44 protein-coding genes, 2 tRNA genes and 1 pseudogene are annotated in these 52,809 nt (G+C 45.7%); 23 read left to right on the top strand and 24 right to left on the bottom strand.

The features are described from left to right. The coding region (locus WCK19_RS13000) for a hypothetical protein (protein ID WP_342397816.1) at positions 1-253 on the top strand (253 nt) is incomplete at its 5' end. Positions 254-314: 61 nt separating this feature from the next. Here WCK19_RS13000 and WCK19_RS13005 read toward each other — a convergent pair. From WCK19_RS13005 to WCK19_RS13035, 7 genes and pseudogenes are all read right to left on the bottom strand, one after another. Next, entirely contained in the window at positions 315-803 is a 489-nt protein-coding gene (locus tag WCK19_RS13005; RefSeq protein ID WP_342397817.1) for an NUDIX domain-containing protein, read from the bottom strand. A gap of 21 nt (positions 804-824) precedes the next feature. Further along, entirely contained in the window at positions 825-1,811 is a 987-nt protein-coding gene (locus tag WCK19_RS13010; protein ID WP_342397818.1) for a nitronate monooxygenase, read from the bottom strand. A gap of 78 nt (positions 1,812-1,889) precedes the next feature. After that, positions 1,890-2,093: pseudogene (locus WCK19_RS13015) on the bottom strand (thioredoxin family protein); the annotation flags it as partial. Between the two features lie 12 nt (positions 2,094-2,105). Next, the gene (locus WCK19_RS13020; RefSeq protein ID WP_342397819.1) at positions 2,106-2,606 is read right to left on the bottom strand and encodes a hypothetical protein; all 501 of its coding nucleotides are present in this window, start codon (positions 2,604-2,606) and stop codon (positions 2,106-2,108) included. A gap of 94 nt (positions 2,607-2,700) precedes the next feature. After that, positions 2,701-3,567: a PPK2 family polyphosphate kinase gene (locus WCK19_RS13025; RefSeq protein ID WP_342397820.1), complete on the bottom strand. Its 867-nt coding sequence runs from the start codon at positions 3,565-3,567 to the stop codon at positions 2,701-2,703. A gap of 172 nt (positions 3,568-3,739) precedes the next feature. Then, positions 3,740-5,728, bottom strand: a complete 1,989-nt coding sequence (locus tag WCK19_RS13030; protein WP_342397821.1) for a DUF2357 domain-containing protein — start codon at positions 5,726-5,728, stop codon at positions 3,740-3,742. Positions 5,729-5,731: 3 nt separating this feature from the next. Beyond that, entirely contained in the window at positions 5,732-7,672 is a 1,941-nt protein-coding gene (locus tag WCK19_RS13035) for an AAA family ATPase (protein ID WP_342397822.1), read from the bottom strand. Between the two features lie 1,017 nt (positions 7,673-8,689). Between WCK19_RS13035 and WCK19_RS13040 the strand changes: the two genes are divergently transcribed. From WCK19_RS13040 to WCK19_RS13070, 7 genes are all read left to right on the top strand, one after another. Then, positions 8,690-9,382 carry a response regulator transcription factor gene (locus tag WCK19_RS13040; protein WP_342397823.1) on the top strand — a complete coding sequence of 231 codons (693 nt, stop codon included), beginning with the start codon at positions 8,690-8,692 and terminating at the stop codon, positions 9,380-9,382. 23 nt (positions 9,383-9,405) lie between these two features. Next, complete coding sequence (locus WCK19_RS13045) at positions 9,406-10,221, top strand: HAMP domain-containing sensor histidine kinase (RefSeq protein WP_342397824.1); 816 nt, start codon at positions 9,406-9,408, stop codon at positions 10,219-10,221. Between the two features lie 145 nt (positions 10,222-10,366). After that, positions 10,367-11,335: a hypothetical protein gene (locus WCK19_RS13050; RefSeq protein ID WP_342397825.1), complete on the top strand. Its 969-nt coding sequence runs from the start codon at positions 10,367-10,369 to the stop codon at positions 11,333-11,335. 84 nt (positions 11,336-11,419) lie between these two features. Further along, positions 11,420-12,409 carry a hypothetical protein gene (locus tag WCK19_RS13055; protein WP_342397826.1) on the top strand — a complete coding sequence of 330 codons (990 nt, stop codon included), beginning with the start codon at positions 11,420-11,422 and terminating at the stop codon, positions 12,407-12,409. A gap of 186 nt (positions 12,410-12,595) precedes the next feature. Then, complete coding sequence (gene rpsT / locus WCK19_RS13060) at positions 12,596-12,871, top strand: 30S ribosomal protein S20 (protein ID WP_342397827.1); 276 nt, start codon at positions 12,596-12,598, stop codon at positions 12,869-12,871. An 80-nt stretch (positions 12,872-12,951) separates the two neighbouring features. Beyond that, positions 12,952-13,025: transfer RNA gene (locus WCK19_RS13065), tRNA-Asp, on the top strand. Between the two features lie 137 nt (positions 13,026-13,162). Further along, positions 13,163-14,185, top strand: coding sequence for an HNH endonuclease (locus WCK19_RS13070; RefSeq protein ID WP_342397828.1), 1,023 nt, complete (start codon positions 13,163-13,165; stop codon positions 14,183-14,185). Between the two features lie 46 nt (positions 14,186-14,231). On the opposite strand, the gene WCK19_RS13075 is transcribed toward WCK19_RS13070, so the two are convergent. The 6 genes from WCK19_RS13075 to WCK19_RS13100 all read right to left on the bottom strand — a co-directional run bounded on the left by WCK19_RS13075 (position 14,232) and on the right by WCK19_RS13100 (position 20,045). After that, entirely contained in the window at positions 14,232-14,717 is a 486-nt protein-coding gene (locus WCK19_RS13075) for a hydrogenase maturation protease (protein ID WP_342397829.1), read from the bottom strand. 3 nt (positions 14,718-14,720) lie between these two features. After that, positions 14,721-16,013: a Ni/Fe hydrogenase subunit alpha gene (locus WCK19_RS13080; RefSeq protein ID WP_342397830.1), complete on the bottom strand. Its 1,293-nt coding sequence runs from the start codon at positions 16,011-16,013 to the stop codon at positions 14,721-14,723. Beyond that, on the bottom strand, positions 16,000-16,806 hold the full coding sequence (locus tag WCK19_RS13085) for a hypothetical protein (RefSeq protein ID WP_342397831.1): 807 nt from the start codon (positions 16,804-16,806) through the stop codon (positions 16,000-16,002). Before WCK19_RS13085 ends, WCK19_RS13080 begins: the two co-directional genes overlap by 14 nt. A 180-nt stretch (positions 16,807-16,986) precedes the next feature. Beyond that, positions 16,987-17,520, bottom strand: a complete 534-nt coding sequence (locus WCK19_RS13090; protein WP_342397832.1) for an acyl-CoA thioesterase — start codon at positions 17,518-17,520, stop codon at positions 16,987-16,989. Between the two features lie 24 nt (positions 17,521-17,544). Beyond that, positions 17,545-19,422 (bottom strand): sialidase family protein, encoded by a 1,878-nt coding sequence (locus tag WCK19_RS13095; protein WP_342397833.1) that lies wholly within the window; start codon positions 19,420-19,422, stop codon positions 17,545-17,547. A 98-nt stretch (positions 19,423-19,520) separates the two neighbouring features. Then, entirely contained in the window at positions 19,521-20,045 is a 525-nt protein-coding gene (locus tag WCK19_RS13100; RefSeq protein ID WP_342397834.1) for a cytochrome c, read from the bottom strand. Positions 20,046-20,370: 325 nt separating this feature from the next. Between WCK19_RS13100 and WCK19_RS13105 the strand changes: the two genes are divergently transcribed. The 4 genes from WCK19_RS13105 to WCK19_RS13120 all read left to right on the top strand — a co-directional run bounded on the left by WCK19_RS13105 (position 20,371) and on the right by WCK19_RS13120 (position 25,913). Further along, positions 20,371-20,443, top strand: a tRNA-Lys gene (locus WCK19_RS13105). 248 nt (positions 20,444-20,691) lie between these two features. Then, a complete protein-coding gene (locus WCK19_RS13110; RefSeq protein WP_342397835.1) occupies positions 20,692-21,642 on the top strand; it encodes a MoxR family ATPase in 951 nt (316 codons plus the stop codon). Between the two features lie 2 nt (positions 21,643-21,644). Continuing rightward, a complete protein-coding gene (locus WCK19_RS13115; protein WP_342397836.1) occupies positions 21,645-22,907 on the top strand; it encodes a DUF58 domain-containing protein in 1,263 nt (420 codons plus the stop codon). 3 nt (positions 22,908-22,910) lie between these two features. Beyond that, positions 22,911-25,913 carry a transglutaminase domain-containing protein gene (locus tag WCK19_RS13120; protein WP_342397837.1) on the top strand — a complete coding sequence of 1,001 codons (3,003 nt, stop codon included), beginning with the start codon at positions 22,911-22,913 and terminating at the stop codon, positions 25,911-25,913. 72 nt (positions 25,914-25,985) lie between these two features. On the opposite strand, the gene WCK19_RS13125 is transcribed toward WCK19_RS13120, so the two are convergent. Then, on the bottom strand, positions 25,986-26,603 hold the full coding sequence (locus tag WCK19_RS13125; protein ID WP_342397838.1) for a LysE family transporter: 618 nt from the start codon (positions 26,601-26,603) through the stop codon (positions 25,986-25,988). 408 nt (positions 26,604-27,011) lie between these two features. Further along, a complete protein-coding gene (locus tag WCK19_RS13130) occupies positions 27,012-32,039 on the bottom strand; it encodes a glutamate synthase-related protein (RefSeq protein WP_342397839.1) in 5,028 nt (1,675 codons plus the stop codon). An 804-nt stretch (positions 32,040-32,843) separates the two neighbouring features. On the opposite strand from WCK19_RS13130, the gene WCK19_RS13135 reads away from it, so the two are divergent. After that, entirely contained in the window at positions 32,844-33,539 is a 696-nt protein-coding gene (locus WCK19_RS13135; protein WP_342397840.1) for a class I SAM-dependent methyltransferase, read from the top strand. 29 nt (positions 33,540-33,568) lie between these two features. Here WCK19_RS13135 and WCK19_RS13140 read toward each other — a convergent pair whose 3' ends face one another. The 3 genes from WCK19_RS13140 to WCK19_RS13150 are packed head-to-tail and all read right to left on the bottom strand — an operon-like array spanning position 33,569 to position 35,915. After that, complete coding sequence (locus WCK19_RS13140; RefSeq protein ID WP_342397841.1) at positions 33,569-34,372, bottom strand: ABC transporter permease; 804 nt, start codon at positions 34,370-34,372, stop codon at positions 33,569-33,571. Beyond that, a complete protein-coding gene (locus WCK19_RS13145; RefSeq protein WP_342397842.1) occupies positions 34,365-35,264 on the bottom strand; it encodes an ABC transporter ATP-binding protein in 900 nt (299 codons plus the stop codon). The genes WCK19_RS13140 and WCK19_RS13145 overlap by 8 nt, the downstream gene beginning before the upstream one ends. 3 nt (positions 35,265-35,267) lie before the next feature. Continuing rightward, positions 35,268-35,915, bottom strand: coding sequence for a TetR/AcrR family transcriptional regulator (locus WCK19_RS13150; protein ID WP_342397843.1), 648 nt, complete (start codon positions 35,913-35,915; stop codon positions 35,268-35,270). 238 nt (positions 35,916-36,153) lie between these two features. Between WCK19_RS13150 and WCK19_RS13155 the strand changes: the two genes are divergently transcribed. After that, positions 36,154-36,675, top strand: coding sequence for a thioesterase family protein (locus WCK19_RS13155; RefSeq protein ID WP_342397844.1), 522 nt, complete (start codon positions 36,154-36,156; stop codon positions 36,673-36,675). 15 nt (positions 36,676-36,690) lie between these two features. On the opposite strand, the gene crcB (WCK19_RS13160) is transcribed toward WCK19_RS13155, so the two are convergent. After that, positions 36,691-37,146: a fluoride efflux transporter CrcB gene (crcB, locus tag WCK19_RS13160; protein ID WP_342397845.1), complete on the bottom strand. Its 456-nt coding sequence runs from the start codon at positions 37,144-37,146 to the stop codon at positions 36,691-36,693. Between the two features lie 12 nt (positions 37,147-37,158). Continuing rightward, positions 37,159-37,533 (bottom strand): fluoride efflux transporter CrcB, encoded by a 375-nt coding sequence (gene crcB / locus WCK19_RS13165; RefSeq protein ID WP_342397846.1) that lies wholly within the window; start codon positions 37,531-37,533, stop codon positions 37,159-37,161. 250 nt (positions 37,534-37,783) lie between these two features. Here crcB (WCK19_RS13165) and WCK19_RS13170 point away from each other — a divergent pair, with 250 nt between their 5' ends. The 3 genes from WCK19_RS13170 (at position 37,784) to WCK19_RS13180 (ending at position 43,657) form a co-directional block, all read left to right on the top strand. Next, positions 37,784-38,236 carry a DUF4395 domain-containing protein gene (locus tag WCK19_RS13170; RefSeq protein ID WP_342397847.1) on the top strand — a complete coding sequence of 151 codons (453 nt, stop codon included), beginning with the start codon at positions 37,784-37,786 and terminating at the stop codon, positions 38,234-38,236. 228 nt (positions 38,237-38,464) lie between these two features. Continuing rightward, positions 38,465-39,658 (top strand): lycopene cyclase family protein, encoded by a 1,194-nt coding sequence (locus WCK19_RS13175; protein WP_342397848.1) that lies wholly within the window; start codon positions 38,465-38,467, stop codon positions 39,656-39,658. 111 nt (positions 39,659-39,769) lie between these two features. Then, the gene (locus tag WCK19_RS13180) at positions 39,770-43,657 is read left to right on the top strand and encodes a CheR family methyltransferase (protein WP_342397849.1); all 3,888 of its coding nucleotides are present in this window, start codon (positions 39,770-39,772) and stop codon (positions 43,655-43,657) included. 149 nt (positions 43,658-43,806) lie between these two features. On the opposite strand, the gene WCK19_RS13185 is transcribed toward WCK19_RS13180, so the two are convergent. Genes WCK19_RS13185 through WCK19_RS13195 form a run of 3 tightly spaced genes read right to left on the bottom strand, consistent with a single transcriptional unit; the run spans position 43,807 to position 46,060 of the window. Continuing rightward, a complete protein-coding gene (locus tag WCK19_RS13185) occupies positions 43,807-44,511 on the bottom strand; it encodes an ABC transporter ATP-binding protein (protein WP_342397850.1) in 705 nt (234 codons plus the stop codon). A 45-nt stretch (positions 44,512-44,556) separates the two neighbouring features. Beyond that, positions 44,557-45,150, bottom strand: a complete 594-nt coding sequence (locus tag WCK19_RS13190) for a zf-HC2 domain-containing protein (protein ID WP_342397851.1) — start codon at positions 45,148-45,150, stop codon at positions 44,557-44,559. Continuing rightward, positions 45,137-46,060, bottom strand: a complete 924-nt coding sequence (locus tag WCK19_RS13195; protein WP_342397852.1) for a sigma-70 family RNA polymerase sigma factor — start codon at positions 46,058-46,060, stop codon at positions 45,137-45,139. Before WCK19_RS13195 ends, WCK19_RS13190 begins: the two co-directional genes overlap by 14 nt. 215 nt (positions 46,061-46,275) lie before the next feature. Between WCK19_RS13195 and mshB the strand changes: the two genes are divergently transcribed. Continuing rightward, entirely contained in the window at positions 46,276-47,166 is an 891-nt protein-coding gene (gene mshB / locus WCK19_RS13200; protein WP_342397853.1) for an N-acetyl-1-D-myo-inositol-2-amino-2-deoxy-alpha-D-glucopyranoside deacetylase, read from the top strand. 51 nt (positions 47,167-47,217) lie between these two features. Then, positions 47,218-48,327 (top strand): o-succinylbenzoate synthase, encoded by a 1,110-nt coding sequence (gene menC, locus WCK19_RS13205; RefSeq protein ID WP_342397854.1) that lies wholly within the window; start codon positions 47,218-47,220, stop codon positions 48,325-48,327. Positions 48,328-48,592: 265 nt separating this feature from the next. On the opposite strand, the gene WCK19_RS13210 is transcribed toward menC, so the two are convergent. Beyond that, positions 48,593-48,871: a hypothetical protein gene (locus tag WCK19_RS13210; RefSeq protein WP_342397855.1), complete on the bottom strand. Its 279-nt coding sequence runs from the start codon at positions 48,869-48,871 to the stop codon at positions 48,593-48,595. Positions 48,872-49,073: 202 nt separating this feature from the next. On the opposite strand from WCK19_RS13210, the gene WCK19_RS13215 reads away from it, so the two are divergent. The 4 genes from WCK19_RS13215 to WCK19_RS13230 all read left to right on the top strand — a co-directional run bounded on the left by WCK19_RS13215 (position 49,074) and on the right by WCK19_RS13230 (position 52,581). Next, positions 49,074-49,316, top strand: coding sequence for a hypothetical protein (locus tag WCK19_RS13215; RefSeq protein WP_342397856.1), 243 nt, complete (start codon positions 49,074-49,076; stop codon positions 49,314-49,316). Between the two features lie 397 nt (positions 49,317-49,713). Next, on the top strand, positions 49,714-50,376 hold the full coding sequence (locus WCK19_RS13220) for a ComEA family DNA-binding protein (RefSeq protein ID WP_342397857.1): 663 nt from the start codon (positions 49,714-49,716) through the stop codon (positions 50,374-50,376). 201 nt (positions 50,377-50,577) lie between these two features. Continuing rightward, the gene (locus WCK19_RS13225; RefSeq protein ID WP_342397858.1) at positions 50,578-50,793 is read left to right on the top strand and encodes a hypothetical protein; all 216 of its coding nucleotides are present in this window, start codon (positions 50,578-50,580) and stop codon (positions 50,791-50,793) included. Between the two features lie 159 nt (positions 50,794-50,952). After that, positions 50,953-52,581: a hypothetical protein gene (locus tag WCK19_RS13230; RefSeq protein WP_342397859.1), complete on the top strand. Its 1,629-nt coding sequence runs from the start codon at positions 50,953-50,955 to the stop codon at positions 52,579-52,581. Positions 52,582-52,809 lie beyond the last annotated feature (228 nt).

Consider the following 52,809-nt stretch of genomic DNA (forward strand, 5'->3'; position numbering starts at 1 on the left):
CGTCACAGTTCAATACCGTGGTGACGCAAACAACGAAGACGGCCTGCTTGGCTTTGCTTCTCCTTCCTCCAAGGATGCGGCGTTCGAGAAGAGTAAAAATACTCAAGACAATTGGGCATATGGGTACGGCTCAACTGTAACGATTGACGACGAAGACAACTGCACCGTAACTGGTGGCGGTACCCGTGGGGGTTATGGCGGCGGTGGCGATCGTGGGGGTTACGGCGGCGGCGACCGTGGAGGTCGTTACTAGAAATTAAAAAAAGAGGAGGGTTCTAAATGCCCTCCTCTTTTTTGGTTCAAAATTTTAGAGTTTAATCCAGAGCTATCTGGCGGTCTCCTGTGACAAAATGCCGCAGTATTTTGCTGTCAAAGGGGAAAGCCAATTCAGGTAACTCATTCAAACTGAAAAAAGCCAGTTCGCTTACTTCATCAAGTTGGGGAGTCATATCAAGAATAGAGCTTACTACCTCAGCCCGGTAAACTATCAGAATAATTGGGTTATTATTATCGCTGTAAACACCCAATAAAGCTGTTAAGGTCACATCTAGATTGGTTTCTTCTTTTACTTCGCGGAGGGCGGCTTCTTCGACTTTTTCGCACCGCTCAACGTACCCACTGAGAAAACTCCATTTGCCTAAGCAGGGATTAATATTGCGCTTGCCGAGCAAAACTTTACCGCCATATTCTACCAGCGCCACCACTACTACTTTTGGGTCTTGAAATACTATATAGCCACACATCGGACAGGTTGGGCGGGTTACGCCAAAGCTCAACATGGTTTCCAGTGAAGTAGCACACATCGGGCAAAATTTCATGGCAGCCTACGCGCTCCCCTCTTTGGGTTGCACTACATTTTTACCCAAATTGCTCAAGATTTCTTCCGCGCCATTAGTTATCCGTTCTAATAACTCTTGCACGGTGGGTATATCATGTATCAATCCGACAACTTGCCCTGCCCACACAAAGCCTTCATCCATCTCACCGGATACCGCCGCATGTTTATTTACTTCTCCAGAGATAAAGGGTAGTAATTGGTCAAGGCTAGGATTGGTTGCTTCCAATTTTATTATATCTTGTGATACCTTACCCCTTAACGCTCTGCCTGGTCGTCCTATAGAACGTTCAATAATTTCGGTGTCAGTTTCGCGAGCAGCCACAAGCGCTTCTTTGTAGTTCTGATGAGCAATACACTCGCTGGTAGCAACAAAGCGCGTTCCCATCTCAATGCCAGCCGCACCAAGCGCAAGCGCAGCCGCCAAACCTCGCGCATCACCGATACCGCCGCTTGCCAATACCGGGATTTTTACCGCATCCACTACTCTTGGAACCAGCACTAATGTGCCGATATCCTCGCGCCCCAAATGACCGCCACCCTCGTAGCCTACCGCAATCACACAATGCGCTCCCAAACTTTCGGCTTTCTGTGCAGCACGAATACCTGCCACCAGTACCAGAATTTTCACCTCATCTGCAAGCCCGGCATTACGCACATGCTGAATCATTGTTTCGGGATTTCCGGCGGTAATACTTATGCAACGTACCCCTTCTTCCAACGCCACATCGAGAAGGTCAAACATAGGGCGATGTCCAAGCGCAAAATTAATGGCAAAGGGTTTGCTAGTAAGTCTCTTACATAAACGTACTTCTTCTCTGAAAGAAATCGGGTCAGGAAAAGCCGCCGCGGTTATTTGTCCCAAGCCACCCGCGTTAGAAACGGCGGCGGCAAGTTTGGCAAGCGCAAGATGTTGCAACCCGCCCTGTACTATAGGTTTCTCAACTCCAAAAAGCTCTGTAAATTGTGTTTTCAAGATATATTCTCCGGCAATTTTAAAAGGCGCAGACATTCTACGCCCTTACTTTACAGTATTCTGGTAGTTTTTTTCAAATCAGCTAGTGGCTTGCACTATATATTTCATGAAAGCCGATTCGGGTACAGACCCTTCAAACTGAAGCAGGTTGTTCACTACGGTTTTGGGAACGCCATACACATAGTATTGCTGCGAAAATTCCATAAATTCGTTAGCTTCGACCACTTCTGCCTTAAAATTGGGATTCAACATTGCCATTTGGTGCGCCATACTGGCGGCGGGTGGGCAATGCGGTCAGGTAGGGGTTACAAAAATCAGCAAAGAAACAGGTTGGCTCATTTGCTCTACTTGTTCCTGTGCTTTCTGGCTCAATTCGGCTTTTCCACCGGACAGCGATATTAGATTCTCAACCAATGTGCCGAACTCGTAACCGCTTGGCATCCCATAATAATGGGACTTACCCTTGAGGGTAGCGGCTTTGTAAGCCAGCGCAGGGAGCATGCCGGGTTGAATCCCTTCCAGATTAGCGGTTGCTTCACCTTCAGGTGTTTCCATATCATGCAGTACAAACCGGATTTTCCCTTCGGAAACTTCGGATAGTTCAGTTAATAGCTGACGAGTTATCCGGCAGGCTTCTTCCTCAACTACCTCGAATTCTTCGCCGTTATCCTTGATTTCCTCAGCAGAGGTATGATAACTTCCAAGCGTGTAAAGCTCTATAGTCACAGGGTCTTTTAGCTCATCGGCAAATCGTTTTATTAGAAAAGCCCGATTCTCTTCTGATATAAGCTTCATATTATATGAGACCTTTCTTATATATATAAGGGTTTATATCACCAGCCTAATAATAAAGCAGTACATGCAATAGCGCAAACAAATTTTTTAAATCTCAAGAGTGGCTATTATTAATCTCGCCTCTCGCGCGTGCTGCTTGTAGTTCCTTTATAGCAGCCTGTCCACGTTCGTCCAAAGCTTTCTTCCATTTGTCACGGTACGGTCTCAAATGTTCCACCAGCGTTTCGGCAACTGCTAGGTTCCTATACCACTTGGCATCCGCCGGAACTAGCCACCAAGGGGCATGCTCTGTACTACAACGGCTCAGGGCTTCTTCATAGTGTCGCTGATACTTGTCCCATAACTCGCGCTCTTTATAATCCGCTACCGACATCTTCCAACTTTTTGCCGGATTCAATTCACGCTCTTTAAGACGCGCCAATTGCTCTTTCTTTGAAATATGCAGGAAAAATTTCAGGATTATCGTACCGGAGTCGGCAAGCAAACGCTCGAAATTATTGATATGTTCATAATTCTTTTCAACCACTTCTTCTGGTTTAAGCCCATGCACCGGCACTACCAGCACATCCTCGTAATGGCTGCGATTGAAAATCCCGATAACGCCTTTTTGGGGCGTTTCCAGATGAATCCGCCACAGAAAATCATGCGCCTGTTCGTTGGCGGTAGGCACTTTAAAACTGATTACCCGGCAGCCTTGCGGATTCAAGGTACTCATCACATGGCGTATAGTACCATCCTTGCCGCTGGTATCCATGCCTTGCAAAACTACCAGCACACTATGAGAACCGCTGGCAATCAATAATTCCTGAAGCTCTTCCAGTTCTGCGCTATATTTGGCAAAATGCGCGGCAGCATCTTCCTTGTTCAACCCGGAGGTAAAATTCGGGTCGTAATCATGCAACTTGATTTTCTCGCCCGCTTTAATCTTGAAAGCATAATCGCTCTGATTATTAATTCCCATTGATTTTGTACTCTCCAAGCTAAATTTATTAATTCCACTTATTGGGAGTGCCTATTTTAGGAAATGTGACTTTTAGTTCTGCCACATTTTTTAGGTGGCTTAGCAGAAGCAAAAAGGCTTTTAAGACTTATTTCCTCTGCCTTATTAGGCACTCCCCCAGTAATTACTTTGATTATTCGATTGCGCCTGCCATAAAGAGCAATCGGCGCAGAATCGGGGTTAGTTGGCTGGCAGCGGTCGGTCCCGGCAACAAGGGCAATTGCCCGAAGCGATATTCGTCATGCTCTAGCCGGTTTGGGAAATCGGGGAATATCGCCCATGCAGCAACTACCGCCCGCGCTGGAGTGCCGGAAAGCACATCGGAGTGGGTGAAATCGCGAATACTATCGCGGTATTGATATTTGGCGTAAAGAGTGCGTGAGTCGCGGCTATATGTTGCATCAAAGATAATAATGCGTGGTACACGCTCATCTTCACTGAAAATTTCGATGGCAATATCCGGGCGACGCTTAGTAGAGCCGAAGCCTTGGGGCGAGTAGTAGCCGTAGTATAAAGGTCCATCGCTTGGCAATTGATCTTCGCGTCCTCGATACTCCCTGTCATAATATATCACCACCCGCTTGCCCAATGAGGATAATAATTCCATAGAACCGCCACTATTTAGGATATAGTTAAAGCGGGTATTCTTGCTCAAAATTGAATTGAGGTTAACAGGTCGCCCCTCTTTGGCAATAACCGTAAAACCCAAACGCTCCACCATCGTTTGCAAAATTATTACAGTAGTCCAATATTCGTAAAGTTGGTTAACGCTGCTGAGACGCAAGCCTCGATCCATCCGTTCCAAACCAACGGTGCTGGCAGAAAGATTCATATCTTTGTCTAGGGCGCTTTCAATCAGGCGAATTTGCCGATAATAGCGATTTTCACGCAGCACCACACTAGAGCGACGTTTACCGGGCGGCGGTAAATCTTCTAGAAAAGTGCTGGTTAGCGAATCTTCAAGTCGTTTGTGCATCCGGTGTAAGTCTTTGATATAGCTCTGATTGGTTTGTATTCGGGCAGCCAACAGGGCGTTGCGGGTGCGGCTACTGCGCTCTTGCTCTCGTTTCGCCGATATAATTTCTTCCATAAGCTGCTTCTCAATCATTTTCATGAGTTCTACCAACTTATGCACCACCATCTTCAGGAATCTATTCTCATAGGTATCAAAAGACTCTTCGAGACGTGGCACGGGTAGGCGGTTTGGCAAAGCTCTGACGGATGGTTCTTTACTTTTTTTGTGGGTGGCATTGTAGCGGTCTTGCATCTTCTTGAGCTTTTCCTGCCATGCTGCTACCGGTACCGGAGAGGTGGGCGGGATATGCAATTTCTGGGCAGCATCAGATTTAGGCAGAAGCGGCTCAGTTTCTGGCAAGTCAATAGCCCGCTCGTCTGGAATTGCGATTGGACTCCAACTTGCCCCGCTACGAGCAGCAAGTTGCAGCGAGCTATATGTCAGGGAACGCATAGCGCTGGCTGGCTCAATCGAGATATAGCGGCGCAATTCGCGATGTGGGCAGTCGAGGATTAGCGGCAACACCCCGATTAACCGATCGTAATGCACTTTCACTACTTCATAGCGTACTGCGGCGGGGCTTTTCCCACTGGTTAGCACCGCAATTTCATGGGTGCGCCCACGCTCGCTGTACAGCACCTTTTCATTCTGCTCTCGCAATTCATCGCGCATATACTCATAGTGTTGTTCAGCTAGGCGCGATACCTGAAACAAGATGTTGGCAGTAAAACCCGGCACCGGAATGCCGCGATATAGCAAAGTTACGCTACAATCTCCGGCGTATTGTTCCTCTTGCATGCGCTGTTGCCACTCGCGAGTGCTGACCTTGTTATTGGCGCGGCGCGTATTCCAATGTACTGGAATGCCCTGCGTGACTTCATCCCTTTCCAGTTCAAGGGTAATGGCATAAATATCAAGCGGGAGGTCACTGGTATCAATTTCAAACTCAAGACGCTCCCGCTCGCTCAACACCACTTCGCTGCGCCAATGCAAGCTGCGGCGATTGACCGTCACCCTGATTCGCGAGAGCATTTCGATTTCAAAATCGCTCAAACCGCTTGCTATAAAAGGCTGATTTGAGGAAGAGTTTAAACCTGAAGATGCCATAATTTACAACTGCCCTATAACTATTTCTTCTTCTTGTAGCCGGGCGATTAGCTCATTCACCATTTCACTGCTGCGCTCGAAAAGCGGGCGATCTGTTTCGGCGTTGCGCGTTTCCTGATCAAAATAGGTGTTGAGCTTTTCAAGCATAGAAGTTTGGCGGTTGTGGTCGCTGCTTACTTCCAGTTTAACCAGAATCTTTTGTACTGCTTGAATATCGAGAGCGGCTGGCATTGTGAAATAGCCCGATTGGTAGGCTTCGTTTACCCAATCGAGTATCTCATGTACGGTGCGGTAGCCGAACTGTTGCCCGGCTTCTGCAAGGCGTAGGTTGATTTCTTTGAGATGCGTGCCGACGAAATCGAGCAGCACTTCATCATAATCGCTTCGCAGCAAATCCAGCATATGCCCGATTTCGATTCGGTCAATCTTGATAATATTGGCGCGATCTAGCACCTTCCGGCTAAAGGTATGGGTCGTTTCATCCAGATTGACGGTTCCGGTAATGCAGAGGTTGGGCGGGATATATAAATCTTGCTCAATATCATCATCAGAGCCTTGCGGTTGGTCGTACAGGCGTATTTTACGAAGGTCGCCTTCCACTTCTAAACGGCTCAGGAAGTCGCTGAAGTAATATTCGGCACGCGCTAGGTTCATTTCATCCAGACACACGAAATATTTGCGGGCGTTCTTACCGTTCCGCCGCCACTCGATTGCAGCGTTAGAGACATGGCGGCAAAATTCGGTGGGTATAAAGCGTTTGTTGAGGATGTCGTAGCTACCAAGTAGGCTCTCGTTGCTTTGCCAATCCGGGCGTATCGAAACTAAACAGTATTTGCCGTTCATAGCGTGAGCATATACTTCGGTGAGGCGAGTTTTGCCGCCGCCGGAAACTCCGGTTAAGATTACAAAGGGTTTAGATATTAGGGATATATGATAACGCCAGATTAACTCATCTGGGTAATATAATTTTTCTTCACGCAGGAATTTGATAACCCGTTCCACCTCAACTGCCACAGCCTTGTTAAGACGTTGGGCAGGTGGAGGGGCAACCTGCAAAATAGGCTTGGAACTTCCATTGCCTGCGGTGCTTTTGTGGCGATTAGTATCGTTGCCTTCCCCCACCAAATCAATGATTTTTATGAGCCGATCTACTGTAATATCGCAATGCTCCGCATCAGAAATACGCCCGGCGGTACGCATTTCGCTCGATTTCAATTCATGCTGTTCCTGAATACGTTGTAGAAATGGAATTATAGCGCTACGGTCAATTTTACGGACATATTTACTGAAGGTTTCGCTGCGGACGCTCCGATTCCAGATTGGGGTGCTATCAATAAGGCTGTCGGTGAAACGAACCGAAAGATCTTGCCTGCCAGTGATAAGGTAATGTGGGCGACCTAGCAACATTCCATCTCGGCTATCGCGCCTTTCCACTTTATCAACTACATAAACTCCTACCAGATAATTGAAAATACCTCGATTCGTCCAGAAGAGCATTATATTGCCGGGCGCTATAGTCGAGAGAAATTCACTATATTCATCATCAGCAGGTTTCCAAACTTTGTATTCATCTTTACCAAATAAACCTAAGTCATAACAACGGGATTCCCCTTTTTCACAATACATCTGGCGAAAATATTCAGGAGCGCCGCACAATACTCTTACTGCATTAGGACAAATCGTTCCATCAAATCCGTTTATATGGCGATTTACTTTTAATAGCAAACAATTATCCAGAGTAATATTATAATTCATTCGTGGCGGATGTTTAGTTTCAATCGGTAATTTGGTAATATCTACTGCGCTAAATACCTGCCGCATGGCTTCATTTACCGGTGTTTCGGGTGGGCTTTCATCAATCATATTATTTTCATTACTTTCCTCTATTTGGGTATCGCCTGTTAAAGGCTCATAATCAGAGGCAGTTGTCTCAAATGACATCATGCTACTTCCTTTCAAACCTTTTCCGATTTTCGGTTACACAAATAATTATTTAAAAGGCGCACAAGCGTGCGACACAACTGTGGGATATTTTAGTTCCGCGGGGGACGGTGCCGAAGTATCGGTTTTGCCCTAACCGACAGAGTCATTACTAAAGTTTACCCTTTTAAGGGGGTAAACGCAAGCGTGAAGGGGCAAACCACAGGTCGGCTGCAAGGTCGGCATTTCCATTTCCAGCGCCCGCCCGGAAACTTTAAGAAAATCGTTTTTGTAGGGGCGGTTCGTACCCTGAAAGGGTATGCGTCGTAGTAGGTGCGAACCGCCCTTAGTCCCTTAGTCCGTTGTTCCCTTCCCCAACGCCTTTACCAACCCTACGAAATCACCCCATGCTAATACCTTTGAAAAACGTTTTATAGGGGGCAATTTCTTTCTTGCAACAGCCCTGATAGCCCTACCGCTACCCCCTAGGGGTTTAAGTAGTATAGCAATCAAAACCCATGCGCTAAGACACAATTAGCATGGAAGAAGATAATTGTTGAAAGGCAAAATGAGAAAGAAAAGAGTATAAAACAAAACCGAACAAATGTGTCTGGCGGTAAAGAATATATTAACAAATTGTAATGGTTTTTATTCAGTATATCTATTGACAAGGATACTAAAATTATATAAATTTATTAATATAAAGTAGTTATATACTTCACAACACAGGTAAATAAACTAATTTCGGTAGAGATGGTTATTATTTTCTTGATAACACTATGAACTAATCGCTCCCCCATTACAATCCACTATATTTGTTACTACACCTATAGCATAGGTAAAAAACCTTATCTCTTCATTAAGAATTTGATTTAAATCAGTTTGGGTTGTTAGCTAGTCTGAGAGTTAACGGTCTCAAAGTTAGATTAAGCTTAGTAACTCGTTAAGGGTAGCCCTGTATAATCCCTGTGATTAAATATATTTTGAACCCTAAAATCAAGTTTAGGGATATAGGGATACGGGTTGGGTTGGAGTGTAAATATGAATATAATGATTGTGGATGATGACCCCATGACACGCAAAATGCTGGGGTTTCTTTTCCAAGGCGAAGGTTTTGAGATTATTTTTGCCGAAAGTATCAGATCAGCACGCTCCATTTTGATGCATGATTCTCCCTCTCTCATACTCCTTGATGTTAACTTACCAGATGGTGATGGTTTCACTTTCTGTCGTCAATTGGCAGAAGAAGAACCGGGTATTCCAATTGTCATGCTCACTACTCGTGGTACACAGGTTGATAAAATTTCAGGTCTCAAGTTAGGGGCAGATGATTATGTAGTGAAACCCTACGACCATTCTGAACTGGTTGAGCGAGTAAGGGCTGTATTACGCCGCTCCAGTCGGATGCAGCCACATCTTGTGCAGGATCAAGTTAAAATTGGCGATCTCGAGTTGCTCATAAATGAATTGAAAATTCGCGTTGGAGTTAAAAAAATTGTAAGCCTTACTCCAACTGAAATGAAAATAATGAGTTGCTTAATGAACAATGTCGGTAAGGTTATGAAGCGCACTACAATAGCAGAAATCGCTCTAGGCTACGATTACGAAGGCGTAAGTAATGTGGTGGACGTTTATATCAGACGTTTGCGAAAAAAGCTTGAGTTTGACCCGACAAATCCCAAATATATTGAGACTGTGGTAGGTAGTGGCTATAAAATGTGCAAACCTCTTTAACCATTGAAGTGGGAACAATTACGATGGAAACTACAATTTTAAGATTTAACGATACCAATAACAGCAATCCGGTTGAGCAGAAAAACCTGATGCCTGATTACTGTTCTTTTGACTCTCAGAAGTCTTCATTGCTTGCTACAATCGCGCATGATATGTGCGCTCCTCTTCAAGCCGCTTCAGGGTTTAACAGTTTCTTGTTGCAAGAAACTATAGGTACATTGAATGCAACCCAGAGAGATATAATTGAATCTATTTCGAGTTGCTTGTTGCAATTGAATCGTTTGGTTGAAGATGTAATATGTCTTGATAAATTAAATAGCCAGAAACTTGAAATTGATTACGCTTTGGTAGATTTGAATGAGTTGGTTCGAGAAACTGTTTCTCAATTCAGTGGGATAGCGCAAGTTGGAAATATTGAGCTTAAGATTCAATATCCAATTGGGCAAGCTTGCTATGTGTTGGGTACATCTGCTAGGCTCCAACAATGCCTCCAAAACCTGATAACAAACGCTATAAAATTCGCTCCTATGGAAAGCAGTATAACAATTACTTTAGAACAGACTACTGATTGTTATAGAGTAATTGTTAGAGACGAAGGTCCTGGAATTAGTAGGGGAAATTTGGAAAGCATTTTTTGTCGGCATATTCACAGCAACGACAGCCGTTATGCCGGGTTTGGGCTGGGTTTGAACATCGCCAAAGATTTGATAGAGCGGCATGGAGGAAAAATCGGCGTTGAAAGCCAGTTGGGACAGGGTAGCGCCTTCTGGTTTAGCCTTCCAAGAATCGATTTTACTGCTATTGATGAAGAACAAGCGGCTTGGTACTTTGCTGCTTGAAGTAATACCATACAGGTTACAAGGGTATAAAAACACAGTTCCAACGTAAAATTTTGTGGAATTGGTTAAGGGTTAAGAGGTTAAACGCATTATGTTAATAGCCCGAGCGCCGCTGCGAATAAGTTTCGCAGGAGGTGGCACTGACATGCCTGCCTATTATGAGCAATTTGGTGGCTTGGTTGTCAGTACCAGCATTAATAAATACTTTTACGTTATGATTAACGAAATAGGGCTAGGTGATAGCCAGATAATTTCAGCAAACTACCAATCAGTTTTTTCTGTAGTACACCACTATAATATACCCCACGACTTAATCTGGGAAGATGACCTAACTTTACCCAAAGCAGTTCTCACCCAATTTGGCGTTAAAGAAGGCGAAAACATTTTCCTAGCATCGGAAGTACCTCCTGCCACTGGTTTGGGTAGTAGTAGCGCTACCACTGTGGGGTTGCTAACCGGTCTTTCCCGTAAGCGCAACCAAAATATGAGCAAAATTCAGGTAGCGGAAATGGCTTGCCATATTGAATTAGAGATGCTCAAAATGCCAATTGGCAAACAAAATCAATATGCCTCTGCTTTAGGTGGTTTGAATTTGCTAGAGTTCAACGCTATAGACGTAAGACCAATACCAATTAAGATTAGTTCGGCAGGAAAGAAAGCGTTACAAAATAATTTAATGCTCTTCTTTCTTGGTGTCTCTTCAAAATCCACCACAATTTTACGTGAGCAATTTACTTCTATAATCCGAGAAGATAAGCAGGTGTTGGAAAATCTACACCATATCAAAGAATTGGCTTTTGAAACTAAAAAATGCCTTGAGTGCGAGGATTTCGATACTTTTGGCGAGTTGCTGGACGAAGGTTGGCAGCGCAAAAAGAACCTCTCTCCAAACATTGCCAACACTAATATCAACAAAGTTTATAAAACCGCCCTCGATGCAGGCGCAATCGGCGGGAAAATAACCGGCGCAGGTGGTGGCGGTTTCCTTTTACTTTATTGCCGCCCTGCAAAACAAGCAACTGTAATCAGCGCTATGCAGGCTTATGGCTTGAAGAAAATGAACTTCCAATTTGAAGAATATGGCGCACATGTGCTACTGGATCAGCGAAATTGATCGGGCTTGCTTTATTATAAATAGAGCTTTTTTTAGGAAGCTAATTTGGTAGCTATCAGGTAAAAATGACCAAAGAGGCTAAGTATGATTGTATCCCGCACCCCTTTGAGAATAAGTTTTGTAGGAGGCGGCAGTGATTTGCCTTCCTTTTACAAGCTTGAACCCGGTGCCGTAATTGGCACTGCTATCAATAAATATATCTACATCACCGTTAATCGCAAGTTCGACTCAAAGATTCGAGCAAGCTATTCGGTCACTGAAATAGTGGATTCGGTTGACGAATTGAAACATGAACTTATCCGGGAAAGCATGAGATTAATGGAGTTGGATGGCGGCATTGAGATAACATCAATCTCTGATATACCTTCCGCCGGTACTGGTTTAGGCTCCTCAAGCACCTATACAGTAGGGTTATTGAATGCACTATACGCATACAGAGGGCAACATGCTGGAGCCGAAAGACTTGGAATGGAAGCATGCCACATAGAAATCGAGCGTTGCAGTAAACCAATTGGCAAGCAAGATCAGTATTTTGCGGCTTTTGGTGGTCTCAGATATTTTCAGTTTAATCCTGATGAAAGTGTATTCTCAGACCCAATTATTTTTAATATCCAGACAAAGCAAAAGCTCCAAGAGCATCTCATGATGTTTTATACGGGCATTACTCGTTCTGCCAATGAGATTCTTCATGAGCAAAATGCCAATATTACCAGTGATGATGGGAAAAGAAGTGCCTTGCGTAAAATGACCCAAATGGCTGGCGAGTTGCGAGAAGCCCTGCAACGCGATAACCTTGAAGGTTTCGGTGAGGTGTTGCATCAAGGCTGGCTTGAAAAACGCAAGTTGGCAAGCGGTATCAGCAACAACAGGATTGATGAATGGTATGAGATAGCGCGTAGGCATGGCGCAATTGGGGGCAAGTTGTTAGGGGCAGGCGGTGGCGGATTCCTTTTATTATTTGCGCCTCCCGCAAAACAGCCGGAAATTCTTGGCGCATTGCCTAACTTAAAACCGATGGAATTCCGGTTCGAGTCACAAGGCAGTAAAATTATTTATGTGGAAGAAAACGACTAATTTAATTTTCTGGTTACATAGGGTGGATGTTGGAAATGGAAATGCTGACTATGTAACCGCCCTGTTAACCGAACAAAATATGTTTGCAAGGTAGGAAGCTTTCTGATATAATAGTTGTTCGTAAGTTAAGTGTAAGTGCGAATTTTTAGAACCCCCTACAAAATGGGGCAGGAGGAACTGGAAGCTTTGGCTAACCTGAAAGCATCGATTAAACAAATCCGTCAGGATGAGCGCAAAACGGCACGTAATGGGCCGGTGCGTAGCTCTCTTAAAACCTATGTGAAAAACGCTAATATAGCGGTTGAAGGTGGGAACCAGGAATCGAGCCTAGAAAGTGTTCGAGTTGCTATAAGTAAACTGGATAAAGCAGCCCAAAAAGGTATTATTCATAAGAATCAGGCTGCCCGCCGTAAATCTCGTTTGGTAGCTAAATTCAAGTCTAAGTTTGACGCTGCCAGCTAAAAAAGCATTTGTCAGGATATTACTCAGGCTCAAAACTGATTTGACATCAAGGCGCATTTCTGGTAATATCCTCTAAGTGTGGAGGCGTGGTGTAGCGGCCTAACATGCATCCCTGTCAAGGATGAGATCGCGGGTTCAAATCCCGTCGCTTCCGCTTAAAAGAAAGAAAGGTAGAGCCAAAAAGCTCTGCCTTTTTTGTTATTATTTTTCTGATTCAGTATCATAGCGTTTGCTGCCTTACATACGAGTAGGGTGCAACAAGGGAAGACGAAAAGCTAGGGCTGAATCGGGTTGCCTGAACCAAAAACACATAAAATTACAGGGATTAGTTTGAGTAACGAACCTTTTGAAAAGTATTTTAGGATGTTTGGGATTTTGCGCCAGAGTAAGGATCGTAGCCAATGGCCAGCGGAGACTTTGTATGCCGCGCCATATAAACCTCTCCTTTTATTATCAATTTTAGACCTCCTTGAACAAGGGATTATTAAAACAAATCTAATTGAGCTGTGTCAGGAACTGGGAGAGCTTTTCACCCTATATTGCTCAAAAGTATTAGCGCCTGAAAAGATAGGCAATATTGGAATGCCTTTTTACCACTTAACAGGAGATGGTTTCTGGCAGCTTATACCGAAGCCGGGTTTGGAAAATTTATCCAGTGAAAAAAATAGTGCATCAGGGTTAAAAAAAGTGTTGATCGGGGCAAAGTTTGACGATGAATTGTTCAACTTGCTAGTTATTAAAGAAGTCCGCGATGCTTTCAGAAGACTTTTGATCCAAAAGTATTTTTTAGAGAGTATTCAGCAAAAACTTTTAGAATTGAGTCAGGTGAATAAAGCTGTTTTCGAATATAGTGAGAATTTGCTCAAAAAACCTTCTCAAAACTTAAATATTAAGGAAGTGGCAGGTAGTTCGGTAGATTATGTAAAACAGGTGCGAGATCAGGCTTTCAGAAAGGCTGTAGTGAAAGCCTACGAGCATCGCTGTGCTATTTGCGGTTTAAAGGTGATTACAGCAGAGGGACATACCGCAGTAGCAGCGGCACATATTGTTCCGTGGAGTATAAGCAAAAATGATAGTGTTACTAATGGCATAGCCCTTTGTCATTTATGTCATTGGGCTTTTGACGAGGGCGTGACGGGAATTTCCACTCATTACACAGTGTTAGCATCTGAACAACTTACTTTAAGCGGTAATGCTCCGGGTGTTTTTCTGATGATGCGAGATAGACCGATCTTTAAACCTGATATTAATGAGAGATTGCCTGATATCGAAGCATTGAATTGGCATAGAAAAAACGTTTTTAAACGTCTCTAAGAATTCTCTTTATACAGTAAAAAGTTAACAGCCAAACGAAACCGCCTCAATCCTGCTTTAGTTTCTCCACCTCGTCTAGAATTTGTTCTATCAGGTACGGAAGAGCCGATTCAACCTCGTCAGACAGCGGATCCCCCATTTTGAAGTTTGTACCCTCAACCCCAAATACAACCAAACGCGAAGGAAGACAATTTAAAGCGCGTGCTAATTCGATTGCCTCGGCTACTCCAAAATTGTGGGTTGAAGTGCTGAAAAAGCTTGAAGGTAAGGGCTTGGCAAGTGGTTCAAAGCGATAGGTTCGACCTGATTTATTGCCGGAGGAAACAGCATCAACCAAAATCACCCTCCCAACCCCCTCCCACAAATCGAGCAAGCCTGTTCCATCGCTATCAAATTCTACTGCCTGCACACCCTGCATATTTTTACTTGCCAAAGTTTGAGCAATCAATAGCCCGGCTGAGTCATCGCCTCTGAAATAATTGCCCACCCCTATAATTAGGATGGGCAATTTTATAACGCTACCAGTTGTCAAAATTTACTCCTCATCAAATTCCAGCTTAAGAAAGTGAGTGGCGCACGACAAACAAGGATCGTAATTTCGAATAGTCTGCTCACATTTGGCTGTCATTTGAGACTTGGGCATTTCAAGATTTTCGCTCACAAAGCGAAACAAATCTTCTTCAATTTTATTCTGGTTTTGAGCGGTAGGCGGTATAATTTGTGCGCTTTTCACCAACCCTTGCTCGTCCAACTCATAGTAATGATACAACAGACCACGGGGCGCTTCGGTACAACTATAGCCTTTGCCAGCACGTGGTTCGGTATCAACCGCCGATTTGTCAGGTTCTTCGTAATTTTCTAGCAAGCGAAGAGACTCATCACATATGTGTAACGCTTCAATGCTGCGTACAATAATACTTTTGAATGGATTATTACAAGTTCCGTTCAAACCCGCTTCCTGTGCGGCTTGCTGCGCTATTGGGGCAAGTTTATCAAAGTTAAGGTTAAAGCGTGCCAGAGGTCCTACCAGATAGGCGCCACGCTCTTTAACTCGCGAATGCAGCGCATTAGAATTGGCAACTTGCTCTTCCACAAAATGCTCTTCGTAAGCGCTCATTGGAATATCTAAGCCTTGGCTGGAAATTAGCCTGCCTTCATTTACCGGATATTCATCGGGATGTTGCAACGATACAAATTCGTATTCCTGCTCATATTCAGGGAAAGGCAAGGTAGAAACCCAGCGTATTGTATCCAGCGCAGCTTCTTTACCCCATTTCAGCCGTTCAATAAGGTCTGCTAAATCTGCCTTTTTTGGACTTTTGTAAAAACCGCCTACTCTCACATTAATGGGATGTACAGCCCTGCCTCCAAGCACCGTCATAATTTCATGACCGAGTTTTTTTAACTTGATGCCACGCTGTACTTCTTCAGGGTAGGTTTTAGTCATCTGAATTACATCGGTAGTGCCTACAAAATCGGGCGCATGCAACATATGTACATGGAGAGCGTGGCTTTCGAGCCATTCGCCCAGATATAATACTCTGCGTAATGCTCTCACTTGCGGGTCAATAGTTACTCCCAAAATTTGCTCAAGCGCGTGTATCGAACTCATTTGATGTGCGACCGGGCAAATACCGCAGATTCGCGAAACCATATCCGGTACTTCTTTATAGTGCCGACCTTTGAGGAATGCTTCAAAAAAGCGGGGCGGTTCAAAAATATCCAGATGAACCGCTTCCACTTCGCTATGCCTTACTTTAATCAGAAGCTTACCTTCACCCTCAATTCGCGCTATATTTTCAACCTTGATAGTTCTAGTTTGATTCATCGACCTTTGCCTCCTCTTTTAGGGTATGATTCCGGTATGGTTCTGCATAGGAATGTATTCCTCTAAATGCGCGTGCAATTTCAGCTTCTGGAATACCCAATTGCCTCCAGTGGCGCTCTAAAGCTTCTGGATGGGCAAATTTGCGAGGACCATAACATCCGGCACAAGCTCGGTTAAAAGAAGGACATAACGCCCCACAGCCCGATTGAGTAAGAGGTCCCATACATGTAATACCTTGATCCAGCATTATGCATGATACTCCAAGCTTTTTACAGTCCACACACACGCTGCGATTATTTGTTTCGGGTAATGGTTCCCCGAACAAGAAGGCTCTAACCACCTGAATTAATGTATTGGTATTGACTGGGCAACCACGCGCCTCATAATCCACCGTTACATGTTCTGATATAGGCGTAGATTTATGAAGGGTTTCAACGAAGTCTGGCATTGGGTAAACCACACTCGTAAACTCACCGGCATCTTTAAAATTACGAAGCGCCTGCAAACCGCCACCCATAGCGCAAGCGCCCATCGTCACTAAATATTTAGAGGCAGCGCGTACCTCTCGTATTTTTTCAGCTTCGTGGGCAGTTGAAATTGAGCCTTCCACCAGCGATAATTGGTAGGGACCTTTCAGGTGAGAACTGGTAGCTTCGGGGAAATAAGCCAACTCGGCATCGCTTAGTAATTTAAGTAGTTCGTCTTCATGATTAAGTAATGTAAGCTGGCAACCATCGCAGGAGGTAAATTTCCAAACTGCCAGTTTGGGTTTGCCCCGTGTGGTTTTTGTCACAGAAGTAGCCTTTCACATTTAAAAGATTGTTACGATAATCACAATTAAATCGCTAATAGGATACCGTATATAGGTAAATATTTTGGTAAATATATATATATATTTGGGTGAAATTGTGAATTAAAATACAATAGATAGGAATAATTGAACAAGGGGCTTAAACCCCACGCCTGTTTCCTATTACAAATCCTTGAGTTCTTGCTCGATTTTTTTGGCGCGTTCGCGGCGGCGGATGGCGCGTTCGATGATAGCGCGTTCCTCATCATCAGCAGGTTCGAGCGGAGGTACGCCGGTAGGTTTGCCGGTAGCATCTAGCGCTACAAAGATTAGCTGACTGCTGGCGATATGGCGCACCTCCCCGGTAATCAAATCCTCAGTTTTAACCTCTACGCGCACTTCCATACTGGTACGACCAACATAATCCAATGCAGAATGGATATACAGCACATTTCCGATATAGGCAGGTGCAAGGAAATCAAAGCGATCCACCCGCACCGTTACCACAGGGCGTTGAGAGTGCTTTATCGCCACAATTGCTGCTGCCTCGTCCACCATACGCATAATCACGCCGCCATGCACATTGCCGTGTCCGTTCGCATCCAGCATTTCCATAATGCGACTGGTGGTGCTGCGGGAATAGGCAATACTGCGCCCTTTGGTCAAATCCACTTCGGGCAACTCACGCCGCGACAAAATTCTGTGGAAAGCGTCCATACGCTCAACTCCTTTTTCTGAAATTCAGGATTTGGGAAGCCAGCCCCGCGCCTGTAACACCTGAACGCCTAATGGGGCAAGCGAAACGGTAGAATTAATAATCTGAAACTTGGTACGCTCAAAATATTGTACCAAAACCGTTTTGCCATCTGCACCCTTCTCCTCGATTTCTTCGGTAATAGGGTAGCCAAACACTGCTAACCCGCCGTTACTATCCCAGAAAATCTTGAAAGCCCCCTTAAGAGTGTGTTGGGTTACATCAAAATAAACAAGTTGATTGGTGGTAGCTACAAAACGAGACGGCACAATATACTTCCCTGCTTGCGCCTCTTTGCCTAGTAATGCCACCTTGATTTCCTGACCGGGAGGTTGATTGGGCAGAAATTCCAGCTTGCCGCGCTCATAATATTGCACTGTACGGCGAATGCTTTGCTGTTGGTCGAATTCGCTAAATTCTTCGGTGATAGGCAAGCCATAGATAGTGCGCCCCTTATTGCGCTCCCAGAAATTCTTAAAGCCGCCGGAGATATAATGCCCGGTTTCGGTAAAGTACAACCGGGTGGTATCGGTAACAGCCGAGTCGGGTGTAGCAACTCGCGCTGCCGGATTCACACCACCGTATAGGGAAAAATCGGCAATAACCGAGCCATCGGTAATAATATTGGCATACTGCCCGTTGCCAAAATCTTTGCTATCGTAGCGTAGCAGCTTGCCGTCACTATTGAGGGCGAACAGCAGCGAATTATTGTAAACGGCATCCGCCGCGCGAGTGGGCGAAACCATAGTCAGCAGCAAAGGATTTATCAAAAGGTTGGAGGAAGGCAAGCCAAGACTATCTCCGGTTAGCGTAATACCAGCGCCCTCGGTAAGCTTAACCCAGCGTGTACCATCGCTGTTGCGATAAATGCCAGTACGGGTAGCCGCATAAACCACTCCGCGTCTTTGGGCATCGGAAGCAAGCGCATAAACCCCACGCTCCGGCAACCCGTTACCAACTTGCACCCAATTTTTACGGTCAGGGGTAAGACGGTACAACCTGTCACCATTTCCCGCATATACTCTTTCGCCGGGGGCTGCCAGCAAAACTCGCAGTGTACTGCGTGGGTCAGGGGTAGTGGTGATTTCCGACCAGTCGCCAAGTGCGTTCCAACTAACCCCTCCATCTCGCGAAATCTTCACGCGACTCCAATCTTCGGCTTTTTTATTTGGCGCATAGGAAGTCGTCATGTAAAGATACTGGTTTACGTTCGGGTCAAGCACAATTGCGGTAATATTCGTGGTAGTGGGAAAACTACCTGCGGTGGAAGGTATCCAGTTGTTGCCGCCATCACTGCTTAAATAAACCCCATTCAAAGCGCCGTTAGCAGCTACCAACAAGTTGTTGTTGCGGGCAATAACTTTTACCAGCGAACGACCTGCCAGCCCCAAATTTTGCCAGCTTTTTCCGCCATCACTACTTTTGAAAAGCCCTTTGCCATCGGTTGCAGCATATAAGGGACGCAGCGGGTCATCAGAATCCATTGCTACACTCAATACTGCTACGCTCCGCAACGCATCACCCACATCTTGCCAACTTTTGCCACCATCGCTGCTTTTCTTCAAACCCACGCTAGTAGCCAGAAAAAGGCTGTTCGGGTCTTTAGAATCTATCAGCAGGTCACAAATCTTTTGAGCGGGCTGGTTACTGCTAACAATGCTCGCAGCTGAAATGCTAGGCAAGGCGGTGGGACTGGAGCTTTGGGGTTGAGAATTATTGCTGCCGCTCAGAACCCCTACCACCGCTAAAATTCCTAGACATAATAATGTTACTACACCTGCTATTATCCCAAGCCGTCTATTTCTAGGAGGCGGAAGCGTTTGGGGTGGAAGTGATTCGGGTTTTTTTTCGCCAGTTGCAACCATAGGGCAGACACCTATATAAAGGCATAGAATTTACGCCTCAATCGTTTCAAGTAATAACCGCCCTGATTTTACTACAGAATCGGGGATTTTGCCTTAAATTAGTTTAGGCTTTGCAGGAAAGCGTAAATATCCGCTACTTGAGAATCGGGTAATTCTTCTTGCCGAAAAGGAATCATTGAATTGACGGTGGAAGGTCTAGGGTTGCGTACTTGCATTAAAACTTCGGTGTAGCTTAATTTTGTAGCAGCTATTTTTGGGCCGTAAGCGCCCCGAGCAGTCTGCCCGTGACAAGCGGCACAGCCTACCAGTATAAATAGATTTTTGCCACGCTCAACCGCAGTCCCACCCGCCACTGAAAGGGTAGTCACCGCCGTTGTAGCGGTCGTGTTAGGTTTGGACACCGGTGGCGTAGTGGATGCAGCAACTGTAGTTTGAGTAAGAATGGGTAAAGTGGCAGCTACAATGGTTGCAACGGGAGTTATATTGACAACAGCTTGAGTGGTAGGAACAATAGTTGTAGAGATTGCCGAAGAGGATTGGGTTACTTCATCACTACAGGCTACCAGTAACAACAAGCATATTAAGCCAACAAGCAAGAAAATAATCGGGTTTTGTCTTATCATGAGTCTCATAGTAATACCAAAAACGAAAGGCTTTTACGGCGGAGTAAGAAGCCGTGAATGCCCACTTCTTCCAATAGTTTGTTTAATTAGCTATTTTACTTCAGATTAGCTCTCCAATGCAACCGTCCTAACGCCAAAATGTCCCGTTAACAGGGCGTTTCAGTGTTTAACAATTTGAGCTTGCTACTACTTCTGTAATTTTACAGGTTGCCCATATTTTGAGTTCGGCAATTGTAAAAAATATTATTCTCTGAATCGCTCTGGTTATTGCTACTAGAACGTTTGACATATGCTCTATCAAGAAGTATAATCGGCTTCACTTTTTGACCGCGTAGCTCAGTTGGTAGAGCAACTGACTTTTAATCAGTGGGTCCCGGGTTCGAGTCCCGGCGCGGTCACTTTATCTCTTCTAAACTCAACACCGATAGTATCTTATCTGAGCATTTTCTAAATATCATTGGTAAATAAATATTCTAAGGAATGCTGACAGTGGCGTAAACACCGTCAGTAGTTTAAGTTGCCACCGGATTAAGACTCTCTTGGCGGTTTTCTTTTGGGCTAACCGCTATAAATTCTTACGTTGGAATAAGAGGTTCAAAACTCGTATGGTATAATATATTGGTATCTGTATAGAAGGAGTTATTGCATGACCGTAGCATTACAGGTAGCCCAGCGAGTTATTGCCAATGTTGAGAAAGTTATTATTGGCAAGCATCGGGAAGTAGAATTGACCCTTTTGGCGTTATTGTGTCGAGGGCATATTCTTATTGAAGATGTCCCCGGTGTGGGCAAGACTGCTTTGGCAAAAGCTATTTCCCGTTCTTTGGGCTGTACCTTCAAGCGTATTCAGTTTACCCCTGACTTGCTCCCAAGCGATATAACGGGTATTTCGATTTACAACCAGAAAACGGGCGAATTTGAATTTAAGCCCGGTCCAATACTGTCTCAAATTGTGCTGGCGGACGAAATCAACCGCGCTACGCCCAAAACTCAATCTGCTTTGCTGGAGTCAATGGAAGAACGACAAGTGACGGTTGACGGTATAACCTATCCGTTGGCTGAACCCTTTATTGTGTTGGCAACCCAGAACCCCATCGAATATGAAGGCACTTTTCCATTGCCGGAAGCACAGTTAGATCGTTTCATGATTCGCATCTCTTTGGGCTATCCCGCAGCAAAGGATGAGATTGAAATTCTCAGTCGTCAGCAAATGACACATCCGCTCGAAAATCTAGGGCAGGTGGTAAGTTCACAGGAGATTGTAGCGGCACAGGCGGCAGTTCGTGAAGTGTACGTTGATGAATTGGTAAAGCAGTATATTGTGGCAATTGTAGAAGCAACCCGCAAGCACGAAGATGTTTATCTTGGAGCTAGTCCTCGCGGTAGCCTTGCGTTGTATCGTGGGTCTCAGGCGCGGGCGCTTTTAGATGAGCGCAACTATGTAATACCGGATGATGTGAAAGCGGTGGCAAGTATTACGCTGGCGCATCGTCTGATTATGAGTCCCAGCGCCCGAATGAAGAATGTGACCGGAACTTCTGTAATTGATGAGATTTTACGCCGAGTGCTGGTACCAGGTACCAGAGTTGGAAAATAGCTGTGAAAGTTTTCCGATTTGTTCTGGCAATTGTCCTGATTCTTTTTGCGGCGCAGGCAATTAATTTTCGCTTACTCTCTATCTTGGCTTATACGCTGCTTGGGATATTAGTCTTCAGCTTGGTATGGGCAAAGTTGAGTTTGCGGTGGCTGGAAATCACCCGCACTAGCCCCAGTGAACGGGCGCAAGTTGGCAATAGCTTTGAGGAATTGGTCACGCTTCGCAACAAAGGGATTCTGCCTAAACTTTGGTTGGAGCTACACGACAGTTCGGAATTACCAAACCATTATCCCAATTGTGTGCAGAATTTACGCCCTCTAGGGGTAGTGCGTTGGAAGGCTCGTACCCTTTGTGTGTTGCGTGGGCGTTATCGGCTTGGTCCTATCAAGGTTACGGCGGGCGACCCTTTTGGATTGTTTCGCTTCAACCGTGAGTTTAAGAATACTCGGTTTATGACCGTGTATCCAGCCACTTTTGACATCAACAAATTTGAAGCGTTGATGGGTTTGTTGCCGGGTGGCAACCCAATCAGCCAAACTAGTTACCACGTTACCCCAGATATTAGCGGGTTGCGCGACTATCGCCCCGGTGACAGCCTCAATCGGATTCATTGGCGTTCAAGCGCACGCCAGAATAAGCTGATTGTAAAAGAATTTGAATTTGACCCAACCGTAAACGTGCAGATATTTCTGGATATGGACGCTTCAGTTCACTGGGTGATTGACCGTTCCAGTAGCGGGGCAGTGCATGGGGCGAAACTTGCATCAGTTAGTAGTCGTTCTATTGACAGCACCGAAGAATATGCAGTTACGGCAGCCGCTACGTTGGTACGTTATTATTTGGATAATAACCGAAGCGTTGGTTTGTTGGCTTGGGGTCAAGAACACACTGTGTTACCGCCTGATAGGGGTGTGCGACAGTTCTGGAAGATTATGGAAGCGCTGGCGATAGTCCGAGCGCAAGGTAGTACCGAGTTCGGGCAATTTCTGGCAGCAGAAGTTACCCGTACCCGTAGCAGTGACACTCTCATACTGATTACTCCTTCGCTCAATGAAAGTTGGTTAAATCTACTGCCTTTGCTTTTGAGGAGAGGCTCAAAAGTAGCGGTGGTATTGTTAGAACCACGCACATTCGGCGCACAGGTGGAAGGCTCTATGCTGGCGGTAGGTTCGTTGGCAGCAATGAATGTGCCGCTCTACTTGCTCAAGCGCGGTGATGATATTGGTATGGCGCTGAATTCGGACATGGCTGGAATAAGGCGATAAATAATGGCAGTAGTTCGCGAAAAACTCAGTACCAGTTGGCTAAGACGGTTACATCTTGAAGAGGGCTGGCTTAGTTTTGTGCTGCTCTTGCTGGCGGTAATGACAGTAGTATGGTCGCTACAAACAGCCCACTGGGTCGCCGGTAGCGAGATATTATCAACTACTGCATTGCTAGGGTTTGCGGTTGGCTTCGTGCTTGCCCGCACTCGTTTTGTACCAGCTATACTGGCGCACTCGTTCATGTTGAGCGTGGGTTTGGTGCTGGTAGGTTTGCTAATCTTCCCATATACCGACCAACGTTTTGATGAGTGGTATTACAAAATGGGTAATGCGGTTCAGAGGGTAGCGCGTTGGTTAGCTTCGGCTTTTCAGGGGCGCAACATCTCTGATGAACTGGTAGGTTTGGTAGGACTCGCTTTTCTTTCATGGGCGTTGGCTTATATTTCAGCTTGGATGTTGTTTCGTCGTCATACGGTGTGGTGGTCTATCAGCCCACCGCTGGTGGTGTTGCTACTTAACCTAGCTTATAACCCGCCCAATGCCCTTGTCAATTTTGCCATTTTTTTGATTGCTGCGTTGTTTCTAGTGATTCGTTTCAACGTTTTTGAGAATCACGAACGCTGGAGTCGCTCTCGCTTATATGTGAAACCCGGTATTCTATATTGGACGCTGGGTTTGGGCTTTACTATTACTTTTCTGTTGTTGGCAATTGCTTTCGCCGCGCCTAACAGCACCGAGTTTAAACCGCTACAAAATATCTTTGAGCAGGTATCTGCGCCTTTCCAGAACATCCAGAACGGGGTGAATAGCTTCTTTTCTGCGCCTAACGGGGGAGAAAAGCGGGTTGGGCGACTTAATACCGGGTTTAATACCTTTAATAAGTCCTTTACTATCGGCGGACCGATTTACCTCAGTAATGACCCGATATTGCGGGTTAAAGGCACTGACCCTTCATATCTGCAAGCAGCAGTAATGGATCAATATGATGGAAAAGGCTGGATTGCTACCTATCAGGATGTGCCAGATAGTAAGGAATTAATTTTCCCGCAACTTTCGCTGGGTGTTGACCAACGCCTACCAACCAGTCCCTATACCGGACGTTTTGAGAATACGCTGGATATTGTGCCGCTTCAATCGGGTATCGGAACGCTTTTTACCGGAGGCGATACGGTAAGCACCAATCGCAATACTTTGTTAGCTTTCCACTGGGAGAAAACTGTTATACGCGCCAATCTCACTCAAATCCAGTCCAAAGAAGTGGGCAAGGATGTGAACGGACGCGCCCGGATTTTGTTGGTAGATACTATCACCAATAAACCGATACCGCCCGATTTATTGCCGTTGGTGCGGTTGTTGCGAGATGCAAACACCATGCCCGGATTTATAGAAGTGCGTCCAATTGGCGAGGATGCGACAATTAGAGTCGGTATCGGTGGGGTTTTTAATAATGGTACTGCAAAACGGCTAACGGACGGAACAATCCAATTACAAAGCGGAAACTGGATTATTCGGCTAGATGGCGCGGAAAGTCCAAACTTTACACATGTCTGGGCGAAACGCGCCGATAATACCATCGGCGATATTGAGTATCCACTTATAGCGCGTGGAAATGGAGTCTTTTCTTTTGGTCAGTCCACTTCAGGTGCTACCCGACAAGATTTTGAAACTACCTCAATCAGTAAGGATATAAAGGCAGAATTAGACCTACTTGTAAAAGCGCCTTTTCCTTCTAAAGCAGATTATTCGATAGCTAACGGTGTGCCGAATTTTTTAGCGTATGAAGGTTATCAGCCGAATTATGATGATTTGCTGGCAGTAACCGCTTCGGTAGTACCAAGCAGTGGTGATAGCTATCGTACAGTCGCATTGCGTTACAGGGCTGACGAGCAAGCCTTACGCACTGTTTCCACCACTACTCCAGCCACACGCGGTAGAACTGCAATTGACCCACAATATCCTGATTGGGTTAAAGAGCGCTACCTGCCATTGCCAAATACTGTACCGCAGCGTGTGAAAGATTTGGCGAAACAACTTACCGCCGGAAAAACCAATGATTACGATAAGGCGAAAGCGATTGAAGCTTACCTTCGCACTCTTAAATACAATCTTCAATCTGGATTCACGCCAGAGGGGCGCGATGCGGTAGATTACCTGCTGTTTGACAGTAAGGAAGGCTATTGCGTTCATTTCTCCACTGCTTTCACCGTTATGATGCGCTCGGTAGGCGTACCTTCGCGTGTGGTTACAGGTTTTGTCGGTGGTGAAGCGGATAAACAGAACGGCGGATATTTGGTGCGGGCTTCTGCGTCACACGCATGGCCTCAAGTGTTCTTTTCCGGGATTGGCTGGGTTAACTTTGAGCCTACTCCGGCTTATAGCCCAATTGTTCGTCCTGCCGACCCTGCTTCGGTATCGCCCCTGCCAACCCCTACGCCCGAAGTAACAGTTGCTCCCACGCCTACAGCGACATCGCTTGCCCCTGCTGCAACTACCGCTGCGCCTAATCCTACCGGTTCGGCTAATTCGGGTTCAACTTCCACAGTGGCAAACGCTCAAGGTACTCAGGATAGTTTTCAGATTCCATTCTGGGTATATCTAATTGTAACTTTGTTGATTGCTACCGCTGCAATATATTTCGGGTTCAAGCTATGGTATCGGCGACAATTCGTACTAAATGATACTTCGCCGCGTGCCGTATATGCGCGTTTGCTGATTACAGCCCGCAAAGCCGGATTGCCCAACCGCCAAACTATGACTCCATACGAATATTCACGCTTTCTATCTAGCTATTTGCCGGAAGCTTCAAACTCGCTAGAGCAACTTACCAGCCGATATGTGCGAGACCGCTATAGTAGGCAAGGAGAAGCTCAGGTTACAACATTGGAGCATGCGCCGGAAACAGAAGTAAGCGGCGCATGGCAAGCCTATATGCAAACCCTTTTAACGTTTCGCAAACAAAGATTGCTAGAACGCCTGACTCCACGTTTTATGCAAAAACACAAATAGCTTTTTGTAGGCGAGGCATACCTTTTTTACACCGAAACAGGAAAACCCTAATTCAATAAATGTTCCAAAGCATTATTGTAGTAGGGTTAGCAAGGCTACAACCCCAAAAGCGAAAATGATGAATCCAGAAATCCAGTTAATCCAGCGCATTATTCTAGGCGTAATCTTTTTATGCAGCATGCCTAGTAATGATGTCATGACCACCCACCACACTGATGAGCCACAGAACACCCCAAGTATAAGTATTAATGTTGCTAGATAATTCCCGTTGGTACTACCCGCTCCTAGCCCTGCTAGTATTACCGCAAAAGAAATGATAGTCATTGGGTTGGTTAAAGTTAGCAAGAAAGTAGAAATGTAAAGTCTGGATAGCTTTCCACCGCTATCCTTCGCTTCTCGCGCAACTGGGGCAGAAAGCCCTATTTTAATACCAAGATAGCACATAAATCCGCCTCCAATAAGGCGGAGCCAAAGGCTTTGTTCCACCAGCAGGCTTGATACAAAAGTAAGCCCAAAACCGCCGATTGCTCCGTAAAGCCCATCGGCAGTGGCAACCCCCATCCCCGAAACCAATCCGGGCAAACTACCGTAAGCCAGCGTTCGTCGCATTACCAATACCCAAATTGGTCCAACTGATGCAGCTATGGAAAATCCAATTAAAAGTCCGCGCAAGAAAAATCCCAAGTCCATAAAATCTCCTCCAAATAGTTTAAAAACAAAAACGCCAGACCTCACTTGAGATCTGACGCAACTTAGCTTTTTATTAAAGACAAAGCAAGCTAACCAGACCTCTTTTTCGGTTGGTTTTGCTGCTGGTTGGTAGTTCTTTTTTCAGTTGAAATTGCTAAGCTATAAAAGCGCATAATGTTCCTGCCAAATTTTGCAAATTATTCCAGTGAAAGATTATCATACCTCCCGTGATTAATCAATGTGCAAAAAGGCAAAAAGATTGTACTGGTTTGGGAATAACAGGGGTTTGTAATGACTACCCGATTATTATATTACCTGAACGGCGGGTGATTGGTTGAAGCGCCGCAAAAAAAGAAGCCCTTCGCCTGAAAACAGGGGGCTTCTTGGCTTTTCCTTTGGAAAATAGCATCATTCGGTGGATATAGAAGGATCCACTTGCATGTTTACAGGCTGTACCTTGAGGAAGTGCTGCTCTGGCGATTCTTCAAGGAAGGAGAGTCGTTCTACATCCTCCGATTGCCCGCTGGTTTTCAGTTCTTTGAAATAATACTGCAATAACTGGCGGACACTTACCTTGTCGCGGTCATTGAGGCGACTCAAGCCGACTTTCGCACCTTTGGCGATGCGCCGTTTAAGAGCCGCAAGGTCGAGACCCATATCAGGTTGTAGGCGCAGATAAACCGTACCGCCTGTCATACCGCTGCAAATCCACGGACCGGGGTCGCCTAATACCAGCGCACGCCCGTTGGTCATATATTCAAAGGCAAAACCCTTCAAATTGCTACGTGCGCCGATATAGCCGAGGTTGTCATCCACCGTTTCGTATAGTTCGCCACCGATAATCACATCTGCGCCGGAGAGGCGAATACCGAAACGGCTATCGGCGTTGCCCTGTACAATAAACAGCCCACGTTGTGCGCCGTAGGCAAAGCTTTTGCCGACGCTGCCGTCCACGCGCTTGCCCCAGCGATTTTTGCCCTTCATGATTACAATAGAGCCGCCCAATGAGCTTTTGCCTACGCCATCCTGCGCCCCACCCTGTACTACTACTTTTACGGCACGACTGTTAAAGGCTGCCAATCCATTGCCGGGTATAGAACCGCTGTTGAGCATCAGCGTAACTTTTTCATCTTTGCCAATGCGTGGCTCTTCAATATCGCTTACCCCGTTAAGGTTGTGGAGTCCACGAGAGCTAATGTTATGGGCGAAACTTGGACCCGCTCCGAAACCGTCACGGATTAATGCCCCGGCGAGGTGCGTACCTACTGAACGATCTACTGAGCCTAAATGGTTCTCCTCATAGAGGAACTCGTTTTCCGAGTGACCGTTATTTTTGGTTTCGGCAATTATCATATCGCGTACATGGGTGGTAATCCGGCGAGTGGTATCTCCGCTGTAAGCTGCAACCGGCACTGCCGCGCATGGCATACAGATACGGGGTTGCCTTGCCCGTTCTTCTGCTTCGGATTTTTGCCGTTCAGCCCATGCTGGAATTGGCTTGAGCATTTCCGTCCAATCCACTAGGGTTTGCGCCCGTTCCTGTACCAACAAATCGCTGCGCCCTACCAAATCTTGCAAGCGGTAATAGCCCAACCGCGCCACTTGAGTTTTAAGCTCATCGCCCATTGCGGTAAAGAATGTAACCAGTTGTTGGACGGCGCGTTCTTCCACCTGTGGCACAAATCGTTTCAAGCCGCGCTGTTTAGCTTCTTCATCCGACTCGATTTGAGTGGCAATACCGACATGACAGGTATCTTTCTGGCAACCACGACAGATGGTACAACCAATTGCGACCATTGCCAGAGTAGCAAAGCCCACCCGGTTTGCGCCCAACAACACCATTTTTAGTACGTCGCTGGAGGTTTTCATGCCACCATCCACCCACACTTCTACCTGCTCGCGCAAGCCTGAAGCTACCAGTGCGCGGTGGGTTTCTACCACGCCCACGTCGGAAGGCAAGCCTACATACTTAAGGGCGTGAGTACGTGCCGCGCCGGTGCCGCCATCGAAACCGCTCAGAGTGATGATGTCGGCTCCGGCTTTGGCAATACCAACCGCAATAGTGCCGATGTTAGCCACTACTGGCACTTTAACCGCAACTCTGGCATCTGGATTGGCGGTTTTAAGCTCGCTGATAAATTGCGCCAAATCTTCGATGCTATAAATATCGTGGTTGTTGGAGGGTGAAATCAGGTCAACCCCTTTGGAAGCATTGCGGGCTGCCGCTACCTTTTCGGTTACTTTAGAACCGGGTAGGTGACCGCCTTCACCGGGTTTTGCCCCTTGCCCGATTTTGATTTCGAGTAAGTGCGCCGAGTTGAGCAACTCAATGTTTACGCCAAAGCGTCCGCTGGCTATCTGTACGCCTCGCGTATTGTAATAGCTACCGAGTATTTCTTTCATCTCGCCGCCTTCGCCATTGAGCGTGACCATATTCAGCGTTTCTCCGGCTTTGGCATAGGCTTTGTAGGCAACTTCACCCTGTGAGCCGAAAGACATTGAACTGATGGCAAACGGCAGGTTATGTCGCTCGATGGTTATATCTACTTCGTTAGGGTCAACTGGTGTCAATTCGTTCGCTGCAGCGTTTCTGAAATCAACGTCCAGCACATGCCGCATACTGATTGGGTCTTCCGCTTCTAACGCCTGTACCTGTTGTTCGTATTTGTTAAAGGATGCTTGCCCTATGGCGACCTGTCCGGCTGTCTTCCAAACTTTCGGGTAGAGATGGAAGTCGCGCACCATTTTGGATTCTTTATCGCCCCGCAAGATTTGCCGCCGTGCTTCCGAGTCGATTTTCATCGCAGCCCATCCAAAGCCTCCCTTGTTGGAGCCGCCAAAGTTACGAGTATTAAAGTAGCGGGCAATTTCAGGGGCAAGCCCAATACTTGGGAACAGGCGACCATATCCGCGCAACTCATGGATACCCATTGTGCTGATGACTTTCTCAAGACCTTTCTTGAGTCCTTCTACCAGATTTTCTATGCGCTTGCGGATTAGCTTCTGGCGAGTTTCAGGCTCCGCGCTCTCCATTTTTGCTTTGGAGGCGGCTACTTCTATCATTAGGTAAGGGCTAACCGCATCCGCACCCATTCCGTAAGCTAGGATAATGTCGTGCAGGTTGCGAAGGTTGCCGCTACGCATGATGATGCTGGTTTCGCGTCGTAGGTTGCGGAAGCTTTCGCCTTCACGTAGGGGCGCTTTGTTATTTCGCAGCCCTTCGTCTAGCGCAGCCACTACCAGATGAGGGTCGAGCCAGAAAGCCTCGCCATTCAGGGCTTCGGTATCATCCACAACTACTATTTTTGCGCCTTTGCGTACTCCGACTATGGCTTCGTTAAGCATACGCAGTATTGCATCGGCAGGCTCTTCGTCTTCGTGATAAACGCTGCTGATGATGCAAATGGCTTCCTGACGGAAACCGTTTTGGCTTACAAATTCGACCAATTCTTCTAGCAGATAGGTTTCAGTGGCTCGGGCTGACTCCCAATAGAGGTCAGGCGAGAGAGGCGCACCATTTCCGGCGTGTCCTCCTAGCAAGATAGGGCAACTTAACTCCACCATGCGGCTTGGGCGTGGCTTGAATTTGGTGTTGATGCCCAACCGAAGTGGACCACTGCCGGGTCGCGGTAATCCGGCGTTGCCATAAAGCGAGGGTCGCGCTCCTAATGCCACACGGGTTGAAAAATGTTCAATCTCGCGTTCCCGGTCTATTGCGGGGTTGGTAACTACCGCCACGTTTTCCTTGAAAAAGTCCGCGATATTGCGTTGTTCTTTGTTAAGGGCTGCTAGTGGTCCATCGTAGCCCAATGAGCCAATCGGCTCGTTAGCGGTATCAGCCAAGAACTCAAGATAGTGCATGTCATCGCCGCTCCAGCCCAACGCCGACATTAAAATCTCGGTGCGTACTTCGTCTGGATGCTCAATCTTGCTTTCGGGCAATAGACGAACGGCTGTATCATCATCCGGCAAGATGGCGGGCGGTTGCGAGAACTGAATCAGCTTGGCGGTATCTTTAGGGATTACCAAACGGGCGCTAAAACGTTTTAGAGCTTCTTGTTGCACACGGGGGTAAGACCAAATCAGGTTTTCCTCACCGTGAGCGCGTACCTGTACGTAAACTTTCTCTCCCGGAGCAAGCGGTTTCGGGTCATATACCATTTCTTCAATTGACAACACGCCTTTTTCGCTGGAGAAGAAGTAGGTTTCATCTATCTGACCGAACCACAGCGGGCGCAAACCCAAAGCATCCACCGCGAAAACCAATTCATCGTTGTGGCGGCTAAGTATGCCCGCAGGTCCTTGTGCAAAGGGTCCGTAAGCTTGACGTAAGAAAACGTATAGGTTTTGCAAATCGGGTTCAAGTTGCTTGATTTCGTTCACGATAGGCGGGAAGGCGATTTCCATCGCTTCCAGCAGCTTGTAATCGTAATCGTGAATGAGGGTGGCAATGGTTCGGTCTAGGTCTTGCGAGTCGCTGCCATCAATTGGAAGTTGTGCGCCGAGCATCCGCGCTTCCTGCTGCAACCGCCCAACCGTGTTGATTTCGCCGTTATGCGCCAGAGCCGGGAAAGGTTGTACCCGGAAGAAACTTGTTTGGGTATTGGTGCAATAGCGGCTATGACCCACTACTGAGATTGAGGTGACTTTGGGATTTACGATTTCAGGGAAATACTTTTCAAGAGCATCGCCGGAACCGCGAATTTTGTAAACTACTGAGTGCTTGCTGAGAGAGGAGAAGCAAATGGCGGGATTAAGCTCTGCTTGGAGTTGTACTTTGAACAGAGTTCGCTCTAAATCCGAGAGGTTGCCTCCGAACTGAGAAACGCCTGCAAGTTGCCACTGGAAAGGCTCTTCCGCTCGCCCCAACTTACCAAGCGCATCACTGTTTACTTGGGTGTGTTTGGTATAAAGTACCCGTAATCCGGCGTTTTCAAAATGCCGCAAAACCTCTCGAATAACCTGCTCTTCCTCGGCTTTGTGGTCAATCATCAAATGACCAACCCAGAAATCTTCGCGGTAAGCAATTACAGATTCTTGCCCAGATTCAACCAGCTTTTGTTCCCAGAGTTGGCGGGGCAGGTCTATCATAATGCCGCAACCATCGCCTTCGCCGTTTACCATGCCGGCGCGATGGCTCATCTTGATTAGCCCATCGAGGGTTCGCCTGATAGTGCTATGGGTGGGATGCGCGGTTTTGTTGACTACCGCAAGCAGGGCGCAGGCATCATGTTCACGCTCGAAATTGTTAAACGGTGAAAAAGGGTCAATATTCGAGACCAATTCAACGGGTTTTTCCGCGCGTCCGGCAAAAGCTATTGGTATAACCGAGCGAGTGGGGGGATGCACAGGTTCTAGCGGGGCTAAATCCGAAGAGTAAAATTCACAGCTAATGTTAGATTGAGGCTTACAATCCCCCTCATCACGTTTGTTCATACCTAAAATCCTCCTCAATGCAATGCAGGTAAGACGAATATAGCGTGCAACGCTTCAGGTTCTTTTATTTAGTCCCCGATAAAAAGGGCTGGGTTTAAATAAATAATTCTTAAAGCCACAGTTGCTGAAATTTCCGTACTGACTTTGTACGCTAACACGGGCGGGGGTATTGCTGAAATTCCTTGCCCAAGTTCGACTTCCACATTGAGGTCGAGGAGGTGCGGCTTCGCGGTGCAGAACTGGGTTTTGAATAGTGTAATTTCTTATAAATAATGAAATTCGCTGCCCCTCAGCAACGATTTGGTTCAACCATAAGCAGTTCAGGATATAGTATGTTCTTCCTAACTACCCTTATATTGTGATAGATTATACAGGTAATCAGGAGTGAGTCAAGCGTTTTATGTCATTATTATTATAAGATATTATATCATAAGTAAGATTATACTGAATCAATAAACCCACTATTTTTGCCTTGACATAAGTAATAACGAACCCGCACTAATGCTGCCCTACAAGAGGCTTGAGCAGTTGCCTTTCCTACTGTTTTGTGCGAAGGTTCTTCCCTATTTGCGAACACAAAGCCTTTGCCTGAAATCGCTTCACTTAAATGACTTTCTTTAATAGAGCGAGGTTATCAAATTGGCATGGGCAAATTAAATCAGCCGAATTTTTCGATTGGAACCCTTGAGAAGCCTGAAAAGGCTTTCTTTTGATTAACCGCTTGATAGCGTATATAATCATTTCACCCAACTGGTGCTATCTACACTCTTTTTCTTTTACCTAGTAATTTAAGGATAAATATAGATGTCAGATAAAATGTTTAATTTCAACTCTGGCTACGGAGAGGTGTACGATACTTTCGTACGTCAGTCAATTTTTGGATATGAGCAGATTTTTAGCATGGTCACGGCTCTACTAAAAGACAGGTTGCCAACTGATGCAAACCTGTTGGTGGGGGGTTGCGGAACCGGAATGGAACTTGTTACTTTTGGTACAAAAATGCCCGGTTGGCGCATGACCGGCTTTGACCCTTCCGAGCAAATGATAAGTATTGCGAAGGCTAGAGTGGAACATCAAGGTTTGGGTGAGAGGGTGCGGTTAGTACAAGGCTATGCCGATGCCCTATTGGAAGGTGAAATCTATGATGCCGCTACTTTGATTCTGGTGCTGCATTTTATACCGGATGTAGCAGGTAAGCTGTCTTTACTGAAAACAGTAGCCAGCCATATCAAACCGGGAGGAAGCCTGATTTATCTCAGCCATCATGGAGACACAACAGATTCGGCTTTCAAGGAAATGTTGAATGCTTGGAGAAATTTCAAACTCTTTAATGGGGTAAGCGTCGAAAAGGCTGAAAATGTAGTGAATACCGCAATTGCCAATGGGCAATTTACTCCAGAAAGTGTGAGTTTGGAGCTGCTGGAACAAGCCGGTTTCAGCGATATAAAACGCTTTTACAACGCTTTCCTGACTTCAGGCTGGATAGCATATAAAGCATAAGCCAGCCTGATTCATAACTTATCGAAATACTAATCGCGCTCTTTGAGAGTCACGCTTCCTAACATCAACACTATCAGCCCATAAGCCAGCAACCCTAACAGACTAGCCCAATCGTCACCTAATGAACCGTTTGGGAGAATCAGTTTTTGCAGCGCGTTATTGGCGTAATATAAGGGCGAGATGCGGCTGATAGGCTGCACCCAATCCGGCAACTTGTCCACCGCTACGATAATCCCGGATAAAAACACTGAAGGCAGAATTACCAACGGGATGGTTGGTATCATTTGCGCCTCGCTATGGGCGAAATTGGACAGGAAAATTCCCAGCGCAACCGAGATTACCGCCAGCAGCCAGATAACCAGATAAATAGAGGCATATATTTCAAAGACGTAGCTTAATTCAAAGAGCCAGCCCAACAGCGCCAATACAATCAGGCTTTGTAACGTAGCCAACAGCGAGTATGCCAGCAGAAAACCCAGAATTATTTCTCCACGTCGGAAGCCGTTAACAAACATACGGCTGAGAGTTTCATGGGCGCGTTCGCGTACTAATGCAATGGCGCACAGGATATAGGTGAAGAAATGAATCAGGAAAGCTCCCATCGGCACGATAAAGTGGCTCACCACAAAACCGGGACCCTTCATGCTGTCGAAAAAGACTTTCAGGAACAGAACCATAATCACTGGTGCTAATAAAGATAACGCCAGAAAAAGGCGGTCATGCCTCAGTTGAAGCAGCACTCGCCGAGAGATAGTGACCAAACGCTTCCCGCTGAATCTGCCACTGGCGCGGCGCATTTCGCCAACATTGCCTCCCTTAGTAACGCTAGACATGGTTAGCCTCTCTCTCCGATTCCTCAACTGTGGTTTGTTTAAGCAACTTTAATACTATGGTTTCAAGGGTGTCTTCCTCAATCTCAATTTTCGTAACGCTGCTATCAAGGTTAAATTTGCGTAATAGAATCGGGAGTTGCGCCCGGTAATCCTCAATTGCAAAAACTTGCTCATGCCCACCACTCCACACATGTACCTGACTATGTCCCATTTGCATTATATTTTTGGGTGTATCCTGCACCAGCACAACCCCTTGATTCATAATCGCCAGCCTGTCACACAGCATTGCCTCATCCATCATGTGTGTGCTAACGAAAATTGTTTTACCTTGCTGTGCCAATTCCCTAAAATGCTTCCAGAATTGTTCTCGCAGTTTCGGGTCAACCCCCGCCGTTGGCTCATCCAGAAAAAGCACATCGGGTTGGTGAACCAAAGCACATGCTAACGAAAGACGTTGTTTCATTCCGCCTGAAAAGCCGATAACTGTATCATTCTGACGAGCGGTAAGACTAGTAAATTCCAGAACTTTTTTCACACGTTGTTTAGGATTATCAATGCCATGTGCCGAACAGAAGAATTGCACATTGCTAAAAGCAGAAAGGTCATCGTACAGAGCGGGGAGTTGTGGCATATAGCCGATGCGATGACGCAATTTGTGTGAATCGCGGAATGGGCTTAACCCTAGCACTTTTACCTCTCCGCTACTCGCATCCGATGAGCCTACCAGTATCCGAATCATTGTGGATTTGCCCGCGCCGTTTGCCCCTAGCAAACCGAAAATTGTACCCTTCTCCACCTTGAGGTTGATGCCTTTGAGGGCTTCAAGTTTTCCGTAAGACTTGCGAAGACTCTTTATTTCTACTGCAAGTTGTCCATCCACGCCATTTACCATAAATTATGCTCCTTTCTGTTCAATCAAAACTCCATGCAAAAATCCATCTACCAGTGTGTTTACATAGTCTTCACGAGAAGGCATTTGTATAGGAAAAACTTCAAAGAACCCTAAAGAACTTAACAATACGCGCTGGAAAAGTGGGCTGAAGAATTGGAAAATTAGAGTCACCGGATTATCAGATTTAAACCTGCCTTGCGCTACCTGCCTTATAATATATTGGGCAAACGGCATCACTACCGAAGGCACAACCCGCTCCGCCACAATATGCGCTAATTCGGGATTGGCTTGCACTTCGGTTAGTAACATCCTCATCAAACTGGCAGTAAGCGGGTCTTCAAATAATTCTAAGTAAGTTACCCCTATGTGCCGCAGTAAAATTTCAGGTGGCGCATCTAAATTATCCTGAATAACTTGACTGAGCTTCTGCGGTGGTGGAAACTGGTTTACCACTGCTCTGAATAAATCTTCCTTGCCAGCATAGTAATGATAAATGAGGGCTGGAGTAAAAGAAGCACCTGTCTGTTGCTCCATCTCTTTTGCAATCAGCCGATTGGTAGAGCCTTCATAGCCATACTTAGCAAAAACGGTGGTTGCCACCCGCGCAAGTTGCGCCTTCTTTTCTTCAAAATTGGTGTCGGGTCTTGCCATCAGCCTTCATTCCTTTTGTTAATTGACCGATTAGTTAATTAACTCCTTTCTATCTTACCACAACAAAATAGGTTGTCAATAGGGTTCTGGCAAAGGTTTAGTAAGTTGGAGTAACTTTCATATCGGAAACTTTGGGCGAAATCGGCGCATATTGGTTATAATGCTTCCGCTATTGCTTGCACCATTCACAAGCAATCCCAAAGCCTTGCTATGTATATTTGGAGGAGAAATTCCAATAATGATGCCGCCTGCCGACCCGCTTGCGCTTTACGAAGTTGCGCTAAATTTACCGCGTACCCATGAGTTGCTTATTCCAGAAAATTTTATCGACTCCAACGGTCATATGAACGTGATGTACTATACCGGAGTTGGTAATATGGGCATCAAACCATTTTTCAAACTAATTGGAATACCGGATGATAAAATTGCTTCGGGTGAACGGGGATTTTTCGCGCTAAAACAAGTTATTAGCTACCTGAACGAGCTAAGATTAGGGGAACATGTGGCGCTACATACCGGATTAGTAAATTATGACCGCAAACGCATACACCTTATCCACCACATAGTGAATCTGACCAGAAAGAGGGTAGCTTGTATTGATGAGCGCGTAGCAATGTATATGGATTTGAAGGTGCGCCGTTCTACCGAATTTGAACCAGAGACGCTGGAGAAGCTCAAAGGTACACTTGCCAATTTCAACGCGCTAAATTGGCAACCGCAAGTATCAGGCGCAATCCAACTAACCAGAATTGAAAACTAAAGTAGGGCTTCAGGCTTAGTTCTTGCCTTCGGGAAGGGGTTTTTTCTCATCGGCACTTTTGCTTTCATGCCCGCCTGTTTTTATTTTCTTGAAGCTATCCTCCAACATAACCGCGCCTAGATAACCAACCCAAACACACAATATCCCACCTGCAAGACTGGCAAGCGAATAGCTCAAGCCTATTAGCCAGTTTCCGGCGCGTAGCAGGCTTAGCGTTTCATTGGTAAAGCTGGAAAAGGTGGTGTACGCCCCGATAAAGCCCGTTCCAACCAGCAACCGCAATTCTGCTTGTGTGGAATTGCGCCGGGTTAAGAGAGTGAGAAACAAACCGAGCGCAAAGCTGCCGGATAGGTTTATAAGGAAAGTATCGAGCGGGAAACTTCCCACTTCGCCTTTAAACCAGCCATTTATCATGTAACGCACGATTGCGCCAAATGCGCCGCCTACGCCTACCGCCAGATATTTTTGCACTTTTATTTATCCTTAAAAAGCATTACCAAGCCAGAGTCCGGCAAATGCGCTCAACAAGCCGGTTATGAAACTGCCTAACAAGTACAACAAAAGCGAAACACGGAGATTTCTTTCTCGCAGCATAGTCAAAGTCTCGAAAGTATAGGTAGAAAAAGTGGTATAGCCTCCGCAGAAGCCCACCGCCACCAACCAGCGATACTCTACTCCTGCCAATATCGAGCGCGAAGCCACCGCCGAGAATAGCGCAAGTATAAAGCTACCTGTAATATTGATGGAGAATGTGCCATAGGGAAAAGCAGTTCCGAAGCGGTTGGCAGCATAGCCAGAAATAACATAACGAGCGTTTGCGCCCAGAAAGCCCCCCGCTCCGACCAGTAATAAATCCATTTATATCTCAGTTTCATTTGAAATTGCCAATCGCAACGGGCAAATTATATTTCAGGGTAGCTTTATTATCAATGTAAGTTTGGTTTAACGTGAACGACAGCTATTGAAAAAGTAAGCTGCTCTACCTCCCTACCCCTTTTTTTAGACTGGAATAACCCAAAATCAAACTTGACTTACCCGACATGCTTTGTTAGAATATACCATACAATACTAACAAACTTACTCCACAACAAATATACAGGAGCTTATCATGGGTTTTAACAGTAAAAGCATTACTAATGATATAAGAGATATTCCACAGCCGGTTGTTACACTCAATCGCGCCACTATTGTAGCTGGTATTATCGTGGGTGTATTGCTTCAGCAACCTTTGTTTACCACCGCTTTGTTTTTAATCCTTCTTTTCCCGGTGTTGTTAGGTCCTTCTACCAGCCTGATTTATCAGATTGGGATACGGGTTTTTGCCAAGCAAATTCCTGATTCCCCTAGAGAAGACCGCCGTTTGATGCGCTTTAACAACAGCATCGCGGTTATTCTATTGGGGTTGGCACAGGTCGCTTTTTTAGCAGGTAGCCCGATTCTTGGCTGGGTTTTTGCCTTGATGGTAGCGGTTGCGGCAACCGTAGCTTTGTTGGGCTTTTGCGTAGGTTGCTTCCTGTATTTCCAGTTCAGGATAAACAGGTTCAAGCTATTCGGACGCTAGATACTCCGCCTCTTCGAAAATATTTATTGCGCTCAATGACGAGTGTGCTATGACTTCTGATAGAACCTTGATAGACCCAAAGCTCCTGAGCAATCAGGAGTTTCTTTAGTTTATAAGATTCAAAACCGACGTAATTTTTTCGTATAATCTCATTAGCGCAATATGAAACTCAAATGCTTACCTAGTTGTCTAAAATTCAGCGAGGCAATCTATAGAGGCGGAAAAAAAATGGCTGAAGGGTATTTTGAAGCAGATAGCGCGAAAAAGTATGACTATATTATTATTGGCGGCGGTATAGCCGGATTATCGTTGGCATATCGGATTGTAAACAGCCTTCTTTCTGATCGCTCTGTTCTGGTAATTGAACAGCGCCTGAAAAACCGGAACGATCGCACTTTAAGCTTTTGGACAGACCAGCCCACCCCTTTTGATGAGATAGTGTATCATTCTTGGAAAAAAATAAGATTCTCCAGCGAGAATTTTGAAAAAGATATTGATTTGGGCGATTTGACCTACAAGACTATCAGGGGCATAGATTTTTACCGTTTCATGTGGGAAAAGCTCTCTGGTTTACCCAATGTACATTTGGCGCAAGGTAGAGTTGAGCGGGTTGAAAACGGCATATATGGCGTTTATGTGTATATTGAAGGGCAAAGGTTCTACGGGCAATGGGTTTTCGATAGTCGCTTTAGACCGGCTGACTTGAAACATGAACCGGAATTTGGCAAACAGGTTTTGAGGCAATATTTCAAGGGCTGGCTCATCGAGACTCCCACTGACACTTTCAATCCCGATAGCGCCACCCTCTTTGATTTCCGCATCCCCCAATCGGGCGATATGCGTTTTTTCTATCTATTACCGTTCTCGCCACGAAGTGCCTTGATTGAATATGTAGGTTTAAGTCATGCAGAGTATGATGGGATAATGCATTCCTATGTGAAGGATGTTCTGAAAATAACCGAGTATAAGGTGAAAGCGTTGGAGGGCGGCGCTCTTGTGCTGTCTGATCGCCATTTCAAGCGGCGGCATGGGCGCTTTGTGATGTCCATCGGTACGGCAGGGGGGATGGTCAAACCTTCCTCCGGCTATGCCTTTACCCGGATTCAAAATGATACGGAAGCAATTGTCGCATCGCTCTTGAAACACAACCATCCATTTAAAGTGCCTCGCTCCAAACCCTTCTACTATGTGTTGGATTCGCTGATGCTGGAAGCAATGAACCGCTTTACCGGAAAGATGAAGGGAGTCTTTACCGGGATGTTCAAATATAATCAAGCTCGTAATGTGTTTCGCTTTCTGGATGAACGCGCCTCCTTCTGGGAAGTTGCCAAACTGGCGATTTCTATTCCCTCCAAACATCTTTTCTTATGGGTCGTTTTGACGGATGAAAGGAAAGGAAGCAAAGCGGCAAAGAAGGCTTAATTTCAGAAATTTAATATAAATGTCATATATTTCTGTTAATTAAGAGAGTATAATTAATAAGAATGAACCTTTAAATTTATACACCTTATGTTATATTAGAAAGGGTCTCTTATGCCGGATTCTGAGCCGCTTTTCCAGCTAGTAGTAGTCGGAGCTTCTGCGGGTGGAATTGAAGCTTTGACAAGCTTGGTTGAATCACTTCCCAAAGAATTCCCTATTCCTTTGGTTATAGCGCAACATCTTGACCCGAAGCGTCCTAGCCATCTTGAAGAAATACTTTCCCGCCATACGGAATTAACCGTTGTTACTGTAGACAACCGCGTTACGCTGCAACCCGGCACAATTTATGTGGTACCCTCCAATCGGCACGTCCAGATTAATGAGGGTGAGGTTGAAGTGCTGGCTGTTTCCAACGGGCATTCTCAACCCTCTATTGACCTTCTACTTTCTACAGCGGCACAAGTCTATGGGGAGAAGCTGATAGCGGTTATTCTGACTGGAACAGGAACAGATGGCAGTGTTGGCGCATTTGAGGTTAGCCGCTTGGGCGGCACTGTAATAATTCAAGACCCGGCTACTGCCGCTTTTCCGGGTATGCCACTGGCTGTTTCACCCCAATCAATTGACATAATAGCAGATTTGAAGCGAATCGGTTCAATCCTTTCCGATTTGGTTGCCGGTATTCATATACCTTCTCGCGCTACCCCCGAAGGAGATTTACAACCTTTTCTCCAATTAGTAAGAGATCACAGTGGCTTGGATTTTCGCTCTTACAAATCGGCTACAATTCTGCGGCGCATTCAGCGGCGTATCGCGGCAACCAACTCGGTAGATTTGAACGGCTATATTCGTTATCTCAAAGAAACCCCCTCAGAATACGGGCTATTGGTCAACAACTTTCTGATTAAAGTAACCGAATTTATGCGCGATCCTGAATTCTTCGACTATTTGCGGGAGCATGTATTACCTGAATTAGTGGAATATAGCCGCGTTCATAACAAAGAGTTGCGTATTTGGTCGGCAGGTTGCGCCACCGGCGAGGAGGCTTATTCGCTGGCGATTTTGGTTGCCCAAGTATTGGAAGATGAGCTTAACGAGTTCACCATCAAGATTTTTGCTACCGATTTGGATAGCGCCGCTATCGCCTTCGCGCGGCAAGGGGTGTATCCCAAGCAAAGTTTGCAAAAATTCCCGCCCGAACTTATAACGTCTTATTTCAATGAGCTAGATAATAGTTACGAGATAAAAAAGCAAATACGTAGTTTGGTTGTTTTCGGCGAACATGATTTGGGGCAACGTTCTCCTTTCCCTCGCATTGATATGGTGGTGTGTCGCAATGTCCTTATTTATTTTTCGCGTGAATTGCAACAATATGCGCTGCAATTATTTGCATTCTCGTTGCGGGATGGCGGCATCCTTGCGCTCGGCAAAACCGAAACGACAAACCCACTTTCCGACATGTTTTTACCGGAACATTCTACCCATAAAATTTTTCGGAGATTTGGGCAACGGCGCATACTCCAACCGCTGCGTTTCCCCAATCTAATCCCTACTCAAGCCCTACCGCGTTCTGATTTACGCCGGGGGCGAGTACCCAATCTCGAATTGGAACGGGCGCATCTGGAAGTTTTGCAAAGTCGTTCCGTAAAAGAAACCCTGCTCTTGAATTTGCCCATAGGCGTAATCGTGATTGATTCGCATTTTGACATTCAGGAAATCAACTCTGCCGCGCGTCGCTTATTGGGGATTCATTCTGCTGCAATCGGTGAAGATTTGGTACATCTTGCTCAAAGCCTTCCGGCGCGAGAATTAGCGAAGCTTATTAATACTACCTTACGCGAGAGGGTGATAACTGAATTAACTAATGTAGAAGTTCCCCATATAACAACGGGTGAGCCGACTTATTTGCAAATCAATTGCTATCCTCAGCCGGTCTCAGAAGATTCTAAGGATATGCCGAGTACTCAGGCATTACTTCTTATAAACGATATTACCGTTTCTTATTCTTATCGGCTTCAATTAGAACAGGCAAATACTGAGCAACGCAACTTGTCCGCTCGATTGGAACAGTCGTTGGAGGCATTAAAAGTTAGCAATAAAGAATTGCAATATGCTAATTCCCGCCATGAGGAAATCAATAAAGCTCTACTGGAGGCGAAAAAGCAGGCAGAAGATACAGTGTCGCGCCATGCCAAGCAAATGGAAATTCTTGTAGCAACTAACACTACTTTGTTGGAAGAAAATGAACGACTGAATAATAATAATATAGAAATGCGACGGCTGAATGAGGATTTTCTTCTGAGAAACGAGGAGGCACAGGCAGCTACCGAAGAAGCGGAGACCCTGAACGAGGAGTTGCAAGCTACTAACGAGGAATTGGAGACCTTGAACGAGGAGTTGCAAGCCACGATTGAGGAGCTAAATACTGCCAATTCTGATTTGTCGATTCGCACTACCGAGTTACAAAAGATGACCAAAACGCTGGAAATTCAGAAACAGCTAAGTGAGCAGGAGCGTATTCAACTCTCCATGATTCTTGCCAGTATGAATGATGCGGTAGTGGTAGTAAGACCGGATGGTACAACCTTGGTGACGAATGAGGCGTATCGGGAACAATTTGTGAATGCCGGAGCAACGCTTTTTAATCAGGATAGAAAAACGAAGCTAACAGCAACCACTACTCCTCAAGCGCGTGCCGCGCATGGGGAGAAATTCAAAATAATTTTTACCGCCCGCTTAAAGGATGGCACGTTCCGTTGGTACGAAGCAGTTGGGCAACCAATACTCGATTCTAAAAATAAATTTGTCTCTGGCGTGGCGGTTATCCGTGATATTACCGAGCGCAAAGAATCTGAGTTGGCTTTGCTAAAGTCCAATCAGAAAGTTATTGCAATTCTGGAGAGCATCCGCGATGCCTTTTTTGCGGTGGATTCAATGGGTCTCATTACCTATGTTAACGCGCAAGCGGAATATACTCTGGAAAAACGACATGAAGTATTGTTAGGCAAAAATATCTTGGATGAATTTCCGGTGCTGAGCGAATCAAATACAGCTCGCGAAGTATTTAAAAAAGCTCAAAAAGAGCGCAAAGCAATTAATTTTGAAGCTTTTGCAAATTCTATTGGGAAGTGGTATGAAGTCAATATGTATCCCTCAGAGGATGGCGGGTTTACCCTCTATTTTGGAGATATTACTAGAAGAAAGCTACAGGAACAACAAAAACTTGATAGCTTGGGATTGCTGGCGGGCGGTATTGCTCATGACTTCAATAATATGTTAGAAGTGGTTGTGGGTAATCTTGGGCTGCTAAGAATGGATTTAGAAGCAACTGCGGACATCGAGTCTATAAAAGAATTGCTTTCTGAAACAGAAATGGCGGCGTATCGTTCGAAGGAGCTTACTGCAAAACTATTAACCTTTGCGCGTGGCGGCGCTCCGATTAAACAAGTTGCGGTGTTTCCGTCTTTGCTTCAGGAATGGCTTCAGCTTGCGTTGAATGGCACACTTGTGGAAAGCAAGTTAATTTGTCCCGAAGATTTGTGGAAAGTTGCAATTGATGAAGGACAAATCAATCAGGTTATTCAAAACTTGGCACTGAACGCGATACAAGCAATGCCCAACGGTGGGGTTTTGCAGGTTAAAGCCGAGAATTTTGAACATACCAGTTTGGATTCAGAAATACCCCTGCCCGATGGCAGTTATGTGAAGGTAAGTATGACAGATGCGGGGATTGGAATTCCGCTTAATATTCGAGCGCGTATTTTCGAGCCGTATTTTACCACTAAAATTGGAAACTCTGGTTTGGGTTTGACTACCGCTTTTTCCATAATCAATCGGCACAACGGTTATTTGGGCGTAGAATCTGAAGTTGGCAAAGGTACTACCGTTTATTTTTACCTACCAGTTTCTGACACCGAAAAATCTAAGGATACTGCCAAACCTTCGGTAATTCTTCCAGACCAAGAGTCGCTTGTTTCAGAAAAAATGAAGCTGAATTAACGACAAAGAGCTTTTGAATCCGTAAAACGGGACTTGGGGTAAAACCTCCGGTAACAAGGGGCTTAAGCCCCTTGTCTGAAAACTATTTACGGATTAATTTCTCAAAGTCCATAAACCCCTTGCCTGAAATATCCCTAAAGCGAAAGTTCTTAATTGATATGCGCCTCGTCCTTTATGATTAGACCATCGCGGACGTGGATGAGGCGCTGCGCTTTAGCGGCGAGCGCTGGGTCGTGAGTTACAAAGATAATGGTTTTGCCTTCTCCGGCAAGTTGGCGAAAAATGTCGAAAACCATTTGCCCGGTTTCCGTATCTAGGTTGCCGGTTGGCTCATCTGCTACCAAAATCGGCGGGTCATTTGCCAAAGCTCGTGCCATCGCCACCCGTTGTTGCTCTCCCCCCGAAAGCTCAGAGGGTAGATGGTCGCCATGCTCGGCAAGACCGACCAGCGCAAGGCTTTCTTTCCCGCGAGCATGTCGTTGCTGTCCACGCCATTTTGAAGCAGTACCTCGCAAGTGCATAGGCAGCGTCACATTTTCCAGAGCGGTTAGGGTTGGTAATAGCTGAAAAAACTGGAAGATAATACCTACGTTTTCCCCACGCCAACGGGCAAGCGCATTCTCGCTCAAGCGGTTTAGCTCTTTGCCCGCTATTGTCACCGAGCCGACAGTGGGGCGATCAATGCCCGTTATCATATTGAGGATGGTGGATTTACCGCTACCGCTAGGTCCCACTATGGCTACAAATTCCCCACCGGATATTTGCAAGTTGATACCCCGCAAGGCTTGAAAGCGTCGCCGACCCATCGGATAAGATTTTTCGACTCCGGAAAGGATAATCAGAGGAGAGTTCATAAGAACCAAAAAAGGGATGGCGTTAAAACCAACCCTTGCGAATTGTTATTGCCGCGCTTGAGTGCGACGTATTAAGTACCACCATGTAGCCACGATTATCAGGGCTGATAGAGCTACTCCCAACAAAAGAACCAAAGGGCTTTGCACCGAATCCGCCAGCAACCCGGCAAAATTTCCAATAGCCGCGCCAAAGGCTGCTTGTGTGCCGCTTGTGCCTTTTCCGTTTAGCACATTCAGATAAGCCCCTACCCCAACCATAACCATCAAAACCGCTGCCATAGCCGCAAAACGTAAAACATAATTCGTTGGCGAAGGGTTGGAGGCTCTTTTGTGTCGCGCCGCATCAAACGGCACGACTTCATCCACCTTTCTTGCAGTTTCAGGTTGGGTAGTTGTAGCCAAGCTAGAACGCAAATGGTGCTTGATAATAATCTGCTGCATAATGGCGGCAGTAAAATCTTCTTTTGGAGCCAACATCCGGTTAGTTTGCAGGGCTTTCGGAATTTCTTGCATCAGTGAAAGGCTATGGCGACACTTGGGGCAAATACCAACGTGCGCCTCGACTTTTTGAGCCTGTGCAAGGCTGAGTACACCATCTAGGTATGGCGAGATATGCGGGTTCATCTCACGGCAGAACATTGATATCCCCCTTAGCGGTTTTGTTTTTGGCGCTATTTAGCCCAAACCTACCTCTCAGAAACTTTTTTTCCTCATTGCTTCGATTTCCGGCATCCCCGCCGTTGTGACGCTGTTTATCTAATTCTTTTGCCAGCAATTCGCGGGCGCGAAACAAGCGCGTTTTAACGGTAGCTATTGTAAGCCCGGTAGTTTCAGCGATTTCCTCATAGCTCAAATCTTGCCAGTAGCGCAGAATAGTCACGCTTCGGTATTTTTCCGGTAATTTGCGTAGTAAGTCACGCACCTCGTCCCGGTTTTCGCTGATGACGGCGGATTCTTCAGGTTCTGGCAGGTCGCTTGGTTTCCAGAAAGCAATGCTATCCAAATCGGTTACAGGACGGCGCCGCCTCAACATATCAATACAATAGTGTGAAGCGATGGAAAGAATCCATGTGGAGAAACGCCTTCCGGTTTGATAGGTATGAAGCTGGTTATAAGCGCGTAGGAAAACTTCCTGTGAAGCATCTTCCGCCTCGTTCTGGTCGTTTAACATTCTGGCACAGAGGTTAAAAACTGCTACTTTATAGCGTTCAATCAGTTGCGCGAAAGCATCTTGATTACCGCCTAGAACCTGCTGTACTAGATTCTCATCTTCGTGATTTGCTTCAAAAACCGGACTCGCGCTGGCTTTTTGTTCCACTCTATTTATATTGTTAGTTTTGGCAAACGGAAATGTGCTGGTAAACGGCTTTGCCGCAAACGTTGCACTATTCACTGCACCCTCATCATTCTCCCCCGAACTGCTCGGTTCTGGCGGAATATCTGCCGAGTAATCCTCAGCTGAGCCGAACAATTCATTCGGTTCAGGCTTACTAAGCGATAACGCATCGGGTTCTTTCTTTTTATCCGCATTTCCTTCGCGGCATTCCATTGAAATTATCCTTTTGCTTAGTCAGCTATTATTTTTACGAAATTATAGCATAAAAGGTTTCGTTAATCGGCGTTAATTATCTTTTTCTAAAGAGTCGGTAAATTAATCTCCGTTTTTATAAAAAAGGGATATACTATTACTTGCGCCAGTTCTGTAGAAAATGGGGCGCATAGTTCATCAAATTAGACACATATTTTGAGAGGAAATATTCATAAATGGCTGATAATATTCCGTTGACTTTTATGGCGGTGCATGCCCATCCCGATGATGAAGTTTTTAGCACAGGCGGCACATTGGCGCGTCTTTCCGCTGAAGGGGTGCGTACCGTGTTAGTTACGGCAACCAGAGGCGAAGCGGGCGATATTGTTGACCCTACGCTGGATGAGGCAACTCGCCTAGAGGTAGCCGCAAACTTGGGTAAAGTGCGGGAAGGCGAATTGCGCGAGGCGGTAGCAATTTTGGGCATAAGCGAGTTGCGCTTTCTTGATTTTAGGGATAGCGGGATGGTTGGCTCTGAGCCTAATGCAAATCCCGAAAGTTTCTATCAGGCAAATTTTGATGATGCTGTCAAGCGTTTGGTAAAGTATATTCGTGAATTTCGCCCACAAGTGGTTACTACCTATAACCAATGGGGCGGTTATGGACATCCAGACCATGTGCAGGCACATCGGGTTACTGTTATAGCTTTTAATGCTGCCGGAGACAAACGCTTTTACCCCGACCTTGGGCTTGAGGCTTGGCAACCCTCCAAGCTCTATTACACCGCTTTACCCATTTCTATGTTCAGGCTGGCAGCGGAAAGAGCGCGTTCTATGGGGATTGACGGACCTTGGAGTAACCCGGAAATGGATTTCGAGTCGATGGGCGACCCTGATGCCACCGTCACCACCCGCTATGATGCTCGCGAATACTTCGACCAGAAGCTCAAAGCTTTTAGCGCACACAAAACCCAAATTTCGCCGGATAGCATGTGGTACAAAATGCCCCCTGAAATGCTAAAAGAGGGGATGGGCTACGAGTATTATCATTTAGCGCAGGGCAAATCGGGCGTTATCGGTTCTGAGAACATGGAGATTGAAGACGACCTTTTCGCCGGGATTCGCTAATCACTTTCGATTAATGGTGTAGAAATGTGCCTGAAGGGAAGGATACGCGGCATGAAGTTGGTTAGAATAGAACTCTATCACGTCCGAATGAATTTGAAAGATGCTTTTGAAACCAGCTTTGGTCGTAAATCCGAGTTAAACCATCTAATCGTCAAGCTTTATGATGAGAGCGGGGCAATTGGTTGGGGCGAAACTGCCAGCCCTAGCAAACCGGATTATTGCCCCGAAACTCTCGAAACCTGCCTTCACATGCAACGCGATTTCCTTATTCCTGCCATACTCGGCAAATCTTTCGATACGGTCGAAGAATTTACGAGCTTTTATGAGTGGGTGCGCGGCAATAATTTTGCCAAAGCCGGGTTGGAGATGGCAGTGTGGGATTTGCTGGCAAAAAGCCGGGGAGTTTCGCTTTCAAAAATGCTAGGTGGCACACGTCCTTACATTGAAAGCGGGGTAAGCCTCGGCATTGAACCGGATACCAATACACTTCTCTCAAAGATTGAAAAATATCTGGCGGAAGGCTATAAACGTATCAAGCTCAAGATAAAGCCCGGTCGCGATATTGAAACGCTGGCGGAAGTGCGAAGGCGTTACCCGGATGTACCGCTTACTGCCGATGCTAATTCTGCTTATACATTGAAAGATATACCACACCTTCAGCAGTTTGACCGTTTTAATCTAGCGATGATAGAACAACCCTTAGCGCATGACGATATAGTGGATCACTCACATCTCCAGAAGATACTTGAGACTCCCGTTTGCCTTGATGAGAGTATCCATTCGGCGGAAGATGCCCGCCATGCTCTTGAATTGGGTAGTTGCCGGGTCATAAATGTCAAACCCGGTAGAGTGGGCGGGTTGCTTGAGGCGCGTAAAATCCATGATGTATGCCAGCAACATGGCGTGTCGGTGTGGTGCGGCGGTATGCATGAATACGGAATCGGACGAGCGCATAATGTCGCTTTGTGCAGCTTGCCGAACTTCTCAATGCCCGGTGATGTTTCCGGTAGCGATAAATATTTTGAAGAAGACCTAACTCAGCCACGTATCCTTGCATCCAATGGGCGTATCACCGTTCCTACCGATAATATCGGCATCGGTTACGAGGTGAACGAGGATACCCTGAAGCGTCATTTAATAGTTAGCTATAGCTTTATATAATATTTATTTGAAATTAGAATGATTTTAGAGGATTGCGCTAATTATGCGGGAGTAGTTGTGGTGGAGAGAGCCACGACAGTATGTTCCAACAACATGGCTCTCCAAAATCCAGTTAATTATCATGCCTGACCTCCTGAAGTTAATTTGTGTCTGCTCATTGGCTTGTCCATATATTTTTTATCTCCTCTGCTCTTATCTGACACTTCTACACTACCTATTGTTCCACTAATACTGCTTGTTTTTGCAAACTATCGGATGGCGAGACCTAGATAGTTACTTCAAGCCTTGCGCGAACCGCTGGCGTTTTTGCCGAAGCGGCACCCGCTACCTCGTTGGTATCGAAGTGTCGCTCGGAAGAAGCGCTGCTAATAGGGAAGAAAACCACGAACATCTCATCATCAACCATTATCTGGGTTTCGACGATTTGAGCAGGCGTAAGGGTTTTTAGAAAGCGATTCAGCGCACGCTTGTTGTTAAAGGTTCGATCCGCAATGACCGTATCGGTGTTTTGAGCCACTAGCTCACTTATCTTATTGTCAAACATGGCTACTTGTTCTCCTGTGTTTGATATTTTGGCAAACAAAAAAGGTGTAATTCCCTTTCGGAACTTACACCCTCGACCAGTGTTCAGATTTGCAGGTTAGTACAAATCTATTAAGCTGTGTTTTGGCTTTACCGGATTCTTCCGGTATCAGCCTTACGGCTTATTAGCTGGTTGCACCTCCTCCTGCTGCTGTTGGCGGTGAATGGTACAACCCTACTGGACAAGGGAATATGCTTTTGTTAATGATTCTGTTCTTTTCGAGCAATCTATCGCTACCGGATTTTTGTGTGAAGGGCAGAGTCCCGACACCCACTATTCCATTGAACGTAGCGGTGATTATTGGTGTGCTACTATCAATGGGAATGCCGCACGCAAATTCTGCGTTGCCGAGCCATATCCGGTTGCCGTTAAGGCTATTCAGTTGGGTTGCGAAGATGCTATTTGAATGTATTAAATTTGACATCTTCTGCTCCTTTCTGTCTTGCCATAAAAATTTCTATTGATTGTTAGTGTCTGGAAATGTCCAGAATTATTTATTGCGGTACTTTTGTAAGTAGTTACAATATTTGCACGATTAAATATAGCATGATATTAGAAACTGTCAACTATGAAATTTTTTTTGTGAGCGTTAAATTTTCGCTTGAGGTATTGTCAAGGTGCGAGAAAAAAGGTAAGCTTTAGGGAATAAAATAAAATAGGTAAAAAAGGCTAACCGTTCACAGGGTTGCAAATCCTCTTTTAATCCAAGTTTGAGCCTACATTTCATTCCGTGAACGGTTACAAAAGTTAATAGTCACTATAATAAAGTAAATAAGCAGCCATTTTGTAATCAGGTAATATCTATGGCTCAACAAAACAAAAATACTTCAAATAAGGCTCAACAACGACCCGGAATTATTAATGCCTCATTGGTGATTACTGTTTTAATCATGATGGCAATAGGCATTGGCATATTATTTACCTCCAAAACCGATACCCAAATCCGTGCCGCGAATAAACAAATTACACAGCCTGCTGATTCTAGTTATACTGATTCTCCTTTGGATGGTGTTATAAAAGTCCATGTTGCGGGTGCTGTGCATTATCCGGGAGTTTATCAGCTAAAAGCGGGTGATAGGGTGGAGGACGCGATAAATGCGGCGGGCGGCATAGCGGATGAGGCTGATTTGCTGAAAATAGATTTGGCACGTAGAGTAGTAGATGAAATGCAAATAATTGTACCAAGTCGGACAGCTACCTCTGCCCCACTCACTACTAGCTCTAACATTCCGGTACAAAATACTTCTGCGCCACCTCTCGAAAATGGGAATGATGGGAAAATAAACGTTAATTCTGCCAGTGCGGCGGAGCTAGATCGGTTGCCCGGAATTGGTACAGTGCTTTCCGCCCGCATTGTAGAATACCGTTCCAAAATTGGGCTTTATCGCAACGTCGAAGATTTGCGTAAGATTCCGGGCATAACCAACAGCGTTATAGAAAAAATCAAAGACCTTATAACCTTTTAGTTGAGTTCAAATTCTCTAATTTGTGCAAACTGCACATAACAATTTAGCATAGCTTGTGCAGTATGCCCTTGATTTTCAATAACCATTTTGGTAACAATAATATAGGATTATAGAGATAATAGGTAAAACCTATAACTCCTGAAATTTGCGCCTTCTTATTAAAACTGGGCGATTTGCTCATAGTATTCGGGAGAAACATTTATGGAGAAGCCGGCGAAACGTGATATAACCATTGTCAATGATGACTTAATCAGCCACGATAGCGAACCTTTGAAAGGTGATTCTTCTGGCAGTAAAGATTCATTCCGCTATCGCGGCACAATGGAAGAAACTGTCACTCCTATCGCTCCCTTTGTTGTGAGTGAGGATGAATCCGATGATGATCATTTCTCCTTCCGCGATTACACTGCCGGTTAAGCTTAGCTGATACCCGCAAAGGTTTGTATTTATGCCGGACTTAGCCGAGTCCGGTTTTTTATTTCATAATCTTATATTTCTTGTCCGTTATCAATGGTTAAAGGTATAATCAGGCTACTTGATTCAGAAATTCCCATTCAATTTTGAAAGTGCGGTACAATGCAACGTCACATTTTGGTAGTGCTGGTAGTAATTTTAACCGGACTTTTGACTGCAGCCTGTGGAGATGCTACCAGTCCGATTATCTCCACAGCAACAACTACGCCCGTTTCCACCACCACACGCCCCGTACAAGTATCACCTACTTCTCAACCTGATACTATTGCTCCTGTTTCAACTCTTGCAGAGTCGCCGCTACCTGTTAAAACCACCATTCAGCCTGTTTCAAGCAGCCCTACCGCTCTGCCAACAGTGAACGCCAGCGTAAAAACACTTTATTATTACAAGAATAACGCCCTGTGGTATTACCAAACTTCCGGCGCAACGCCCCAAAAGCTCGCCGATAGTGTTTTCAGCTACACACTTGCTTCGGAAGCAAAGTCAGTTTTTTTCCAGAAGGTAAATAAAACTCTGCAACTTAAAATGGTGCAGATTATAGATAACCAACCCCAAATAACCACGTTGGATGACCAAGCTTTCGTGGAAAGACCTATTGTAAACGCACAGCGCAATTCTGATAGTTACTATGGGGTGGACAACCGAGCAATAAGCAGTTTGGGGATTTCTCCCGACCAAACGCAAGTTGCCTACGCCCGCGCAAACCGTTCGGGGGTTACTTTTGAGGGGGTGTATGAGGGGGTGTTCGGGAAATTATATCCAACAGAAATTTGGTTGGCAAACCTTGACCCTGCCAATCCTGCCCCCCACAAATTAGTAGCTAATGATAAAGATTATGCTGCCCGCCCGGTATGGAGCAGCGATGGCAACAGAATTGCCTTTGTCAGAACTCAGTTTTTTGGAACGGGTGCAGGCTATGAAATCGCTTTCTGGTCGGTTTATAAGGATGGCACGCGCCTTTCCTTCCTGACCGGTCCTGAGCTTGGCACAATAGACGGTACTAAATATATCGCTATGCCCGCTTTTAATACGAAATGGGTTAGCCCACTTGCGCTCTCTTTTCAGGCTTCAAACCAAACCGAGAAAACCAGCCTTTGGGTGCATGACTTATCCGCCAATTCAGATTTCCCGCGTCCGGTAGCGTTCGATGTAAGTTGGGAACACGCTTTTTTCTGTGAGCAGACGCGCCGATTTGCCTATATAAAATTGGGAAATGATGCCAAGCATAGCCCACTTGGTGTTTTTACGGCAAGCGCTGACAAAACCGAAACGCCGATAGAACTCGACCAAACCGCCGTCTCCGCGCTAGGCTGCTATGGTGATAAAATTTTATATAGAGACGCTAAAAACCAGTTGTATGTGCAAACTATAAACGCAGACGGTAGCAGTTCCGCCCCCAAAAGAAAAATCGGCACTTCGGTTTCTAATGGTTCTTTAGCCCTGTTTTCGCCCGATGGAAATTACATTGCGGTTTATTCTGAAACAAGCGACCTCTCTATTACCATCTTTCACACGAACGGCTCTCAGGTTAATATTAAAGGCGTTGCTCCTATCCTCAAGGGATACCCCACTATAGGCTGGAGCGCTAATCAGATGGCGGTACTGGTTGGATGGGGGGATTCCGCCCAAGGAATCGGAGTTGATTTATCCAGTAGCCAACCGGAATTTAAGGTAATAGACAGTGGCATTCAAGAGGCGTTATTGCTGGTGTCTGCGCCCAATAATAAATAGCGCGGATTTTGGCGTAGAATGCGCAACTCAGCGTATGGCACATACCAATATAAACTTCTTTGCCGATTCTATTATTTTTTCGCTAAGGTAGATTCAAGCTCCTTGAAAAGTTTTTCATAGTCAGCCACGGCAAATTCATATTCCTTGAAAAGCTTTTCACATTCAGATTTATATACAGTTGGTGGAATTGCCCTACTTAACGCCTCCAATTTTTCAGATAGTGCTTTA

This window comes from Candidatus Chlorohelix sp. (assembly GCF_037138995.1).
In the GTDB taxonomy this organism is placed as follows: domain Bacteria; phylum Chloroflexota; class Chloroflexia; order Chloroheliales; family Chloroheliaceae; genus Chlorohelix.

What these genes read in the sequence shown, in the direction of transcription:
- WCK19_RS13035 (WP_342397822.1), bottom strand. Translation starts at nt 7,672, where the DNA reads ATGATGTCATTTGAGACAACTGCCTCTGATTATGAGCCTTTAACAGGC.
- WCK19_RS13215 (WP_342397856.1), top strand. Translation starts at nt 49,074, where the DNA reads ATGGTACAACCCTACTGGACAAGGGAATATGCTTTTGTTAATGATTCT.
- WCK19_RS13210 (WP_342397855.1), bottom strand. Translation starts at nt 48,871, where the DNA reads ATGTTTGACAATAAGATAAGTGAGCTAGTGGCTCAAAACACCGATACG.
- WCK19_RS13185 (WP_342397850.1), bottom strand. Translation starts at nt 44,511, where the DNA reads ATGAACTCTCCTCTGATTATCCTTTCCGGAGTCGAAAAATCTTATCCG.
- WCK19_RS13110 (WP_342397835.1), top strand. Translation starts at nt 20,692, where the DNA reads ATGACCGTAGCATTACAGGTAGCCCAGCGAGTTATTGCCAATGTTGAG.
- WCK19_RS13120 (WP_342397837.1), top strand. Translation starts at nt 22,911, where the DNA reads ATGGCAGTAGTTCGCGAAAAACTCAGTACCAGTTGGCTAAGACGGTTA.
- WCK19_RS13195 (WP_342397852.1), bottom strand. Translation starts at nt 46,060, where the DNA reads ATGGAATGCCGCGAAGGAAATGCGGATAAAAAGAAAGAACCCGATGCG.
- WCK19_RS13225 (WP_342397858.1), top strand. Translation starts at nt 50,578, where the DNA reads ATGGAGAAGCCGGCGAAACGTGATATAACCATTGTCAATGATGACTTA.
- WCK19_RS13050 (WP_342397825.1), top strand. Translation starts at nt 10,367, where the DNA reads ATGCCTGCCTATTATGAGCAATTTGGTGGCTTGGTTGTCAGTACCAGC.
- WCK19_RS13090 (WP_342397832.1), bottom strand. Translation starts at nt 17,520, where the DNA reads ATGGACGCTTTCCACAGAATTTTGTCGCGGCGTGAGTTGCCCGAAGTG.
- WCK19_RS13170 (WP_342397847.1), top strand. Translation starts at nt 37,784, where the DNA reads ATGGGTTTTAACAGTAAAAGCATTACTAATGATATAAGAGATATTCCA.
- WCK19_RS13040 (WP_342397823.1), top strand. Translation starts at nt 8,690, where the DNA reads ATGAATATAATGATTGTGGATGATGACCCCATGACACGCAAAATGCTG.
- mshB (WP_342397853.1), top strand. Translation starts at nt 46,276, where the DNA reads ATGGCTGATAATATTCCGTTGACTTTTATGGCGGTGCATGCCCATCCC.
- WCK19_RS13100 (WP_342397834.1), bottom strand. Translation starts at nt 20,045, where the DNA reads ATGATAAGACAAAACCCGATTATTTTCTTGCTTGTTGGCTTAATATGC.
- WCK19_RS13220 (WP_342397857.1), top strand. Translation starts at nt 49,714, where the DNA reads ATGGCTCAACAAAACAAAAATACTTCAAATAAGGCTCAACAACGACCC.
- WCK19_RS13180 (WP_342397849.1), top strand. Translation starts at nt 39,770, where the DNA reads ATGCCGGATTCTGAGCCGCTTTTCCAGCTAGTAGTAGTCGGAGCTTCT.
- WCK19_RS13030 (WP_342397821.1), bottom strand. Translation starts at nt 5,728, where the DNA reads ATGGCATCTTCAGGTTTAAACTCTTCCTCAAATCAGCCTTTTATAGCA.
- WCK19_RS13020 (WP_342397819.1), bottom strand. Translation starts at nt 2,606, where the DNA reads ATGAAGCTTATATCAGAAGAGAATCGGGCTTTTCTAATAAAACGATTT.
- WCK19_RS13005 (WP_342397817.1), bottom strand. Translation starts at nt 803, where the DNA reads ATGTGTGCTACTTCACTGGAAACCATGTTGAGCTTTGGCGTAACCCGC.
- WCK19_RS13175 (WP_342397848.1), top strand. Translation starts at nt 38,465, where the DNA reads ATGGCTGAAGGGTATTTTGAAGCAGATAGCGCGAAAAAGTATGACTAT.
- WCK19_RS13130 (WP_342397839.1), bottom strand. Translation starts at nt 32,039, where the DNA reads ATGAACAAACGTGATGAGGGGGATTGTAAGCCTCAATCTAACATTAGC.
- WCK19_RS13190 (WP_342397851.1), bottom strand. Translation starts at nt 45,150, where the DNA reads ATGTTCTGCCGTGAGATGAACCCGCATATCTCGCCATACCTAGATGGT.
- WCK19_RS13140 (WP_342397841.1), bottom strand. Translation starts at nt 34,372, where the DNA reads ATGTCTAGCGTTACTAAGGGAGGCAATGTTGGCGAAATGCGCCGCGCC.
- WCK19_RS13095 (WP_342397833.1), bottom strand. Translation starts at nt 19,422, where the DNA reads ATGGTTGCAACTGGCGAAAAAAAACCCGAATCACTTCCACCCCAAACG.
- WCK19_RS13150 (WP_342397843.1), bottom strand. Translation starts at nt 35,915, where the DNA reads ATGGCAAGACCCGACACCAATTTTGAAGAAAAGAAGGCGCAACTTGCG.
- menC (WP_342397854.1), top strand. Translation starts at nt 47,218, where the DNA reads ATGAAGTTGGTTAGAATAGAACTCTATCACGTCCGAATGAATTTGAAA.
- WCK19_RS13045 (WP_342397824.1), top strand. Translation starts at nt 9,406, where the DNA reads ATGGAAACTACAATTTTAAGATTTAACGATACCAATAACAGCAATCCG.
- WCK19_RS13080 (WP_342397830.1), bottom strand. Translation starts at nt 16,013, where the DNA reads ATGAATCAAACTAGAACTATCAAGGTTGAAAATATAGCGCGAATTGAG.
- WCK19_RS13230 (WP_342397859.1), top strand. Translation starts at nt 50,953, where the DNA reads ATGCAACGTCACATTTTGGTAGTGCTGGTAGTAATTTTAACCGGACTT.
- WCK19_RS13155 (WP_342397844.1), top strand. Translation starts at nt 36,154, where the DNA reads ATGATGCCGCCTGCCGACCCGCTTGCGCTTTACGAAGTTGCGCTAAAT.
- WCK19_RS13135 (WP_342397840.1), top strand. Translation starts at nt 32,844, where the DNA reads ATGTCAGATAAAATGTTTAATTTCAACTCTGGCTACGGAGAGGTGTAC.
- WCK19_RS13025 (WP_342397820.1), bottom strand. Translation starts at nt 3,567, where the DNA reads ATGGGAATTAATAATCAGAGCGATTATGCTTTCAAGATTAAAGCGGGC.
- WCK19_RS13145 (WP_342397842.1), bottom strand. Translation starts at nt 35,264, where the DNA reads ATGGTAAATGGCGTGGATGGACAACTTGCAGTAGAAATAAAGAGTCTT.
- WCK19_RS13125 (WP_342397838.1), bottom strand. Translation starts at nt 26,603, where the DNA reads ATGGACTTGGGATTTTTCTTGCGCGGACTTTTAATTGGATTTTCCATA.
- WCK19_RS13055 (WP_342397826.1), top strand. Translation starts at nt 11,420, where the DNA reads ATGATTGTATCCCGCACCCCTTTGAGAATAAGTTTTGTAGGAGGCGGC.
- crcB (WP_342397846.1), bottom strand. Translation starts at nt 37,533, where the DNA reads ATGGATTTATTACTGGTCGGAGCGGGGGGCTTTCTGGGCGCAAACGCT.